42 protein-coding genes are annotated in these 45,339 nt (G+C 71.9%); 8 read left to right on the forward strand and 34 right to left on the reverse strand.

Annotated features, from left to right (window positions below; genetic code table 11):
* Both VFJ94_RS04280 and bioD read left to right on the forward strand, forming a co-directional pair.
* Positions 1-543 (forward strand): aminotransferase class I/II-fold pyridoxal phosphate-dependent enzyme (locus VFJ94_RS04280; protein ID WP_325002954.1); only part of this gene is annotated, 543 nt, incomplete at its 5' end.
* Positions 543-1,292, forward strand: coding sequence for a dethiobiotin synthase (gene bioD, locus VFJ94_RS04285; protein WP_325002955.1), 750 nt, complete (start codon positions 543-545; stop codon positions 1,290-1,292). The genes VFJ94_RS04280 and bioD, both read left to right, overlap by 1 nt.
* Here bioD and cimA read toward each other — a convergent pair.
* The 13 genes from cimA to serA all read right to left on the reverse strand — a co-directional run bounded on the left by cimA (position 1,256) and on the right by serA (position 15,424).
* Entirely contained in the window at positions 1,256-2,833 is a 1,578-nt protein-coding gene (gene cimA, locus VFJ94_RS04290) for a citramalate synthase (protein WP_325002956.1), read from the reverse strand. The two genes, bioD and cimA, sit on opposite strands and share 37 nt — an antisense overlap.
* A gap of 302 nt (positions 2,834-3,135) precedes the next feature.
* Complete coding sequence (locus VFJ94_RS04295; RefSeq protein WP_325002957.1) at positions 3,136-3,861, reverse strand: gamma-glutamyl-gamma-aminobutyrate hydrolase family protein; 726 nt, start codon at positions 3,859-3,861, stop codon at positions 3,136-3,138.
* Positions 3,858-4,625: a 3-oxoacyl-ACP reductase gene (locus VFJ94_RS04300; protein WP_325002958.1), complete on the reverse strand. Its 768-nt coding sequence runs from the start codon at positions 4,623-4,625 to the stop codon at positions 3,858-3,860. The genes VFJ94_RS04295 and VFJ94_RS04300 overlap by 4 nt, the downstream gene beginning before the upstream one ends.
* Before the next feature lie 10 nt (positions 4,626-4,635).
* The gene (locus tag VFJ94_RS04305; protein WP_325002959.1) at positions 4,636-6,009 is read right to left on the reverse strand and encodes an aldehyde dehydrogenase family protein; all 1,374 of its coding nucleotides are present in this window, start codon (positions 6,007-6,009) and stop codon (positions 4,636-4,638) included.
* Between the two features lie 31 nt (positions 6,010-6,040).
* A complete protein-coding gene (locus VFJ94_RS04310; RefSeq protein ID WP_325002960.1) occupies positions 6,041-7,408 on the reverse strand; it encodes a glutamine synthetase family protein in 1,368 nt (455 codons plus the stop codon).
* A gap of 12 nt (positions 7,409-7,420) precedes the next feature.
* Positions 7,421-8,161 carry a FadR/GntR family transcriptional regulator gene (locus tag VFJ94_RS04315; RefSeq protein ID WP_325002961.1) on the reverse strand — a complete coding sequence of 247 codons (741 nt, stop codon included), beginning with the start codon at positions 8,159-8,161 and terminating at the stop codon, positions 7,421-7,423.
* A 1-nt stretch (position 8,162) separates the two neighbouring features.
* On the reverse strand, positions 8,163-9,683 hold the full coding sequence (locus tag VFJ94_RS04320; protein WP_325002962.1) for an amino acid permease: 1,521 nt from the start codon (positions 9,681-9,683) through the stop codon (positions 8,163-8,165).
* A gap of 100 nt (positions 9,684-9,783) precedes the next feature.
* Positions 9,784-10,593 (reverse strand): HAD-IIB family hydrolase, encoded by an 810-nt coding sequence (locus tag VFJ94_RS04325; RefSeq protein ID WP_325002963.1) that lies wholly within the window; start codon positions 10,591-10,593, stop codon positions 9,784-9,786.
* Complete coding sequence (locus VFJ94_RS04330) at positions 10,590-11,705, reverse strand: branched-chain amino acid aminotransferase (protein WP_325002964.1); 1,116 nt, start codon at positions 11,703-11,705, stop codon at positions 10,590-10,592. Before VFJ94_RS04330 ends, VFJ94_RS04325 begins: the two co-directional genes overlap by 4 nt.
* 61 nt (positions 11,706-11,766) lie before the next feature.
* Entirely contained in the window at positions 11,767-12,831 is a 1,065-nt protein-coding gene (locus tag VFJ94_RS04335) for a 3-isopropylmalate dehydrogenase (RefSeq protein ID WP_325002965.1), read from the reverse strand.
* Positions 12,832-13,039: 208 nt separating this feature from the next.
* Positions 13,040-13,120, reverse strand: coding sequence for a 3-isopropylmalate dehydrogenase (locus tag VFJ94_RS04340; RefSeq protein WP_325002994.1), 81 nt, complete (start codon positions 13,118-13,120; stop codon positions 13,040-13,042).
* A gap of 271 nt (positions 13,121-13,391) precedes the next feature.
* A complete protein-coding gene (locus tag VFJ94_RS04345) occupies positions 13,392-13,817 on the reverse strand; it encodes a hypothetical protein (protein WP_325002966.1) in 426 nt (141 codons plus the stop codon).
* A 23-nt stretch (positions 13,818-13,840) separates the two neighbouring features.
* Positions 13,841-15,424, reverse strand: coding sequence for a phosphoglycerate dehydrogenase (gene serA, locus VFJ94_RS04350; protein ID WP_325002967.1), 1,584 nt, complete (start codon positions 15,422-15,424; stop codon positions 13,841-13,843).
* Positions 15,425-15,612: 188 nt separating this feature from the next.
* Between serA and VFJ94_RS04355 the strand changes: the two genes are divergently transcribed.
* Positions 15,613-16,368: a hypothetical protein gene (locus tag VFJ94_RS04355; RefSeq protein WP_325002968.1), complete on the forward strand. Its 756-nt coding sequence runs from the start codon at positions 15,613-15,615 to the stop codon at positions 16,366-16,368.
* Positions 16,369-16,443: 75 nt separating this feature from the next.
* On the opposite strand, the gene ilvC is transcribed toward VFJ94_RS04355, so the two are convergent.
* From ilvC to VFJ94_RS04390, 7 genes are all read right to left on the reverse strand, one after another.
* Positions 16,444-17,472, reverse strand: coding sequence for a ketol-acid reductoisomerase (gene ilvC / locus VFJ94_RS04360; protein ID WP_325002969.1), 1,029 nt, complete (start codon positions 17,470-17,472; stop codon positions 16,444-16,446).
* Positions 17,473-17,538: 66 nt separating this feature from the next.
* Positions 17,539-18,051: an acetolactate synthase small subunit gene (gene ilvN / locus VFJ94_RS04365; protein ID WP_325002970.1), complete on the reverse strand. Its 513-nt coding sequence runs from the start codon at positions 18,049-18,051 to the stop codon at positions 17,539-17,541.
* Between the two features lie 28 nt (positions 18,052-18,079).
* Positions 18,080-19,939 (reverse strand): acetolactate synthase large subunit, encoded by a 1,860-nt coding sequence (locus VFJ94_RS04370; protein WP_325002971.1) that lies wholly within the window; start codon positions 19,937-19,939, stop codon positions 18,080-18,082.
* 226 nt (positions 19,940-20,165) lie between these two features.
* Complete coding sequence (locus tag VFJ94_RS04375) at positions 20,166-20,312, reverse strand: hypothetical protein (protein ID WP_325002972.1); 147 nt, start codon at positions 20,310-20,312, stop codon at positions 20,166-20,168.
* 234 nt (positions 20,313-20,546) lie between these two features.
* Complete coding sequence (gene ilvD, locus VFJ94_RS04380) at positions 20,547-22,247, reverse strand: dihydroxy-acid dehydratase (RefSeq protein WP_325002973.1); 1,701 nt, start codon at positions 22,245-22,247, stop codon at positions 20,547-20,549.
* A 55-nt stretch (positions 22,248-22,302) separates the two neighbouring features.
* On the reverse strand, positions 22,303-22,827 hold the full coding sequence (locus VFJ94_RS04385) for a histidine phosphatase family protein (protein WP_325002974.1): 525 nt from the start codon (positions 22,825-22,827) through the stop codon (positions 22,303-22,305).
* A 94-nt stretch (positions 22,828-22,921) separates the two neighbouring features.
* Positions 22,922-23,824 carry an AfsR/SARP family transcriptional regulator gene (locus VFJ94_RS04390; RefSeq protein WP_325002975.1) on the reverse strand — a complete coding sequence of 301 codons (903 nt, stop codon included), beginning with the start codon at positions 23,822-23,824 and terminating at the stop codon, positions 22,922-22,924.
* A 307-nt stretch (positions 23,825-24,131) separates the two neighbouring features.
* Here VFJ94_RS04390 and VFJ94_RS04395 point away from each other — a divergent pair, with 307 nt between their 5' ends.
* Positions 24,132-24,752, forward strand: a complete 621-nt coding sequence (locus tag VFJ94_RS04395; protein ID WP_325002976.1) for a response regulator transcription factor — start codon at positions 24,132-24,134, stop codon at positions 24,750-24,752.
* Positions 24,753-24,909: 157 nt separating this feature from the next.
* Here VFJ94_RS04395 and VFJ94_RS04400 read toward each other — a convergent pair whose 3' ends face one another.
* From VFJ94_RS04400 to VFJ94_RS04410, 3 genes are read right to left on the reverse strand one after another with little or no spacing between them, the layout of a single operon-like run.
* Positions 24,910-25,239, reverse strand: coding sequence for a MoaD/ThiS family protein (locus tag VFJ94_RS04400; protein WP_325002977.1), 330 nt, complete (start codon positions 25,237-25,239; stop codon positions 24,910-24,912).
* Between the two features lie 17 nt (positions 25,240-25,256).
* The gene (locus VFJ94_RS04405) at positions 25,257-26,339 is read right to left on the reverse strand and encodes an exo-alpha-sialidase (protein WP_325002978.1); all 1,083 of its coding nucleotides are present in this window, start codon (positions 26,337-26,339) and stop codon (positions 25,257-25,259) included.
* A gap of 17 nt (positions 26,340-26,356) precedes the next feature.
* Complete coding sequence (locus VFJ94_RS04410) at positions 26,357-27,316, reverse strand: 2-hydroxyacid dehydrogenase (protein ID WP_325002979.1); 960 nt, start codon at positions 27,314-27,316, stop codon at positions 26,357-26,359.
* A 31-nt stretch (positions 27,317-27,347) separates the two neighbouring features.
* On the opposite strand from VFJ94_RS04410, the gene VFJ94_RS04415 reads away from it, so the two are divergent.
* Together VFJ94_RS04415 and VFJ94_RS04420 are read left to right on the forward strand one after the other, a co-directional pair.
* Positions 27,348-28,016 (forward strand): MOSC domain-containing protein, encoded by a 669-nt coding sequence (locus VFJ94_RS04415; RefSeq protein ID WP_325002980.1) that lies wholly within the window; start codon positions 27,348-27,350, stop codon positions 28,014-28,016.
* 377 nt (positions 28,017-28,393) lie between these two features.
* Positions 28,394-29,347, forward strand: coding sequence for a PQQ-dependent sugar dehydrogenase (locus VFJ94_RS04420; RefSeq protein ID WP_325002981.1), 954 nt, complete (start codon positions 28,394-28,396; stop codon positions 29,345-29,347).
* A gap of 513 nt (positions 29,348-29,860) precedes the next feature.
* Here VFJ94_RS04420 and gatB read toward each other — a convergent pair.
* The 9 genes from gatB to ligA all read right to left on the reverse strand — a co-directional run bounded on the left by gatB (position 29,861) and on the right by ligA (position 40,314).
* The gene (gene gatB / locus VFJ94_RS04425; protein ID WP_325002982.1) at positions 29,861-31,432 is read right to left on the reverse strand and encodes an Asp-tRNA(Asn)/Glu-tRNA(Gln) amidotransferase subunit GatB; all 1,572 of its coding nucleotides are present in this window, start codon (positions 31,430-31,432) and stop codon (positions 29,861-29,863) included.
* Between the two features lies 1 nt (position 31,433).
* Entirely contained in the window at positions 31,434-32,975 is a 1,542-nt protein-coding gene (gatA, locus tag VFJ94_RS04430; RefSeq protein ID WP_325002983.1) for an Asp-tRNA(Asn)/Glu-tRNA(Gln) amidotransferase subunit GatA, read from the reverse strand.
* 77 nt (positions 32,976-33,052) lie between these two features.
* On the reverse strand, positions 33,053-33,349 hold the full coding sequence (gatC, locus tag VFJ94_RS04435; protein WP_325002984.1) for an Asp-tRNA(Asn)/Glu-tRNA(Gln) amidotransferase subunit GatC: 297 nt from the start codon (positions 33,347-33,349) through the stop codon (positions 33,053-33,055).
* 47 nt (positions 33,350-33,396) lie between these two features.
* Positions 33,397-34,410, reverse strand: a complete 1,014-nt coding sequence (locus tag VFJ94_RS04440) for a branched-chain amino acid ABC transporter permease (RefSeq protein WP_325002985.1) — start codon at positions 34,408-34,410, stop codon at positions 33,397-33,399.
* A complete protein-coding gene (locus tag VFJ94_RS04445) occupies positions 34,407-35,276 on the reverse strand; it encodes a branched-chain amino acid ABC transporter permease (RefSeq protein ID WP_325002986.1) in 870 nt (289 codons plus the stop codon). Before VFJ94_RS04445 ends, VFJ94_RS04440 begins: the two co-directional genes overlap by 4 nt.
* Before the next feature lie 12 nt (positions 35,277-35,288).
* The gene (locus tag VFJ94_RS04450) at positions 35,289-36,536 is read right to left on the reverse strand and encodes an ABC transporter substrate-binding protein (RefSeq protein ID WP_325002987.1); all 1,248 of its coding nucleotides are present in this window, start codon (positions 36,534-36,536) and stop codon (positions 35,289-35,291) included.
* A gap of 73 nt (positions 36,537-36,609) precedes the next feature.
* Positions 36,610-37,311 (reverse strand): ABC transporter ATP-binding protein, encoded by a 702-nt coding sequence (locus VFJ94_RS04455; RefSeq protein ID WP_349256083.1) that lies wholly within the window; start codon positions 37,309-37,311, stop codon positions 36,610-36,612.
* Positions 37,308-38,063, reverse strand: coding sequence for an ABC transporter ATP-binding protein (locus VFJ94_RS04460; RefSeq protein WP_325002988.1), 756 nt, complete (start codon positions 38,061-38,063; stop codon positions 37,308-37,310). Before VFJ94_RS04460 ends, VFJ94_RS04455 begins: the two co-directional genes overlap by 4 nt.
* A gap of 139 nt (positions 38,064-38,202) precedes the next feature.
* Positions 38,203-40,314 carry an NAD-dependent DNA ligase LigA gene (ligA, locus tag VFJ94_RS04465; RefSeq protein WP_325002989.1) on the reverse strand — a complete coding sequence of 704 codons (2,112 nt, stop codon included), beginning with the start codon at positions 40,312-40,314 and terminating at the stop codon, positions 38,203-38,205.
* A 99-nt stretch (positions 40,315-40,413) separates the two neighbouring features.
* Between ligA and VFJ94_RS04470 the strand changes: the two genes are divergently transcribed.
* Both VFJ94_RS04470 and VFJ94_RS04475 read left to right on the forward strand, forming a co-directional pair.
* The gene (locus VFJ94_RS04470; protein WP_325002990.1) at positions 40,414-41,907 is read left to right on the forward strand and encodes a long-chain fatty acid--CoA ligase; all 1,494 of its coding nucleotides are present in this window, start codon (positions 40,414-40,416) and stop codon (positions 41,905-41,907) included.
* Between the two features lie 139 nt (positions 41,908-42,046).
* Complete coding sequence (locus VFJ94_RS04475) at positions 42,047-43,270, forward strand: L,D-transpeptidase (protein ID WP_325002991.1); 1,224 nt, start codon at positions 42,047-42,049, stop codon at positions 43,268-43,270.
* Here VFJ94_RS04475 and VFJ94_RS04480 read toward each other — a convergent pair.
* Both VFJ94_RS04480 and VFJ94_RS04485 read right to left on the reverse strand, forming a co-directional pair.
* The gene (locus VFJ94_RS04480) at positions 43,233-44,198 is read right to left on the reverse strand and encodes a DMT family transporter (RefSeq protein ID WP_325002992.1); all 966 of its coding nucleotides are present in this window, start codon (positions 44,196-44,198) and stop codon (positions 43,233-43,235) included. The genes VFJ94_RS04475 and VFJ94_RS04480 overlap by 38 nt on opposite strands.
* Positions 44,195-45,178 carry a methionine synthase gene (locus VFJ94_RS04485; protein WP_325002993.1) on the reverse strand — a complete coding sequence of 328 codons (984 nt, stop codon included), beginning with the start codon at positions 45,176-45,178 and terminating at the stop codon, positions 44,195-44,197. The genes VFJ94_RS04480 and VFJ94_RS04485 overlap by 4 nt, the downstream gene beginning before the upstream one ends.
* Positions 45,179-45,339: the final 161 nt, after the last annotated feature.

Here is a 45,339-nt window from a genome sequence, read left to right on the forward strand (position 1 = left end):
GGCCAGGGGCACGGCCTGGTCCACGAGCTCGGGCTGGCGGCCAGCCCCGACGTCCTGGTCACGGCGACGCTCTCGAAGTCGCTCGGTGCCCAGGGCGGGGCGGTGCTCGGCCCGCCCGTCGTCCGGTCACACCTGGTCAACACCGCGCGGACGTTCATCTTCGACACCGGCCTCGCGCCGGCCGCCGCCGGCGCGGCCGCGGCCGCGGCGCGTCTCGTCATCGAGGAGCCCGGCCTCGCCGAAGCGGTGCGCCGCAACGCACGCCTGATCGCCGATCGGTGCGGCATCCTCCAGGCGGCCGGGGCGGTCCAGTCGATCCCCATGGCCGGCCCCGCGGAGGCCGTCGAGGCCGCGCTCGAGCTGCGCCGCCGCGGCATCCTCGTCGGCTGCTTCCGGCCGCCGAGCGTGCCCGACGGGATCTCGCGGCTCCGCCTCACCGCCCGCGCCGACCTGACCCGCGACGCCCTGCTCGAGGCGATCGACACGGTGGCGGCGGTCGCGGGCCACCACGGGGCGGCCGCGGTCGCCGGAGCCCGCGCCTGATGACGGCGCGGGTCGACCCGCCGGTCGACGCTCTTCCCGGGGTCATCGTCGTGACCGGGACCGACACCGACGTCGGCAAGACCGTCGCCACCGCAGCCATCGCGGCGGCCCTCGCCGGCCGCGGGCGGTCGGTGGCGGCATACAAGCCGACCCAGACCGGCGTGCCGACGGACGCTCCGGCGGACGTCACGGCCGACATGGCCGAGGTTGCCCGGCTGGCCGGCGTGCCGACGCGGGAGGGCTGCCGGCTCGCCGCGCCGATGGCGCCGCGCGCCGCCGCAGCGCTCGAGCGCGCCGCCCTCCCCCGGCTGGCCGACCACGTCACCGCGGTGACCGACCTCGCCGCCGGGTGTCACCACGTCCTCGTCGAGGGCGCGGGGGGCCTGCTCGTCGAGCTCACCGAGGCGGGTGAGACCCTCGCCGACCTGGCCCTGGCCCTGCCCGGCTGCGGTGTCGTCGTCGTGGCCCGCGCCACGCTCGGCACCCTCAACCACACGATGCTGACCCGAGAGGCCCTGTGCGCCAGAGGACTTCGGCAGCTCGGGGTGGTCGTGGGGTCCCTCGGGCCGACGCCGAGCGTGATCGAGCAGTCCAACGTGGAGCACCTGCGCCGGCTGCCGGAGGGGGTGCTGGGCGTGCTGCCCGAGCGGGCCTCCCGGCTCGACCCGGCCCGGTTCCGGCAGGGCAGCACCCACTGGCTGCCCGGCCTCGCTCAGCGGATGGGCACGTCCTGGCGCAGCAACCCGTAGACGACCCCGTCGACGAGCGCCCGCCACGAGGCGGCGAGGATGCTGCCCGCCACCCCGATCGTCGTCCACGAGCTCTCGCCGTCGGAGGTCTCGATGAGCACGCGCGTCACCGCGTCCGTGCCGTGCGAGGCCTCGAGGATGCGCACTTTGTAGTCGATGAGCTCGAGCTTGTCGATCTCCGGGTAGGCGGTGCAGAGCGCCTGGCGCAGCGCATGGTCGACGGCGTTGACGGGGCCGTTGCCCTCGCCGATGGCGACGTGCCGCGCCCCGTCGGCGACGAGCTTGACCGTCGCCTCGGACACCGCCCCGTCGTCGGACGAGTCGGTGATGACCCGCCACGACTCGACCTGGAAGAAGTCCACGCATCCCGGGGAGAGGACGCGGCGAATCATCAGCTCGATCGACGCGTCGGCGGCATCGAACGTCCAGCCGCGCAGCTCCAGCTCCTTGACCTGTGCGAGCACGTCCGCGACGACGTCGGGCCGGGCGGACAGGTCGAGGCCGGCCTCCCTCGCCTTGAGCTCGATGCTCGCCCGACCGGCCATGTCGGAGACGAGGGTGCGCATGCCGTTGCCCACGAGAGACGGGTCCATGTGCTGGTAGAGGTGGGGGTCCACCTTGAGGGCGCTGGCGTGCAGGCCCGCCTTGTGCGCGAACGCGCTCGCCCCGACGTAGGGCTGTCGGCTGTGGGCGGGCACGTTCGTCACCTCGCTGATGGCATGGGCGAGGTGCGTGGCTTGGCGGAAGCACTCCTCCGGCAGCACCTCCAGCCCCAGCTTGAACTGCAGGTTGGCCGCGACGGTGAGCAGGTCGGCGTTGCCCGTGCGCTCGCCGTAGCCGTTCACGGTCCCCTGCACGTGGCTCGCCCCGGCCCGCACTGCCGCCACCGAGTTGGCCGCTGCGCAGCCGGTGTCGTTGTGGCAGTGCACCCCGACGCGGGCACCGGTCTGGGCGATCACGTCGGAGACGACCTGCTCGACCTGGTGGGGCAGCATGCCGCCGTTCGTGTCGCACAGCACGACGACCTCCGCCCCGGCCTCGTGCGCCACCCGCACGACCTCGAGCGCGTAGTCGCGGTCGAGGTGCCAGCCGTCGAAGAAGTGCTCGGCGTCGAGGAAGACCCGGCGACCCTTCGCCACCAGATAGCTCACGGTGTCACGCACCATCTCGAGGTTCTCCTCAAGCGTGGTCCTCAGGGCCTCCTCGACATGCCGCACGTGAGACTTCGCGACGAGGCAGACGACCGACGCCCCCGAGTCGACGAGCGCACGCACGAGCACGTCGTCTCGGGCCGAGCCGCCCGCGCGGCGCGTGGCGCCGAAGGCCGTCAGCGTCGCGTGGCGCAGCCGCAGCTCGCTCCGGGCGCGGTCGAAGAACTCGGTGTCCTTGGGGTTGGCACCCGGCCAACCGCCCTCGATGAAGTCGACACCGAGCTCGTCGACCAGCGCCGCGATCGCCAGCTTGTCCGCCACCGAGAGGTTGAGGCCCTCCTGCTGGGCGCCGTCTCGCAGCGTCGTGTCATAGACGTGCACGGAGTCCATGTCGGATCTTCCCCTCGGTGTGGTGGTGCGGTGCGTGCTCGTTGCCCACTGTCGTATGCCGTCCGCCGGGGTGTGGCCTCGGGCCGTCTTCGCGGGCGGTGGCCCGGGAAACAAAAAGACCTCCCGGGGTGGGGAGGTCTGCGCGACGAGGGTGGCTCGTCGCGCTAGCTGATAATGAGCGTGGCGGTGGCCACGGGCTGCTGTGTCACGCGGTCAGGCTACGGCCGGCGGCCGCCCGGCGGGAAGGGTCGTCCGCCATCCGGACCGCCGTCTCAGCAACTGGCGAGACCGTGGTCCACCCGTCAGCCGGCCGCGGCCGCGACGAGCGCCTCGAACAGGCGCGGGTCGGAGCCGTGCTCGGGATGCCATTGGACGCCGAGCCGGAAACGAGCCTGACGGTCCTCCATCGCCTCGAGCGTGCCGTCCGGCGCCCACGCGGAGGCGACGTAGCCCGGGTGCGACTGCACGGACTGGTGGTGGTATGTCGCCACGTCGACGCGCGGCCCGAGGATCCGGGCGACGAGGCTGTCCGCGGCCGTCTCCACCGGGTGCCGGCCGTAGGTGGCCGGGGCCGGGGCATGCTCCGTGTGGCCGACCTGCTCCGGCAGGTGCTGCACCAGCGTGCCGCCCGCCGCGACGGCCATGACCTGCATCCCGCGGCAGATGCCGAGCACGGGCAGGTCGACCTCCCGGGTGACCCGGGCGATGGAGATCTCGGTCGTGTCGCGGTCGGGCCGCGACACCTGCACGCTCGGGTGGCGCTGTGCGGCATACAGCTCCGGCGCGACGTCGACGCCGCCCGCGAGGATGACCGCGTCGAGCCGCTGGAGCAGGTCGCGCACGAGCGACTCGTCCCCGTCGTGGCGTGGCGGGATGAGCACGGCGATCCCGCCCGCCTCCTCGACCTTGCGGACGTAGGCGTGCGGCAGCAGCGCCGACGGCACGTCCACCCAGTCACCTCGGGTGGCGTGCTCGACGTAGGACGTGATCCCGATGACCGGCCGGGACGCCCCCCGTGCCGGCGTCACAGGGGGGTGACGTAGGCACCCGAGATGCCGCCGTCGACGAGGAAGGTGGACGCGGTGATGAAGCTCGACTCGTCGGAGGCGAGGAAGAGCACGGCGTTGGCCATCTCCTCCGGCTCGCCGAACCGGCCCATCGGCACGTGCACGAGGCGGCGCGCCGCGCGCTCCTCGTCGGTGGCGAAGAGCTCCTGCAGCAGCGGCGTGTTGACCGGCCCGGGGCAGAGGGCGTTGACCCGCACCCCCTCCCGGGCGAACTGCACCCCGAGCTCACGCGACATCGACAGCACGCCGCCCTTGCTCGCGCTGTAGGAGATCTGCGACGTCGCGGCGCCCATGACGGCGACGAAGGACGCCGTGTTGATGATCGACCCGCGCTTCTGCTCCAGCATGTAGGGCAGGGCCGCCTTGCAGCACAGGTAGACCGACGTGAGGTTGACGTCCTGCACCCGGCGCCACGCCTCGAGGTCGGTGTCGAGGATGGAGGCGTCCTCGGGCGGGCTGATCCCGGCGTTGTTGAAGGCGACGTCGACGGAGCCGTGGGTGTCGTTGGCCACCCGGAAGAGCGCGTCGACCTCGTCCTTCACCGTCACGTCGACCCGGACGAACGTGCCGCCGACCTCGTCGGCGATCCGCGGTCCGTTGCTCTCGTCGAGGTCGCCGATGACGACCTTCGCGCCCTCCTGCGCGAAGCGCCTGACGGTCGCGAGCCCGATGCCGGAGCACCCTCCGGTGATGACGGCAACCTTGCCGTCGAGCCTGCCTGTCATGCTTGCCCTTTCACTCGGTGCTGATGAAGACATTCTTGACGTCGGTGAAGGCGTCGAGCGCGTCCGGCCCGAGCTCACGCCCGAGCCCGCTCTGCTTGAACCCTCCGAACGGCGTGGAGTAGCGCACGCTGCTGTGCGAGTTCACCGACAGGTTGCCGGCCTCGACGCCGCGCGCCACCCGCAGCGCGCGACCGACGTCCCGCGTGAAGATCGAACCGGAGAGCCCGTATGCCGTGTCGTTGGCCTTGGCGATCGCGTCCGCCTCGTCGTCGAAGGGCAGCACGGCGACGACCGGCCCGAAGACCTCCTCCTGCCAGACCCGGTCGCGCGTCGAGCGGGGCATCACCACGGTCGGGGGATACCAGTAGCCGGGCCCCTGGGGCGCCTCGCCCCGGAAGGCGACCTCGACGGGCTCGACGGACTCCTCGACGTAGGAGCGCACACGCTCGTGCTGCCCGGCGCTGATGAGCGGGCCCATCTCCGTCGCGTCGTCGCCGGGGTCCGCGACGACGACACCCCTCACGGCCGTCTCGAAGCGCTCCAGGAAGTCGTCGAAGACGCTGCGCTGCACGAGGATCCGGCTGCGGGCGCAGCAGTCCTGCCCGGCGTTGTCGAAGACACCGTAGGGCGCGGAGGCGGCCGCCGCCGGGATGTCGGCGTCCGCGAAGACGATGTTCGCGCTCTTGCCGCCGAGCTCGAGCGTGACCCGCTTGACCTGGTCTGCGGCGCCGCGCATGATCCGCTGGCCGACCGCGGTGGAGCCGGTGAAGCACACCTTGCGCACGTCCGGGTGGGTGACGAAGCGCTCGCCCACCACCGTGCCCTTGCCCGGCAGGACGGTGAGGACGCCCTCGGGCAGCCCGGCCTCCAGCGCGAGCTCCCCCAGCCGCATCGCGCTGAGCGGCGTCAGCTCCGCCGGCTTGAGCACGACGGTGTTGCCGGCGGCCAGCGCGGGGGCGAACCCCCAGCCCGCGATGGGCATCGGGAAGTTCCACGGCACGATGACGCCGACGACGCCGAGCGGCTCCTTGAACGTGACGTCGATGCCTCCCGCCACCGGGATCTGACGGCCGAAGTTGCGCTCCGGGGCGGCTGAGTAGTAGGCGAGGACGTCGCGGACGTTGCCGGCCTCCCAGCGCGCGTTGCCGATCGTGTGCCCGGAGTTGGCGACTTCGAGGCGCGCCAGCTCCTCGACGTGCTGCCCCACGGCGTCGGAGAACCGCCGCAGCAGCCGGCCGCGGTCCGCCGGCGCCACCGCCCGCCAGGCGGGTGCTGCGGCGCTCGCCCGGGCGATGGCCTCGTCGGTCTCCTCGACGCTCGCCAGCGCGACGGCGCGGACGACCTGCTCGGTGGCCGGGTTGATCACGTCGTGGGTGAAGCTCATGTGCTGGTGCTCTCCTGCCTCAGTCGTGCTCTCACAGTCGCTCGAAGCCTCGGCGCCGCTCCCAGTCGGTGACCGCCGCGTTGTAGGCGCGGATCTCCACGTCGGCGGCGTTGACGTAGTGGTCGACGACCTCCGAGCCCAGCGCCCGCCTCGCCAGTTCGGAGCCGTGGAGCAGGTCGCGCGCCTCTGCGAGGGTGGCGGGCATCCGCGGCTTGTCGGACGTGTACGCGTTGCCCTCGAAGGCCGGCTCGAGCTCGAGCCCGCTCTCGATCCCGTGCAGGCCCCCGGCCATCATGGCCGCCACGGCGAGGTAGGGGTTGACGTCACCCCCCGGGACCCGGTTCTCGACCCGCAGCCCCGGCCCGTGGCCGACGACGCGCAGGGCGCACGTCCGGTTGTCGTGCCCCCACGCCACCGCCGTCGGCGCGAAGCTGCCGGGCTGGAACCGCTTGTAGGAGTTGATGTTCGGGGCGTAGAAGTACGAGAACTCACGCATCGTCGCGAGGATCCCGGCGAGGAAGGAGTCGAAGAGCGCGCTGTGCCCGTGGTCGCGGGTGTCGTCGGAGAAGACGACGGATCCGTCCGTGCCGCGCAAGGACAGGTGGATGTGGCACGAGTTCCCTTCCCGCTCGTCGTATTTCGCCATGAACGTCAGCGACTGGCCCCGGCGGGCGGCGATCTCCTTGGCGGCGTTCCGGTAGACCGCGTGGTTGTCACACGTGCGGACCACCTCGTCGTAGAGGAAGCCGATCTCGTGCTGCCCGAGGTTGCACTCACCCTTCGCGCTCTCGACGACGACGCCGGCGGCATACATCTCGTTGCGGATCTCCCGCAGGAGAGGCTCGACGCGCGCGCCCCCGAGGATGGAGTAGTCGACGTTGTAGCGGTTCGCGGGCGTCAGCCCGACGTAGCCGCGGTCCCAGGCGCTGTCGAAGGAGTCCTCGAACACGAGGAACTCGAGCTCCGTGCCGCAGTATGCCGTGAGGTCCGCCTCGGCGGCGCGGGCCACCTGGGACTTGAGCACCGAGCGGGGCGACTGCGCCACGGGCCCCGACCCGTCGAGCCAGGTGAGGTCGCACTGGATCGTGACCGAGTGCGGGGCGCCGGGTGTGCGCCGCAGGGTCGCAACGTCGGGCTGGAAGAACATGTCGCCGTAGCCGCGCTCCCACGAGGAGATCGCATAGCCCTCGACGGTGTTCATGTCGACGTCCACGGCGAGCAGGTAGTTGCAGCCCTCGGTGCCGGCGCCCAGGACGTGGTCGAGGAAGTAGTGGCCGTGCAGCCGTTTGCCCTGCAGCCGCCCCTGCATGTCGGTGAAGGCGACGACGACCGTGTCGACGGCTCCAGACTCGACGTCGGTCCGCAACTGCTGGATCGTGTAGGCGGGTGTGGGCGACATGGCGTGCCTTCCTTATCCGATGAGCCCGCGCAGCAGTGCGGAGGTGGCGTCGCAGTGCTCCTCCATGACGGCGCGGGCCCGGTCGGCGTCGCCGCTCAGGATCGCCGTCACGACCTGGTGGTGCTGGACGGTCGAGTGCTCGATGTTGGGGCGCAGGACGGGGATCGCCATGAGCATCTCGTGCAGGGCCGCCTGGGCTCGGGTGACCGCGTCCACGAGCATGGGTGAGCCGGCGAGGGCCGCGATGGCCAGGTGCAGGCGCGAGTCCGCCACCCGGTGCACGGCGGGGTCGGCGGCCGCGTCGACCTCCGCAGCGCTCTCGGTGAGCCAGGCCCGCTGGTCGGCCGAGAGGGGCCGTGTCGCCGCAAGCCACGCGGCCCCCGGCTCCACGACGCGACGGAAGGCGAGCGCGTCGTCCATCGCGGCCCCGGAGCGCGCCCGAGGCGGACCCACCGCCGCCGGCGTCTCACCGGCATACGTCACGCGCGTGCCCCCTCCCCGACCGCGTTTCGTCGTGACGAGGCTGGCGTCGCGCAGCGCCGCGATCGCGTCGCGAAGCGTGTTGCGGCTCACCCCGAGGCGCTCCGCGAGCTCGCGCTCGGGGGGCAGCTGCTCACCGTCGGCCAGCACCCCCAGCCGGATGGCGCGGGCGAGCTGCTCCACGGTGTTCTCGAAGGCGTTGCCGGGCGCCGGGCGCAGGATCGCGTCGGGAAGCGCCCTCAGGGCGAGCTGGGCGGCTCCGTTGCCCGGCATGTCAGCGGAAGATCTCGGCGGCGGGCTTGGTGTCGTGGCCTGCTGGCACGTCGCGCATGAAGTGCTTGCGGCCGCCCACGACCCACGTCGCAGTGGCGAAGAGCACCACGAAGCCCACAGCCACCGGTGCGTAGTTGAACGTCTTGTCGCCCCAGCTCCCCGGCGAGTATGCCGGGAGCATGAAGAGCACGACGATGAAGGCCACCCAGGCGACCGCCACCCAGCCGATGATGGGGCTCCACCGTCCGAGGTTCCACCGGCCCGGGCGGAAGTCCGGGTTGGTCCGGCGCAGGAACACCGGCACGACGTAGGCGATGTAGAGGCCGATGACGGCGATGGAGGTGACAGCGGCATACGCGACGAGGCTCTGCAGCGCCGGCAGCGTCAGGATGACCGACAGCACCACGCAGAGCCAGATCGAGTTCGTCGGCGTGCCCGTCCGAGGGTTGACCTTGGACCAGAGGCGCGACCCGGGCAGCGCGTTGTCGCGCGAGAAGGCGAACGACATGCGGGAGTTGGCCGTGACCGAGGCCATGCCGCAGAAGAACTGGGCCACCGCCGCGACGAAGAGCAGGAAGATGCCGAGCTGGCGGCCGGCGGCGTCGATGAAGATCTGCGCGGGGGGCAGGCCGGTGGGCGTGTTGCGCTGGGCGGCGTAGTCCTGGATGGCCGCCGTCACCGAGACGAGCAGGATCCAGCCGGCGAGCAGCGACACCCAGACGCTGCGCACCAGGCCCTTCGGCGCCTCGGTCGACGCGTTGATGGTCTCCTCCGCGACGTGCGCCGAGGCGTCGTAGCCGGTGAACGTGTACTGGGCCATGAGCAGGCCGACGAGGAAGACGTAGACCGGGCTCGTCCAGCCCGTCTCGTTGCGGAACTCGGTGAAGGTCCAGCCGAGCGACTGATGCTGGTCCGGCACCAGCCAGAGGACCGCCACGATGACCGCCACCCCGGCGAGGTGCCACCAGGCGCTCACGTTGGACAGCAGCTTGACGAGGCTGACCCCGAAGGTGTTGAGCAGCCCGTGCATCAAGATGATGATCAGGAAGGCCACGAAGGTGGACGCGAGGGACACCTCCATCCCGAAGACGAGATTGAGCAGGGCCATCCAGGTCACGGCGGCGCCGTAGTCGATGGCTGCCGTCACGGCCACCTCGCCGAGGAAGTTGAACCAGCCGACGTACCAGGCCCAGAGCCGCTTGTTCCGGCGCGCCAGACGTCCGGCCCAGAAGTAGAGGCCTCCCGCGGTCGGGAAGACCGAGCACACCTCCGCCATGGCGAGCGCGACCACGAGGACGAACAGACCCACGAGCGGCCAGCCGAGCGAGATGGCGACGGGGCCGCCGGCGTCCATGGCGAGGTAGTACGTCGTGATGCAGCCGGCAAGGACGGAGATGATCGAGAAGGAGACCGCGAAGTTGGAGAAGCCGCTCATCCCTCGGTGCAGCTCCTGCTTGTAGCCGAGCTCGGCCAGCATCGCCTGGTCGTCGTCGTGGAGCTGGCTGGACGGAGGAACGCTCATGCCCTACCTCGCATACGTCTGGAGGCGGACCTTTGTCCGCCGCGCCCGGTGGTGGGTCGAATCCAATACCCACGGGCCGTCGCCCGTCAATGGTTCTCCATCAAACCTTTGCCAGCAGCTCCTCCAGCACCCGGGCCACCCCGTCGTCGTCGTTGGAGGCACACCTGCGGTCCGCCGCGGCGCGCACGTCGGGATGGGCGTTGGCGACGGCGTGGGCCACCCCTGCCCACCTCAGCATCGGCAGGTCGTTCGGCATGTCCCCGAAGGCCCAGACGTCCGCAGGACCGATGCCGAGGCGAGCGGCCCACCGCTCGAGGGCCGCTGCCTTGGTCACCCCGCGCGCGTTGATCTCGGCCAGCCCACCGGCGCCGGAGTACGCCACCTGGGCTCGCGCACCGACCGACCGCGCGACGCGGTCGAGGAACTCCGCGGCCGGGAGGGAGGCCGACCGAGCGAGCAGCTTGCCGACCACGGCCTGGTCGAGCTGCTCGATGGGTCCGACCACCGACTCCTGCCCCACCGGGTGGTCCGGGTCGTGCGTGAAGCCGGGCTCCCACCACAGTCCCGTTGTGCGCTCCGCGGCGAAGGCCGCGTCCGGGACCGCCTGCCGTATGCCGCGGACGACCTCGCGCAGCAGCTCGGGCGAGAAGCCCCTGACGTCGCGGACGAGGCGGGTGCCGACCTCGTAGACGAAGGCGCCGTTGCCGCAGATGACGGTGCCGTGGCCCGCGACCGCCCCCGCCAGGGCGTCGAGCCAGCGAGGTGGGCGCGCCGTGACGAAGACGACCTCGATCCCTGCGTCGGCCGCCGCGCGCAACGCGCGAGCGGTCCGCTCCGAGAGGGTCCCGTCCGAGCGCAGCAGCGTGCCGTCGAGGTCCGTCGCAACGAGACGCGGGGGCCGGGTCGTCACACGAGGCGGGTCAGCCAGCCGAAGGTGTCCTCGACCCGTCCGTACTGGATGTCGAGCAGGCGGCGGCGGATCGTCGCGGCATACCGGTCCTCGTGACCCTGCCGGCGGTGGTCCACCGACCCGCCGTCCCAGCGCAGCTCGCCGACCGGGGTGACGACGGCCGCGGTGCCGCACGCGAAGATCTCGACGATCTCCCCGCTCGCCGCGCCGTCCTTCCACTCCTGGATGGGGATGCGGCGCTCCTCGGGCTCGAGGTCGAGCTCCTTCGCGAGCGCGAGGATCGAGGAGCGCGTCACGCCCTCGAGGATGGTGCCCGTGAGCTCCGGTGTGACGATGCGCCCGTCCCTCATGACGAAGAAGAGGTTCATGCCGCCCAGCTCCTCGATGTACGTCTGCGTCGAGGAGTCGAGGAAGACGGCCTGGTCGCAGCCGTGCTGGATGCCCTCGAGCTGTCCGGCGAGGGACGAGGCGTAGTTGCCGCCGCACTTCGCGGCCCCAGTGCCGCCCTCGCCCGCCCGGGCGTAGTGCGTCGAGATCCACAGGCTGACCGGCTCGAGTCCCCGCGGGAAGTACGGGCCGGCGGGTGACGCGATGACCGCGTAGGTCACCTCGAGCGCGGGACGCACCCCGAGGAACGCCTCGGAGGCGAACATGAACGGCCGCAGGTAGAGGCTCTTCTCCCCCGCGTCACCGGCCGGCACCCACTCCTGGTCGACCGCCACCAGCTGCCGGAGCGACTCGATGAAGTAGGCCTCGGGCAGCTCGGGCAGGGCCAGCCGCCGGGCGCTGCGGGCGAAGCGGGCGGCATTGGCCTCCGGCCGGAAGGTCCAGATGGAGCCGTCGGCGTGCCGGTAGGCCTTCATGCCCTCGAAGATCTCCTGGGCGTAGTGCAGGACCGCCGCGGCCGGGTCGAGGGAGAAGGGCCCGTAGGGCTGCACCCTGGCGCCGTGCCATCCCGCGTCGGCCCTCCACGTGGCGACGACCATGTGGTCGGTGAAGGTCTTGCCGAAGCCGGGATTCGCCAGCACCTGCGCGATGCGCTCGGACGGGGTCGGGTCCTCGCGCGTGTCGACCTCGAAGGTGAGGCCGGTCGAGGTCGGGGCGTGGGTCATGACGTTCCTCCAGCGGTGTGCAGTGGTCCGTCTAGAGGCTATCCCCCGGCGAGGCCTGTGGTCAGAGTCGCCCTGCCACTGCGTCGCCGACCTCGCTCGTGGAGCGCGGCGCGGCGCCTCGCTCCGCGAGGTCGGCCGCCACCGCCTGCTCCACCCGCGCGGCATCGTCGGCGCGCCCGAGATGCTCGAGGAGCATGGCCACGGAGAGGATCGCCGCGGTGGGGTCCGCCGTGCCCTGACCGGCGATGTCCGGGGCCGAGCCGTGGACCGGCTCGAACATGCTCGGGGTCGTACGGGCCGGGTTGATGTTGCCGGAGGCGGCGAGGCCGATGCCGCCAGTGACCGCAGCTGCGATGTCGGTGAGGATGTCACCGAAGAGGTTGTCGGTGACGATGACGTCGAAGCGCCCGGGGTCGGTCGCGAGGAAGATCGTCGCGGCGTCGACGTGCTGGTATGCCGTCTCGACCTCGGGAAACTCCGCCCCCACCTCCTCGACGGTGCGGCGCCACAGGTGGCCGGCGTGGGTGAGCACGTTGTGCTTGTGCACGAGGGTGAGGTGCCTGCGGGGGCGGGCCTGAGCGCGGGCGAAGGCGTCGCGGACGACGCGCTCGACCCCGAAGCGGGTGTTGACGCTCACCTCCGTCGCGATCTCGTTCGGCGTGCCCACGCGCAGCACGCCGCCGTTTCCGGTGTAGGGACCTTCGGTGCCCTCACGGACGACCACGAAATCGATGCCGTCGGGGGCGACCCTGGCGACGTCGAGGGGGCTCGCCACCCCGGGGAACAGCTTGGCCGGGCGCAGGTTGACGTAGTGGTCAAGGGCGAACCGCAGCGGCAGGAGGACGCCGCGCTCGAGCACGCCGCTGGGCACGCTGGGGTGCCCGATGGCTCCGAGGAGGATGGCGTCGTGGCCACGCAGCTCCTCCAGGACGGCGTCGGGCAGAGTCTCCCCCGTGGCGTGGTAGCGCCGCGCGCCGAGGTCGTACTCGGTCGTCGAGATCTTGGTGCCCTGCGCGGCGGTCACCGCATCGAGCACCTTCAGGCCCTCGGCGACCACCTCCGGGCCGATGCCGTCACCGCCGATGACCGCGATCGAGTAGGCGTCCTTGCCTTGCGCGTCTCCCATGGCCTCAGCCTAGGTCGCGTCTTGTGATGTGGGACCGGTGTCTCAGGAGTTGGCCAACGCAGGAAGCCCCCGCCGTGGCGGGGGCTTCCTGCGTTGCGCTCGGTCGATCCTCACGCCTTGGCTCAGTCCTCGGAACTCATGGAGGACCGAGCCGAACCGGCGCTCCGGTCCTCCCTCGCTGACGCTCGGTCGATCCTCACGCCTTGGCTCAGTCCTCGGTGTGGCCCTGGTCGCGCAGGTCCATCGACTCCTGCAACGCCTGACGGGCGGCTTTGGCGTCGTCGCTCATGCTGCTCACATCCTTGTGTGCGTGCTCATGGTTGGGGTGGTCTCAGGTGGCTCGAGCCCGTTCAAGGGCGAACCGTCAGCGAGAGAAGCGCGGGATCACCGCGGCGAGGTCGCTGACTCCGAAGACTCGCCGCGGCTGGCAAGGCGTACGTGCTGCCGCGTCATGCTCACGACGGTACGCCGGGGTGTCTCGGCGTAAAGGGGGTTTTCACAAACTGAGACGTGGCGTCCGGCTCTCGGCCCGGCAGCCGAAGCGGCCGCCGACGGGACTTCTACGTCCCCAGCGGCGGCAGCGGCACCTCGGCGACCGCCACGTAGTAGCGCATCTCAAGCATCCGGCGCTCGACGTCGACGGTCCCCTCCCCGACGGCGATGACGTCGTTGAGCCATGAGTGCGGCTCAACCTCCGTCTGGAACGTCATGACGTGGATGCCGTGCCCCTCGGTGAGGGACGACATCCCGGTCAGCGAGAAGAGCACGACTCCTCCCTCGTCGGGGTGGATGACCCCGTGCGCGTGCGGGAGGGCGAACCCAGCCCGCACCCTCGGAAAGTTCGACCACTGCGCGTGGCCGCTCACCCGGCCCCTGAAGGTCGCCCTTCCCTGACCGTAGAACCGGCCGTCGCCGGCGGGAGAAGGCTCGACCTCGTGGAGGAGGTCGTAGCTCCAGTCGACGTCGAAGAGGTGATCGAGCCGCATCGTGCCTCCTCCGGGTGCTCGGCTCAGTCCTCGAGGTTGATGATGGAGAAGGTCCGCGCCTCGACGGCCTGGCTGATCTCCGCGCCGAGCTGCGGCGAGACGGGGGCATCGATGTTGAGCACGCCGATGGCGCGGTCGCCCTGCCGGGACACCTGCATGCCGCCGATGTTGACGTCGGCGTCCCCGAGGATCCGGCCGACGGAGCCGATGACCCCCGGCCGGTCCCGGTACTCGAAGACGAGCATGTGGTCCGTCAGCGGCACCTCGAGGTCATAGCCGTTCACGCCCACGAGCTTCTCGACCATCTTCGGCCCGGTCAACGTGCCGGCGACGCTCACGACGGAGCCGTCCTGCAGGGTGCCACGCAGCGTCGTGATGTTGCGGAAGTCCCCCGCCGCGGCGTCGGTGACGAGGCGCACGGCACAGCCGCGCTGCTCGGCGAGCACCGGGGCGTTGACGTAGGTCACCGGGTCCTCGACGACGTCCGTGAAGATGCCCTTGAGCGCCACGAGCTTCCAGACGCTGACGTCGTGCTCCGTGATCTCCCCGCGGACGTCGACGTCGAGCTGCGCCGGTACGGAGCCGGCGATCGCAGTGAACACGCGACCGAGCTTCTCCACCAAGGGGATGCCGGGGCGGACCTCCTCGGCGATGAACCCGCTCGAGACGTTGACGGCGTCCGGGACGAGCTCTCCGCCGAGCGCGAGCCGGACCGACTTGGCCACGGAGACACCGGCCTTCTCCTGGGCCTCCTCGGTCGAGGCGCCGAGGTGCGGCGTGACGACGACCGACTCGTGCGCGAAGAGCGGGGAGTCCGTGCACGGCTCGGTCGCGAAGACGTCGATGCCTGCGCCGGCGACTCGGCCCTCCTCGATGGCTCGGGCCAGGGCCGCCTCGTCGACGATGCCGCCGCGTGCGGCGTTGATGATGCGCACCGACGGCTTCACCTTGCTCAGCGCCTCCTCCCCGATGAGCCCCAGGGTCTCCGGGGTCTTGGGCAGGTGGACGGTGATGAAGTCCGACTGGGCCAGCAGCTCGTCGAGACCGACGAGGCGGGCGCCGAGCTGGCCGGCGCGCACAGCCGAGGCGTAGGGGTCGTAGGCGATGACGTTCATGCCGAAGCCCTTGAGGCGCTCCGCGACGAGTGCGCCGATCCGGCCGAGGCCCACGACGCCGACCGTCTTGTCCAGCAGCTCGACGCCGGAGTACTTGCTGCGCTTCCATGCGCCGCCCTTGAGCGCCTGGTTGGCCGGGGCGATGTTGCGCGCGGTGGCGAGCAGCAGCCCGACGGCGAGCTCCGCGGCGGACGTGATGTTGGACGTGGGCGCGTTGACCACCATGACCCCGGCCCGGGTCGCGGCCGCCACGTCGACGTTGTCGAGGCCCACACCGGCGCGGGCGATCACCTTGAGCCGCTTGCCAGCGGCGATCGCCTCGGCGTCCATCTTCGTGGCGGAGCGGATGAGGACCGCGTCGACGTCGGCCAGTGCCGGCAGCAGCTCGTCTCGGTTGGCGCCGTCACAGGAACGCACCTCGAAGTCCGGCCCGAGCGCCTCGATGGTGGCAGGCGAGAGCTCTTCGGCAATGAGGACAACGGGCTTGGTCACAGGGTGATCCTCTCGGACTGGGGGCGCGGTCCCGGGCACGGGCCAGCGATCGGGCACCGCGGCGTGCCTGCGACAGTCTAGGCAGAGGCCCTCGCGGGACGGCAGGGACGCCAGCATGTGAGCGGGCGGGCGGCCCTGCGCAGCACGTCGCCGGTGCACCAGCGCCGCCGGCACGGCATGGTGGAGCCATGCGCATCGTCGTCACGGGAGGAGCGGGCGACCTTGGCTCGCGGGTTCTTGCGGAGCTGGTCCACCGAGGGCATGACGCCGTCTCCGCGAGCCGGCGGTCCGGCGTCGACCTGGCCACCGGGCACGGACTAGCGGAGGCGCTCGACGGGGCGGCAGCCGTGGTCAACTGCGCAGACGACCCCCGGAGGGGCGACGCAGTCACCGTCGGCGGCGCCAGGCGCCTGGCCGAGGCGGTCGCCGCGTCGGCGCCTCCCCTGCACCTCGTGCACATCTCCATCGTCGGCTGCGACGCCAACCCGCTGCGGTACTACCAGCGCAAGGCCGCGGCGGAGTCGGCCATCGCCCAGTCCGGCGCTCGATCCACAGTGTTGCGCGCGACCCAGTTCCACTCTCTGGCAGCCCGCTTCGCCCGGATGCTGACTGTGGGTCCGATCACCGTGTCGACCGGGAGCCTCGCCTTCCAGCCGGCCGACGTCGACTGGGTCGCAGCCCGCCTGGCCGACCTCGCGTCGGGACCGCCGCCGGAGCGCGCCGTCCGGGCCACCGACGTCGCCGGCCCGGGCGTGCTCACGGTCGGCGAGATCGCGGCCCTCGTGCGCCAGCGCGCTGGGCGTGGGGCGCCCCGGGTGCTCACCGTGCCCCCCATCGGCCGGACGATGCGGGCGTTCGCCGAGCGCTCCAACGTGCCGGACCCGTCGGCCGTCGAGACCGGCGGCCGGACGTTTGCCGAGTGGCTGGCCGCGACGCCGGCCTAGGACCGCGACGCCCCAGTCCCATGACGGAGGGGTATGCCGCGCGCCGAGGACGCGGCATACCCCTCCCTCCAACCGTCAGCGGGCGGCTGAGCCCTCGATGTAGTCGGCGTCGGTGTCCTTGACCCACGCCATGAGCTTGCGCAGCTCGCGGCCCGTCGCCTCGATGGGGTGCTGGGCGCCCTTCTCACGCAGCGCCTTGAACTCGGGCGCGCCGGCGTCCTGGTCCTCGATGAAGCGGCGGGCGAAGGCGCCCGACTGGATGTCCCCGAGCACCGCCTTCATGTTGTCCTTGACGTGCGGGTCGATGACCCGGGGACCGGACACGTAGTCGCCGTACTCAGCCGTGTCGGACACGGACCAGCGCTGCTTGGCGATGCCGCCCTCGATCATGAGGTCGACGATGAGCTTGAGCTCGTGGAGGCACTCGAAGTAGGCGACCTCGGGCTGGTAGCCCGCCTCGACGAGCGTCTCGAAGCCGTACATGACCAGCTGCGACGCGCCACCGCAGAGCACGGCCTGCTCGCCGAAGAGGTCGGTCTCGGTCTCCTCCGTGAAGGTGGTCCGGATGCCGCCCGCGCGCAGGCCGCCGATGGCCTTGGCGTAGGACTTCGCGAGGTCCCAGGCGGCGCCTGACGCGTCCTGCTCCACGGCGACGAGCACCGGCACCCCGCGCCCGTCGACGAACTCGCGGCGCACGATGTGTCCGGGCCCCTTGGGCGCGACCATCACGACGTCGGCGCCCGCCTCAGGCTTGATGTAGCCGAATCGGATGTTGAAGCCGTGGCCGAAGAGGAGCGCCGCGCCCTCCTTGAGGTTGGGCCGGATCTGCTCGGCGTAGACGGTGCGCTGCACCTGGTCCGGCGTGAGGATGACGACGAGGTCGGCCTCCTTGACGGCGTCGGGGACGGACACCACGGTCAGGCCCTCGGCCTCGGCCTTGGCCCGGCTGCGGCTGCCCTCCTGGAGGCCGACCCGGACGTCGACGCCCGAGTCGCGCAGGTTGAGGGCGTGGGCATGGCCCTGGCTGCCGTATCCGATGACGGCCACCTTGCGCCCCTGGATGATCGACAGGTCGGCATCGTCGTCGTAGAACATCTCGGCCATCGTGGCCACTCCTTCTTTGGGTGTGTGGTGCGGTGAGTAGGAAAGTGACGGCTCGCCCTCAGCCGGTCAGGCGCTGCGCAGGCTCCGGTCGCTGATCGAGCGTGACCCGCGGCCGACGGCGACCATGCCGGACTGGACGAGCTCCTTGATGCCGAAGACCTCGAGCACGTCGAGCAGCGCGCGCAGCTTGTCGGAGTTGCCGGTCGCCTCGATGGTCACGGCATCGGGAGCCACGTCGACGACCTTGGCCTTGAAGAGGCTGATCGTGTCGACGACCTGGCTGCGCGTGACCGCGTCGGCCCGCACCTTGACGAGGAGGATCTCGCGTTGCACGGATGCCGACGGCTCGAGCTCGACGACCTTGAGCACCTCGATGAGCTTGTTGAGCTGCTTGGTGACCTGCTCCAGGGCGGAGCCCTCGACCTCGACGACGACCGTCATCCGCGAGACCTCGGGGATCTCGGTCGGTCCCACCGCCAGGGAGTCGATGTTGAAGCCGCGCCGGGAGAACAGCGCCGCCACGCGCGCCAGCACGCCCGGCTTGTTCTCGACGAGCACCGACAACGTGTGCTTGCTCATGCCTGCTCCTCGTCCCTCGCTCGGGTCCTCACGGCGCCTCCTCCTCGCGATCCCAGACGGGCGCCTCGTGCCGCGCCACCTGGATCATGTCGTTGCTCACGCCGGCGGGGACCATGGGCCACACCATGGCGTCGCGGTGGACGATGAAGTCGATCACGACCGGCCGGTCGTTGGTCTCGAGGGCCTGCTTGATGACCGCGTCGACGTCCTCTCGGGTCTCCGCGCGCAGCCCGAGGCACCCGTAGGCCTCGGCGAGCTTGACGAAGTCCGGCACCCGGTCGCTGGTCGTCTGGAGGTCCGTGTTGGAGTAGCGCTGGTTGTAGAACAGCGTCTGCCACTGGCGCACCATGCCCAGCGAGCTGTTGTTGATGACAGCGACCTTGATCGGGATGTTGTTGACCACGCAGGTGGCCAGCTCCTGGTTGGTCATCTGGAAGCAGCCGTCGCCGTCGATGGCCCACACCGTGCGCTCCGGCTCGGCGACCTTGGCGCCCATGGCGGCCGGGACGGAGAAGCCCATGGTGCCGAGGCCCCCGGAGTTGATCCACGAGTTGGGCCGCTCGTACTGGACGAACTGTGCCGCCCACATCTGGTGCTGGCCGACGCCGGCCACGTAGGTCGCCTCCGGGCCCGACAGGGCACCGATGCGCTCGATGACGTACTGCGGCGACAGCGTGCCGTCCTCGCTGTCGGTGTAGCCCAGCGGGAAGGTCTCCTTCCAGCCGGCCACCCGCTCGCGCCACGCAGCGAAGTCCCAGGCGCCCGGCTCGAGGGAGGCGTCGCGTCGCTCGGAGGCGATGTGGTCGGTGAGCGCGACGATGACCTCACGCACGTCGCCGACGATGGGCACGTCAGCGGTCCGGTTCTTCGAGATCTCGGCCGGGTCGATGTCGGCGTGGATGACCTTGGCTGCGGGCGCGAAGGAGGACAGCAGGCCGGTGACGCGGTCGTCGAACCGGGCCCCGAGCGCGATGATCAGGTCCGACTTCTGCAGAGCCGTCACCGCCGCCACCGTGCCGTGCATCCCCGGCATACCGAGGTTGAGCGGGTTGCTGTCGGGCACGGTGCCACGGGCCATGAGCGTCGTCACGACGGGGATCTGCGTCAGCTCCACGAGGCGCCGCAGCTCCTCGCTCGCGTGGCCGCGCACGACTCCGCCGCCGACGTAGAAGACGGGACGCGCGGCGGCCGCCATGAGCCGGGCGGCCTCGCGGATCTGCTTACCGTGCGGGTGGGTCACCGGCCGGTAACCGGGCAGGTCGATCTTGGGCGGCCACGAGAACGTCGTGCGCGCCTGCAGCGCGTCCTTGCTGATGTCGACGAGGACCGGCCCGGGGCGGCCGGTGCTCGCGATGTGGAACGCCTCCGCGATGGCCTGCGGGATCTTGGCGGCGTCGGTGACGAGGTAGTTGTGCTTGGTGATCGGCATCGTGATGCCGCGGATGTCGGCCTCCTGGAAGGCGTCCGTGCCGATGGCGCTGCTCGGCACCTGACCCGTGATGGCGACGATCGGCACCGAGTCCATGTGCGCGTTCGCGATCGGTGTGACGAGGTTGGTGGCGCCCGGGCCGGACGTCGCCATGCACACCCCGACCCGCCCCGTGGCGGAGGCGTAGCCCTCCGCGGCGTGACCCGCCCCCTGCTCGTGGCGCACGAGGATGTGCCGCACCTTGGCCGAGTCGAGCATCGGGTCGTATGCGGGCAGGATCGCCCCACCTGGTATGCCGAACACCGTGTCGGCGCCCACCGCCTCCAGCGAGAGCACGAGAGCCTGGGCTCCGGTGACCTCGACGACAGGCCGCTCCCCGGCGGTCTCCACGGGGTGTCGCGGGCGGGCCAGCGAGGCCACGTCCGCGGGCGACGGCGCCTGCCTGGTGGTGTCACTCACGGTGTTCTGCTTTCTCGTCGGAGGCGGACCGCCTCGGCAGCGGCCCCGGTCGTGGTCACAAAAAAACCCTCCGGTCCGCACTGGGACAGAAGGGAAGCGCGCTGACCAGTTCGGCGGTCGGCGCGCTAGCGGAGTACGAGGAGTCGGGCCACACGCCAACCGTGCTCCTCAGCCTCCCGGCTGTCAATCGGCGCGGTATGCCGTCTCAACATCCGACCGGCTTGTCTCATGTGGCGTTGCCCACGCCGGCGGCGACAAAGGCCGGTTGCCCGAGGCGGCGCCGGGCCGTGACACTGGCGCCCATGAGCACCGTCGCGGACCTCTGACCCGCCCTCGGCAGGTCGTCGTCGGTGATCCCGCGCAACTCCCTCATGGCCTGACGGCGTGCTCGTCGGCACGCAGCGGTTGTCGACGTCGCACCACGTCGGCGGCATGCCTCGGCACCCGGCCTCGCTGGCAGGAAGCCGGAGGGTCGTGCCCGGCCGGGCGGCATACGGCGGCTGAACTCAAGCGACGCAGTCGCGCTCGAGCCACCCTGAGGGTCCGTAGCCACCCGCCTATCGGTGTCGCGATACCTTCAGGGTGGCTCGGGACCAAGGCGGTGGCGTCAGTCGCAGACCGCGCCGCCGCTCGCGCTGCCGACGAGCTTGCGGTACTTCGCGAGCACCCCCCTGGTGTACTTCGGCTCGGGGTGGGTGACGCCCTCGGCGCGGCGCCGCTCGAGCTCGGCGTCGTCGACGAGCAGGTCGAGCGTCCCACCCGCCACGTCGAGCCGGATGCCGTCACCGTCGCGCACGAACGCGATCGGGCCCTCGTCGACCGCCTCCGGCGCGACGTGGCCGACGCACAGACCCGTCGTGCCACCCGAGAAGCGGCCGTCGGTGAGCAGCAGCACGTCCTTGCCGAGACCTGCCCCCTTGATGGCGCCGGTCACCGCGAGCATCTCGCGCATGCCGGGGCCGCCCTTGGGCCCCTCGTAGCGGATGACGACGACGTCGCCCGGGCGCAGCGCGCCTCCCTCGACCGCGTCCATCGCCGCCCGCTCGCCGTCGAAGACCCGGGCCGTGCCCTCGAAGACCGACTCGTCGAAGCCGGCCGACTTGACGACGGCCCCCTCGGGCGCGAGCGAACCCTTGAGGATGGTCAGGCCACCGGTCTTGTGGATCGGCTCGGAGAGGGCGCGCAGGACCTTGCCGTCCACGTCCGGCGGGCTGAGGTGGGCGAGGTTCTCGGCGACCGTCCTGCCCGTCACGGTGAGGCAGTCGCCGTGCAGGAGACCCGCATCGAGCAGCGCCCGCATGACGACCGGGACTCCTCCGACGCGGTCGATGTCGGTCATGACGTACTGGCCGAACGGCTTGACGTCGGCCAGGTGCGGGACGGTGGCGCCGATCCGTGCGAAGTCGTCCATGGTCAGCTCGACGTCCGCCTCGTGGGCGATGGCGAGCAGGTGCAAGACCGCGTTGGTCGAGCCACCGAAGGCCATGACGACGGCGATGGCGTTCTCGAAGGCCTCCTTCGTCATGATGTCGCGGGCCCGGATCCCCTTGCGCAGCAGCTCGACGACCGCCTCACCGGACTTGCGGGCGAAGCCGTCACGGCGGCGGTCCGTCGCCGGCGGCGCAGCGGATCCGGGCAGCGACATCCCCATCGCCTCGGCCACGGAGGCCATGGTGTTGGCGGTGTACATCCCTCCGCAGGCGCCCTCGCCCGGGCAGATGGCGCGCTCGATGGCATCGACGTCCGCGCGCGACATCCGGCCCGCGGCGCACGCACCGACCGCCTCGAAGGCGTCGATGATGGTCACGGTCTTCTCGGTGCCGTCCGAGAGCTTGGCGATGCCCGGCAGGATGGAGCCGGCATACAGAAAGACCGACGAGAGGTTGAGCCGCGCCGCGGCCATGAGCATGCCCGGGAGCGACTTGTCGCAGCCCGCGAGCAGGACCGAGCCGTCGAGGCGCTCGGCGTTCATGACCGTCTCGACGGAGTCGGCGATGATCTCCCGGCTGACGAGCGAGAAGTGCATGCCCTCGTGCCCCATCGAGATCCCGTCGGAGACCGAGATGGTCCCGAACTCGAGCGGGTATCCCCCGCCGGCGTGCACGCCGTCCTTGACAGCCTTGGCGAGCCGGTCGAGCGACAGGTTGCACGGCGTGATCTCGTTCCAGGAGCTCGCCACCCCGATCTGCGGCTTGGCGAAGTCGTCGTCGCCGAGCCCGACGGCACGCAGCATCCCGCGCGCAGCGGCCTTCTCGAGACCGTCGGTGACGTCGCGGCTGCGGGGCTTGATGTCCGGCGTCTCAGTCATGCGACGAGCATAGGGCGACCTGTCCGCGGAGTGGACCCGACGTCTCAGGCACCGATCAGCCGCGGCAGACGTGGAACCGCAGCAGCTCGCAGCCGCCCGGCTCCAGGTCGGCCCACTCCCCGGACCACCGCAGGACCGCCAGCCCCGTCGTGGAGAAACCCTCCGACAGCGCCTCGTGGGCGGCCGAGGAGCCCTCGCCGTCCGCGAGCAGGCTGGTCAGCTCGGCCATGGCCGGGTTGTGGCCCACGACGAGGACCGTCGTCATGTCTCCGCCGTCCTCGCGGATCGTCTCCAGGACTGCTGCCGCTCCGCCGTGGTAGGCGTTCTTGCGGTATTCCACGAACTCGGCTTGGGCCCCGCCGTGACAGGCCGCTTCCCAGGTCTGTCGGGTGCGCACGGCGGTGGAGCAGATGACGAGGTCCGGCACCAGGCCCTGCTCGCGCAGCCATGCCCCGGCGGCCTCGGCGTCACGCCTGCCGCGGTCGGTCAGCTGCCGGTCGTGGTCAGGACCGGCGAGGCCCTGCACCGACTTGGAGTGGCGCATGAGGACGAGGGTCTTCTCCCGGGCTGCGGTACTCATGCGTCGAGCATGCCCCCGTGCGGGGGCCTTGTCAGCCCGGGCGCGGCGCGCGACGTGTCCCCCTCGCGCGCCCGCCCGGCCTGGGCGGCCCCCCTCAGGACGGCGCGACGGCCTCGCGCAGCACGCGGGACGACACCGCCGCCAGGAGGCGCCCCAGCAGCGTGCAGTCGTCGGCGAGCCCCATCGACGCCCGGTCCAGGCGTGTCCCGATCCTGGGCACGCCGCTCTCGTCGGTCAGGCTCGCGTGCATGCGCACGACGGCGTGCACGAGCTCGCCGAGGTCGTCACCCCGCGTCTCCCCCGTGCCTCGCAGCAGGCGGTTGAAGGCGTCCCGAAGCACCGGACCCGGCGCGCAGCCGAGCTCGGCGGCGAAGAGCTGACGGCACGTCTCGTAGGCTCGCAGACCCTGGACGTGCTGACCGCGCAGCTCGAGCGAGCGCAGGCGCACCAGCCAGGCCGGCTCGAGAAGCGGGTCCTCGTCGAGCGCCTGAGCCGCCCAGGACTCGGCGCGGACGTAGTCACCGGCCTCCAGGGCGACCTCAGCCGCCTCGACGAGCACCCGCAGGACCCGGGTCTCGTGCCCCTGGCGCCACTCTCGCATCCAGGGCAGGTCCTCCTCGTCGTGCGGCACAGGCCGGGACACCAAGGCCAGCGCGGACGCGTACCTCGCGAGGCTCTCGCGCGTCCGGGACCGTGTGGCGCGGGCGGCCACCACGAGTCGCTCGAACCGCACCACGTCGACGTCGGCCCGCTCGACATTCCAGATGTAGCCGCCCGGCACGGTGCGGATGGGTTGCGCAGCGCCGGGGTCGAGCGCCTCGACGCGCTTGCGCAGCACGCTGACATAGGCCTCCAGCGTCGCGGTGGCCCCCGCCGGCGGCGCAGCGCCCCAGATGAGCTCGATCAGCCGGCTCTTCGACACGGGAGAGCCGGCATGGAGCAGCAGCGCGGTGAGCAGCTGCCGTGGCTTGGCCCCGCCGAACTGCCGCGGACCCAAGGACCCTGCCTGCGAGCTGACGAGCAGCCCGCCACACAATGTGACCGACAAAGACGACCCAGACGACGTCCCAGTGCGCATCCTGATCCCCCCTCAAGGAACTCCTCCATCGTCGCCATTGAGGGGGTCCATGGGATCCTCCACAAGCGGGGTTGCGCGCCCCGAGAATTGGGGGTCTTTTCCGCCTGCGAAACCCCGAATGCCGTGATACTTGGCCCGGGGCACGGCTCTCCCGGGGGGGAAGCGTATGAGTTCGACCATCAATGGTCTGCGTGGTGACACGTCTGCACTGCTGCGTACGCTGGTCGTGGACGACCATCGGACCGTGGCGGATGCGATCTCCCTCGCGCTGGCGTCCGAGCCGGGGATGGCGTGCGTCGGCACGGCTCACGGCGCCCGGCAGGCTCTCGCCCTCGCCGCGGACGTGCTGCCCGACGCGGTCGTCATGGACGTCCGGCTCCAGGACGGGGACGGCATCGAGATCACCGCGCAGCTGGTCCGGCAGTACCCCGAGATCCGGGTCGTGGTGCTCACCGCCTTCGTCGACCAGGAGCTGCTGCGCCGAGCGGCCGATGCGGGCGCCTGTGCGCTCCTGCCCAAGGACGGTGGGCTCGAGGACCTCATCGACGCGCTGCGCTCAGCGCCGCGCGACGGTTTCGCCGTCCATCCCACCCTGCTGCGCGGCCTCGTGGGGTCGAGGCAGCCCACCGCCCGCCCAACTGACCTCACGGCCCGCGAGCACGAGGTGCTCCAGCTGCTCGCACAGGGCATCGACGTGGCTGCGATCGCGCGGTCTCTCGGCATCTCGTTGCTCACCACCCGTGGTTACGTCAAGAGCCTGCTGGCCAAGCTCGACGCGCACACTCAGCTGGAGGCGGTGGTGACGGCGATGCGCAGCGGGCTCATCCGGTTCGACGACCGACGGTGAACCGCCTGCGGCAGGCAGGCGATGCAGCGTCGGTGGCCTGGTGAGACGCCGGCGCTGTGGGGGGTTAGGCGCCGGCGTCCCAGAGTGAGCAGCGTGCCTGACCGACCTTGGGGCGACCTAGGGTGAGGCGGAGCCTCGTCTCGGACGCGACGGTCGCTCAGCCGCCGGAGACCGCGTTGATGATGTGGACGCGGGCCCCAGGGGGCACGGCGGTGGACGTGCCGTCCCCCCGGGTGGCGTCCTCGCCGTCGACGAAGACCTTGACGTGCCGCCGGATCCGGCCGCGCTCGTCGCGCACCTTCGCGTCGAGGATGCGGTGCTCCGCGAAGGCGCGGTCGAGCACGTCGGCCACCGTGAGGCAGGCGCCCTGGCCGGCGTCGGTCCTCCCGGGGTCGGCGGCGTCCCCGGACACCTCGATCTCGGCCACGCCGCCGGCGAGCTCACGCAGCAACCCCGGCAGGATGACGCGGATCGGGCTGGGCGGCATACGAGGTCCTCGTGCGCTCAGGAGATCTGCGCCGCGCGGACGACGAGGACGTCGGGCAGCTGGGTGACGATCCTCGTGAAGGTCTCGCCCTCGTCGGTGGAGGCGAAGACGTCACCGTTGCGGGTGCCGAGGTAGACGCCGACGGGGTCCGCCGTGTCGAGCCCGGCAGCGTCGCGCAGCACGCACGTGTAGCTGTTTCCCGGCAGCCCGTCGGCCTGCATCCGCCAGGTCCGACCGGCGTCCTCGGAGCGCTGCACCTGCAGCTGTGCCCCCGGGGGGATGCGCTCCCCGTCGTCGGTGACGGGGACCACCCAGACCACGCCCTCGCGGCGGGGGTGGGCCAGGATGGCGAAGCCGAAGTCGGTCGGCAGCCCGTCGGCGATCGACTGCCAGGTCGCGCCGTTGTCCCCGGAACGGTAGACGCCCTTGTGGTTCTGGGCGAACAGCTCTCCCTCGCCTTGGCCGCGAGCCACCTTGTGGACGCACTGGCCGAACTCCGGATACTCGTTGTCGGGCAGGAAGTAGGCCCGGATCCCGGGGTTGCTCGGCGCCCACGAGGCGCCGCCGTCCTGTGACCGGTAGACGCCGCCGGCGCTCATGGCCACGAGCAGGTGCTCCGCGTGACCGGCCTCCGGGATCACGGTGTGCACGGCGCCCCCGCCGAAGCCGGGCTCCCAGCGAGGCCGGTGCGGGTGGTCCCACAGTCCGCGGACGAGCTCGTAGCTCACGCCCCGGTCCGCGCTGCGGAACAGCGCGTGCGGCTCCACCCCCGCCCAGACGACGTCCGCGTCGTTGGGATCCGGCGTCAGCTGCCACACGCGTTCGAGCGCCGTGTCGGTGTCCGGCGGGAAGGCCACGGCCCGCTCGGCGCTCTCGGTCCAGGTGCGACCCCCGTCCTCGCTGGCCTGCACCGTGGGCCCCCAGTGCCACGACTTCACGCCGGCCAGCACGGTGGCGCGGCCATCCCGCGTGTCGATCGCGACCGCGGCGACCTCGCTCATGAGGAAGTGCGGCCCCTCCACCGCCCAGCTCCTCCGGTCGGGGCTGCGGGCGATCCACAGACCCTTGCGGGTGCCGATCGCGACGATCGTCTCGCTCATGTTGACAGTGTCCACTGTCACCTCGCGGGCGACAACCCCTCTGCCTGGACCACGACGTTGCGAAGCGGTCGCCCGTCGCGCAGGGCCTCGACCTGCCGCCGAAGCAGCGCCCCGGCCCGCGGCGCCATCGCCCGCGTCGCCCCACCGACGTGCGGGCTGAGCAGCACGCCCGGGGTGCGCCACAACGGGTGGTCGGGCGGCAGCGGCTCGGGGTCGGTGACGTCGACGGCGGCCCGGATCCGGCCACCCGCGCACGCGGCGACGAGCGCGTCCGTGTCCACCACCGGACCGCGCGCGACGTTGACGACCACGGCACCGTCGGGCAGCAGTGCGAGCAGGTCCGCGTCGACGAGCCCCCGGGTGTCGTCGGACAGGGGCACGACGAGGATCAGGACGTCCGCCTCGGGGACGAGCGTCGGCAGCTCGTCGATGCCGTGCACCACGTCGACCAGGTCGTCGCCCTCCCGGCGGCGGCTCGCGACCGCGGTCACGGTGACCTCGAAGGGCGCGAGGCGCCTGGCGACGGCCTGGCCGATCTGGCCGTAGCCCACGACGAGGACGCGGCTGTCCGCCAGAGCGGGCCCGACGGGGGGCCGCAACCACAGGCCCTCGTCCTGGGCCTGCACGAACTCGGGCAGCCGCCGGATCGAGGCCAGTGCCAGCGCGACGGCCAGCTCCGCCGTGCTCGCGTCGTGCACCCCGGCCGCGTTGCAGAGCGCCACCCCGTCCGGCACGTCCCCGAGCACGTCGTCGTAGCCGGCGGTCAGCAGCTGCACGACCTGGAGCCGGTCGAGGCGCCCGAGCCGCTTCGCGAGCTCGACGCGGGACTGGTAGGGCGGCACCACGAGGCGCAGCTCCTCGCCCCGCGGATGGTCGTCGGCGAGGTCCCAGACGACGGCGTCCACGCCCGGGAGCTCGCGCAGCACGGCGGCATACTGCTCCTCCGGCACGGACACGACGAGTCGGTGGGGAGCCATGCCGCCGAGAGTATCCGTCTACCCTCGACCCGTGGCCACCTCGTCCCCCTCGGTCCTGGCACTGAACGTCGGTGCGCCACGGCGCCGGCCCTGGGCCAGCGGTGACGTCACCGGCATCGACAAGCGCCCCGTGCCGGAGATCGAGGTGCGCGACCCCGGCCCCAAGGAGGGTGGTCTCGGCAGCGGGGTGGTCGGGGACGCCATCGGCGACCGGCGCCACCACGGCGGGGTGACGCAGGCGGTCTACGCCTACGCCCGCGAGGACCACGACTGGTGGCAGGAGCGGCTCGGCCGCCCCCTCCGCAACGGCATGTTCGGGGAGAACGTCACGACCGTCGGCGTGGACTGCACGACGGCGCGGGTCGGCGAGCTGTGGCGGATCGGCGCGGTCGTGCTGCGCGTCGAGGTCCCGCGCATCCCGTGCGCGACCTTCGCCGGCCACCTCGGCGAGCGCGGCTGGGTGCGGCGGTTCACCGACGCGGGGCGGACGGGCGCCTACCTGTCCGTCGTGGTGGGCGGGACGCTCCACACGGGCGACGCCATCGACGTCGAGCGCCCGGGCCACGACGTCGACCTCCTCACGACCTTCCGCGCGTTCACCGGGGACCTCGAGGCGGCCGCCCGGGTCCTCGACGCCGGGGTGTTGCACGAGACGGAGCATGCCGCCCTGGCCCGGACCGTGGGCCGTCGCGTCCGGTGAACCCCCGCGCCTTGGACCGACATGGGTGACAATCGGGTATGCCGTCTCGCCCGGTCCGGTCCCGTGCCCTCGCCGGTGCTGCCCTGACCGTGCTCGCCGGCGTGCTCGCCGGCGTCCTCGCCGCGTGTTCGTCCTCCTCCCCCTCCAGCTCCCCTTCCAGCCCTGTCGCCTCCGACGTCGCGGGGTCGAGCTCGGCCCCGTCGTCGTCGTCGCCGACGGTCCCCCCCACGGCGCCCCCGACGGGCGTGCCGCCCGGGTCCGCGACCGAGGCACCCCCGGCACCGTCGGCGAGCCGGCCCCCCACCTCGACGCGCTCGCCTGCGGCGCGTCCGAGCGTCACCCCAAGACCACCGTCTCCTCGGGCCAACGCGGGGCCGGTGACCCTGCTCGGCGGCGTTGCGGTCCCGTGGTCGACCGTCGTGCTTCCTGATGGCTCGGCGCTCGTCAGCGAGCGCAACACCGGCGCGATCCACCGGGTCCCCCAGCCGGGCTCGGGCGGCCGCCCCGCCGTCGTCGGTCACGTCCCGGGCGTGGTCGCCGAGGGGGAGGGAGGGCTGCTCGGCCTGGCCGTGGCGCCGGACTTCCAGGCCAACCCGGTGCTCTACGCCTACTTCACGTCCGAGAACGACAACCGAGTCGCCGCGATCCCGTGGCGCGGAAACGCCATCGGCGAGCCCGTCGTGATCCTCGACGGCATACCCCGCGGCCGCTTCCACAACGGTGGCCGTATCGCCTTCGGGCCCGACGGCTACCTCTACGTCACCACGGGCGAGAGCGGCGACCGCCAGCTCGCCCAGAGCATGGAGTCCCTCGGTGGCAAGATCCTGCGGATCACCCGGGACGGCAAGCCTGCGCCCGGCAACCCGTTCGGCGGCTCCCCCGTCTGGTCCTTCGGTCACCGCAACGTCGAGGGGCTCGCGTGGGACAGCTCGGGACGCATGTACGCCAGCGAGTTCGGCAGCGACGCGTGGGACGAGCTCAACGTCATCGAGCCGGGACGCAACTACGGGTGGCCGGACGTGGAGGGCGTCAGCGGCGACCAGGACTTCGTCGACCCCATCGCACAGTGGCGGCCCTCGCAGATGTCGCCCAGCGGCATCGCCATGGGCCCCGACGGCGCCGTCTACCTGGCGGCGCTGCGGGGTCAGTCGGTGTGGCGCGTCCCGGTGCGGGCGGGCCGCCTGTCCGGCGCGCCGACGCGGCACCTGCAGGGCACCTATGGCCGCATCCGGGACATCCGCTTCGTCGGCGGCCGGGCGTGGATCCTGACGAGCAACGCGAGCGGCGACAGGCTGGTGTCGCTTCCGCTGTCGGCCGTGGGGGCCCGCTGACCCGCCCACGTCGAGTGGCCACTTCGGTACCAGCCGCCCACGTCGAGTGGCCAGTCCCGTACCAGTGATCAATCGCCCCCGGGCGTCCGGCGTGTGCCGACGAACGACCATTGGTCCGGTGTTCCCGCCCCGTTGAGCACGGGCCGCGCGCGGCAGCGGCACCAATGGTCGTCCGGGTGCACGCCGGTCGAGCTGCATCGACCCTTGCCTCGAGGACCGGCCGACGGTAGACCGGCCAGATGACTTCTGTTCCCGAGGAAGATCCCCAGACGGATCAACAGCCTGCCACGCGGGAGCCCCCGCAGGACCGTGTCATCCACGACCTGTTCCCATTGCTCAGCCGACCGGACCTCTATGCCAAAGCACTGAAACCGCTCGCTGACATCCTGCGCCACCACCCGTCGGCGGCCGGACGCCCCGGGCCGAAGGAAAGGTCCTCCGCCTCCGAACAGTCGCCCGCCCCTTCGAGGGTCGAGCCCGCGCAGCCTGGGCCAGGCACGCCGCCGGAGCGGTCTACTGCAGCCGATCCAGGATGAGCGCGCGGGCCTTGCCGGCGTCGGCCTGGCCCTTGAGCTCCTTCATGACCTGACCGATCAAGGCGCCGACCGCCTGCACCTTGCCGGCGCGGATCTTGGCCGCCACGTCGGGGTTGGCGGCGATGACACGGTCGACGGCGCCCTCGAGCGCACCGTCGTCCTCGACGAGCTGCAGGCCGCGGGCGTCCGCCACCGCGGTCGGTGTGCCCTCCCCCGCCAGCACCCCGTCGAGCACCTGGCGCGCGAGCGAGTCGTTGAGCCGGCCCCCGGTGACGAGGCCGTCGAGCTCGGCCACGTGCGCGGGGGTCAGGCCGATGCGGGCGGCATACGACACGAGGTCCATCGCCTCCGCGTTGGCCCGTCGCGACGGCTCCCCCAGCCACCACTTGCGCGCCGCCGCGGGGCTCGCGCCGGCGGCCACCGTGGCCTCGATGAGCTCCACCGCGCCCGCGTTGACGACGTCGCGCATCTCCAGATCGCTGTAGCCCCAGTCCGACTGGAGGCGTCGGCGTCGCTCGGCTGGAGGCTCCGGCAGCGTCTTCCGTAGGGCGTCCACCGTCTCCCGCGGTGGCGCCACCGGGACGAGGTCGGGCTCGGGGAAGTAGCGGTAGTCGTCCGCATCGGACTTCACGCGCCCCGACGTCGTGACACCGGTGTCCTCGTGCCAGTGCCGCGTCTCCTGCAGGACGGGGTGCCCCGCGTCGAGGACCGCGGCATGGCGCGCGATCTCGTAGCGCACCGCCCGCTCGACCGACCGGAGGGAGTTGACGTTCTTGGTCTCGGTGCGCGTGCCGAGGGGCACCGCCAGCTGGTCTGCGCCGCGGGGGTCCTCACCCACCTTGGGACGCAGCGACACGTTGGCGTCGCAGCGCATCGAGCCCTGCTCCATCTTGACGTCGCTCACATCGAGGGCACGCAGCAGCTCACGCAGCGCGGCGACGTAGGCCTTGGCGACCTCGGGGGCCCGGCGACCGGCGCCGACGATGGGCTTGGTGACGATCTCGATGAGCGGGATGCCGGCGCGGTTGTAGTCGACGAGCGAGTGGTCCGCGCCGTGGATGCGGCCGGTCGACCCGCCGACGTGCAGCGACTTGCCGGTGTCCTCCTCCATGTGCGCCCGTTCGATCTCCACGCGGAAGATCTCCGTGCCGCCGGACCCGTCGTCGACCTCGACATCGAGATGGCCGCCGAACGCGATGGGCTCGTCGTACTGCGAGGTCTGGAAGTTCTTCGGCATGTCCGGGTAGAAGTAGTTCTTGCGCGCGAAGCGGCACCACGGCGCAATCTCGCAGGCGAGGGCCAGGCCGATGCGCACCGCCGACTCGACGGCCTTCTCGTTGACGACCGGCAGGGCCCCCGGCAGCCCGAGGCACACCGGACAGACCTGCGAGTTCGGCTCTGCGCCAAAGGTGGTGGGGCAGCCGCAGAACATCTTGGTCTGCGTGTGCAGCTCGACGTGCACCTCGAGGCCCATGACGGGGTCGTACCTCTCGAGTGCCTCGTCGAAGTCGAGCACGGGCTCCGACAGGTGGGTCGTGGTGGCAGCCATGTCAGGCGTCCTTCCGCTCGAGTGAGGCGTCCAGCTCGGGTGCCCGGTCGAGCAGCGGGCCACCCCACCGGTCGGTCAGTGCTCGCTCGAGGGCCGCGCCCACGGCATACAGCCGCTCGTCCCTCATCGCGGGCGCGAGGATCTGGAAGCCCACGGGCAACCCGTCCTCGTCGGCGAGCCCTGCCGGCAGCGACATGCCCGGCACGCCCGCGAGGTTGGCCGGGATCGTCGCGATGTCGTTGAGATACATCGCCATCGGGTCATCGAGCTTGTCACCGAGCTTGAACGCGGTCGTCGGCGCGGTCGGGCTCACGAGCACGTCGACCTGCTCGAAGGCCGCCGCGAAGTCCTGGGCGATGAGCGTGCGGACCTTCTGCGCGGAGCCGTAGTAGGCGTCGTAGTAGCCCGAGCTCAGGGCGTAGGTGCCGAGGATGATGCGCCGCTTGACCTCGTCGCCGAAGCCGGCGTCGCGGGAGGCGGCCATCACCTGCTCCGCGCTCGGTGTCTCCACGCCGTCCGGGTAGACCCGCAGGCCGTAGCGCATGGCGTCGAACTTCGCGAGGTTGCTCGACGCCTCGCTCGGGAGGATGAGGTAGTAGGTCGCCAGGGCGTAGACGAAGCTCGGGCACGACACCTCGACGACCTCGGCGCCGGCGTCGACGAGGAGCCGCACCGACTCCTCGAACCTCGTCCGCACCCCGGCCTGGTAGCCCTCCCCGCCGAGCTCCCGGACGACGCCGATGCGCAGCCCGGTGACATCGCCGGCCCGGGCGGCCTCGACGACGGGCGGGACCGGCGCGTCGATGCTCGTCGAGTCCCGCGGGTCGTGCCCGCCCATGACGGCGTGGAGCAGGGCCGTGTCGAGGACGCTGCGGGCGCAGGGCCCCGCCTGGTCGAGCGACGACGCGAGCGCGACGAGCCCGTAACGTGACACGCCGCCGTAGGTCGGCTTGGTGCCGACCGTGCCGGTCACCGCGGCCGGCTGGCGGATCGAGCCGCCCGTGTCGGTGCCGGTCGCGAGCGGCGCCTGGAAGGACGCGAGGACCGAGCTCGAGCCCCCGCCCGAGCCCCCGGGGATGCGCTCGAGGTCCCAGGGGTTGCGCGACGGGCCGTATGCCGAGTGCTCGGTCGAGCTGCCCATGGCGAACTCGTCCATGTTGGTCTTGCCGAGGATCGGCAGGCCAGCGGCCCGCAGCTTGGTCACGACGGTCGCGTCGTAGGGCGGGATCCAGCCCTCGAGGATGCGGCTGCCGCACGTCGTCGGCATCCCCTTGGTCGTCATGACGTCCTTGACCGCGATGGGGACGCCGGCCAGCGGCCCGAGCGACTCTCCCCCGGCGCGCCGCTCGTCCACCCGGCGCGCGGCCGCGAGGGCGCCCTCGGCGTCGACGTGGAGGTAGGCGTGGACCGCGGCGTCGACCGCGGCGATCCGGTCGAGGTGGGCCTGCGTCACCTCCACGGAGCTGACCTGGCCGCTCGCCAGCGCGTGCGCCAGGTCGGCGGCGCTCGCCCTCGTCAGGTCGGGGTTGAGGTCGGTCGTCACGTCGGTTGCCTTCGTTCGTCGGTGGGCGCTGCGGGGACGGGTATGCCGCCGGCCCGGGTGGGCGGCATACGGCCGGGTCAGTCCTCGGTGAGGATGCGCGGCACGGAGAAGCGCTGCTGCTCCGCCTCGGGCGCACCCGAGAGCGCCTCCTCGGCGCTCAGGCCGGGGACCACGACGTCCGGGCGGGTGACGTTGGTGAGCGGCATCGGGTGGGACATCGGCGACACGCCCTCGATGGGCGCCTGCTGCACCGTCGCGACCGACTCGAGGATGACCCCGAGCTCGCCCACCATGCGGTCGAGCTCGGTCTCGCTGAGGTCGATGCGGGCGAGGTCGGCCAGGTGCGCGACGTCGCCACGGGAGAGAGGGGACATGCCGGCCAGTCTATGGGCGCCCAACGCGCCCCACGATGACGGGCGGGTCAGCGCCGTCGACGGCGCTCGAGGACGATCCTGCGCAGCAGGTTGCGGGCCGTGCCCCAGACGCCGTGCCGGAAGAGCAGCACGATGAGCACGAAGATGGCGCCCGTGATCATCCCGATCCCCTCGAAGCCCGACGACGCGAGGTAGTCCTCGAGGCTGACGACGACGCCCGCGCCGACGAGCCCGCCCCACAGCGTGCCGATGCCTCCGAGGACCGTGACGAGCACGACCTTGCCCGACGTCGTCCAGATGAGCTCCTGGAGCGAGGCGAAGCCGTGACTGATCGAGAAGACGCCGCCGGCGAGCCCGGCGAGCCCGGCGGAGATGACGAAGGCCGTGATCTTGTAGCGCTCGACGTCGTAGCCCAGTGACCGGGCCCGGGCGGGGTTGTCCCGCACGGCGGTCAGGACGCGGCCGAAGGGGGAGTTGACGACCCGCCAGGCGATGGCGATGCCGACGAGGACGAGCGCCACGCCCGCGTAGTAGAAGTAGAAGGAGTCGGTCTCGACGAGCTCGATCCCGAAGAAGTTCTTGGGGATGCCCTGCAGCCCGTTCTCTCCGCCGGTGACGTCCCGCCACTGGTTGGCGATGAAGTAGAGCATCTGGGCGAACGCGAGCGTGACCATGGCGAAGTAGATTCCGGTCCGGCGCACCGAGAGGTAGCCGATGGGGACGGCGATGGCCATGGCGAAGAGAGCACCCCCGAGCACGGCGACCGGGAAGGGCAGCCCGGACCTGATGGCGATGAGCCCTGTGACGTATGCCGAGCCGCCCCAGAAGGCCGCGTGGCCGAAGCTGAGCAGGCCCGCGTAGCCGAGGAGCAGGTCGACGCTGATGGCGAACAGGCCCCACGTCATGATGTCCATCGCCACAGGCGGGTAGACGACGTAGGGCAGCGCGCCCACGACGACCAGCCCCGCGAGGAGCAGGAGCGCGCGAAGGGGCCCTCGCGTCGGCAGGACGGACTTCTCGGCGAGGTCGAGCGGGGCCTTGCCCGTCAGCTGTTCGCTCACGCCACCTCCTCCCTTCCGAACAGCCCGGACGGGCGCACGAGGACGACGAGCGCCATCAGGACGAAGATGACGATCTGTGCATAGGACGGGGCGTACGCGACCCCGTAGGCCTCGGCCAGCCCCACGAGGAACCCGGCGACGACGGCCCCGAGGATGGAGCCGAGGCCGCCGATGACGACGACGGCGAACAGGACGATGATGAAGTTGCTGCCCATCTCCGCCGTGATGGCGCGGAAGGGGGCGGCGAGGACGCCGGCGAGGCCGGCCAGCGCGACGCCGAACCCGAAGACGGGGGTGACCCAGCGTCCGACGTTGATGCCCAGGGCGCGGGTGCGCTCGGGCGCCTCGGTGGCCGCACGCACGATCATGCCGACCCGCGTCCTCGTCAGCAGCAGGCCGACCCCCAGGCACACGACGACGGAGAAGAGGCACGCGAAGAGCTGGTACGCCGACAGCCCCACACCCGCGACGCTGAGCTGGCCGCCGAGCCCCGCCGGCACCTCGTAGGGCAGACCAGAGACGCCGTAGCGCCGCTTGACCGCCTCGACGAGGATGAGGGTGAGGCCGAAGGTGAGCAGGAAGTTGTAGAGCGGGTCGAGCTGGAGCAGCCAGCGCACGAGCAGGCGCTCGACGAGGACGCCGAAGCCGAAGAGGAGCAGCGGCACGACGAGCAGCGCGGCCCAGAAGTGCAGGTTCAGCTCGGCGAGCAGCACTGCGGACAGGACGGCCCCGAGCATGTACGTCGCACCGTGGGAGAAGTTGACGACGCCGAGGACGCCGAAGATGACGGCGAGACCGAGGGCGGACAGGGCGTAGAAGCCCCCGGCCGCCAGGCCCTGCAGGGTGTACTGGAGGAAGGCGCTCATGGTGCGGCTCGATCAGCCCATGGTGCAGGCGGGGTTGGCCGGGCCGTAGGCCTCGGCGGCCGGGATCGTCTTGACGATCTCCTCGTAGTCCCACTCCTCCGCGGCCTTGTCCTTGACCTTGGCCAGGTAGACGTCGTGGACGACGGCGTGGTCCGCCTTGCGGACCTCGCCGTTGCGGAGGAAGACGTCGTTGATCTTCTTGCCCTCCAGCTTGGCCACGACGTCGTCGGCCTTGTCGGTGCCCGCCTCCTGGACCGCCTCGAGGTAGTTGCTGGCGGCCGAGTAGTTCGCGGCGTGCGCGAAGGAGGGCCGGGTGCCCGTCTTCGCCTGGAACTTGTCGGCCCAGGCCCGGTTCTGCTCGTCGAACTTCCAGTACCACGCGTCGGTGAACTGTGTGCCGGCGAACTGCTCCACTCCGAGCGAGTGGATGTCGGTGATGAACATCAGGCCGACGGCCAGCGTGGCCTTGCCCTTGAGCGAGCTCTGGTTGAACTGCTTGACGAAGTTGATGAGGTCCCCGCCGGCGTGCATCGAGCCGACCACCTTGGGGCTGCCCTCGCCCGCCTTGGTGATGAAGGTGGCGAAGTTGTCGCTCGGGAACGGCGAGGCGATGGACTGGCCGACCGTGCCGCCGGCGGCCTGCACCTCCTTGGTGAAGGACTTGTTCATGTCCTGGCCGAAGGCGTAGTCCGGGTAGACGATGTTCCAGCTCGTGCCGCCGGCCTTGGTGATGGTGCCCGCGGTGCCCTTGGCGAGCACCGCGGTGTTGTAGGCCCAGTGGAACGTGTACTTGTTGCAGCTCGCGCCGGTGAGCGCGGTCGTGCCCGCGCCGACGTTGATGTAGAGCCGCTTCTTGTTCTTCGCCTGGGTCGCCACCGCCAGGGCGGCCGCGGAGTTGGGCACGTCGAGGATGATGTCGGCCTTCTGCCGGTCGTACATCTCCTGGGCCTTGGAGTTGGCGACGTCCGCCTTGTTCTGGTGGTCGGCCTGGACCACCTCGATCGCCTTCGCCACGGCCTTGTCGCCGTACTTGGCCTTGTAGTCGTCGATGGCCATCTGGATCGCCGCGGCCGAGTTGGGACCGGACAGGTCCTTGTAGACGCCCGACTGGTCGTTGAGGAGCCCGAGGACGACCTTGCCGTCGCTGAGCCCGCCGGAGCCGCCCGACTGCGGCCCGCCCGCCCCTCCCCCGCACGCGGCGAGCGCGAGCGATGCCGAGGCCGCGATGGCCAGGGAGCCGTGGATCCTGCTGCGACGCATGTCCCCTCCTGGGGTGTTCGAGTGTGGAGCGTGGTGCGGTGGTGTGGGCCGGTCGGTGGTGCGGGGGCCTGGGTCACATCCCGAGGTAGCTGAGCAGCTCGCTCTCCCGGGCCGCGAAGTCGGCGTTGTCGAGCCGCTCGACGACCTTGCCCTGGGCGAGCAGGTAGTGGCGGTCGGCCACCGTCGCCGCGAACTTGACGTTCTGCTCCACGAGGAGGACGGCGACGCCCTGGGCCTTGATCTCACGGATGACGTCGCCAATCCGCTGGACGATGACAGGGGCGAGGCCCTCACTGGGCTCGTCGAGCAGGAGCAGGCGCGAGCCCATGCGCAGCACGCGCGCCATGGCGAGCATCTGCTGCTCGCCGCCGGAGAGCCGGGTGCCCGGGAAGTCGCGGCGCTCGTGCAGCACCGGGAAGAGCTCGAAGATCCGCTCGAGGCTCCACCCGCCGTCGTGGACGACGGGCGGCAGCAGGAGGTTCTCGGCGACGGTGAGGCTCGCGTAGATGCCGCGGTCGTCGGGGACCCAGCCGATCCCCAGCCGCGCCCGGGCGTCGGCGGACCGTCTCGCCAGCTCCACGCCCCCGAACGTGATCGACCCCTCGACCTGCCGGTGCAGCCCCATGACGGCACGCAGCAAGGTCGTCTTGCCGGCGCCGTTGCGTCCGACGAGGGTGACCACCTCGCCGGCCGCGACGTCGACCGACACGTCCTCGAGCACGCGCGCCTCGCCGTACCAGGCGGAGAGGCCCGTGACGGTGAGCACGGCGCTCACGGCGCGGCCCCGAGGTATGCCGTGATGACCCGTTCGTCGGCCCGGACCTCGTCGTAGGGCCCCTCGGCGAGGACCTGCCCGGACTGGAGGACGGTCACGGTGTCCGCGAGCGAGCCCACCACGTGCATGTTGTGGTCGACGAAGACGACGGTCCGGCCGGTGGCGAGCTGCCGCACGAGGGCGATGGTGCGGTCGACGTCCTCGAGGCCCATGCCGGCCGTCGGCTCGTCGAGGAGCAGCAGCTTGGGGTCCAGGGCCATCGCGATGGCGAGCTCGAGGGCCCGCTTCTGCCCGTAGGCCAGCGACCCGGCGGGGGCTCCCGACCGGTCGGCGAGCCCCACCTGGTCGAGCAGCTCCATCGCACGGTCGCCGAAGACGGACAGGCGTCGCACGCTGCGCCAGAACTGCATCCCCAGGCCCGTCGGGCTCGCCAGGGCCAGCTCGAGATGCTCGCGCAGCGTCAGCTGCTCGAAGAGGCTCGTGATCTGGAACGAGCGGGCGATGCCGAGCGGGGCGATCTGCTCCGGAGCCTTTCCGGTGATGTCGGCACCCTCGAAGAGGATCGACCCGGACGACGGCGCGAGGAAGCCGGTCAGCAGGTTGAACAGCGTCGTCTTGCCGGCGCCGTTGGGCCCCACGAGGGCGTGGACCGTGCCCGCCGCGACGCGCAGGTCGACGCCCGAGACGGCAGCGAAGCCGCGGAACTCCTTGGTCAGGGCGCGGGTCTCGAGGAGCAGGGAACCGGTGGACACCTGCACCTCCTCGTGCCGGGACGTCTGGTCAGGACGGCCGTCCTGCCTCCCGAAAGCCTAGGAGCGCCACCCGGGGAGGATACGGTGACCGCACACACACCTGGCTCGCACTCATGGGCCGGCGCCACACCCCGCGCGCTCAGTCGACGGCGCCGGACTCGAGCAGCCGCGTGAACTGCGCCTCGTCGAGCATCGTCAGCCCCAGCTCCTCCGCCTTGGCCGCCTTGGTGCCGGCGTTCGCGCCGACGACGACGAAGTCGGTCTTGCGCGACACCGACCCGGCGGCCTTGCCGCCGCGGCTGACGATCGCCTCCCTGGCCTCGTCGCGGGAGTAGCCCTCGAGGGAGCCGGTCACGACCACGGTCCGGCCCTCGAGGGTGCGCGGCACGGACGCGTCGACCTCGTCGGCCATGCGCACGCCGGCCGCGGCCCAGCGCTCGACGATCTGCCGGTGCCAGTCCACCGTGAACCACTCGGTGACCGCCTCCGCGATGACGCCGCCGACCCCGGCGACCTGGGCCAGCTCCTCGGTGGTCGCCGCGCGGATGGCGTCCATCGAGCCGAAGTGCGTGGCGAGCGCCCGCGCGGCCGTCGGGCCGACGTGCCGGATGGACAGCGCCACGAGGACCCGCCACAGGGGCTGGCGCCTCGCGCTCTCGAGGTTGGCGACCAGCCGGGCGCCGTTGGCCGACAGGACGCGACCGTCGACGACGTCCTCCGGCGGGTCGGTGCGCCGGGCGGCACGGGTGTAGAGCGGCACCCGGGCGATGTCGTGCGCGGTGAGCTCGAACAGCGCCCCCTCGTCCTCGAGGACGCCCGACTCGAGCAGCGCGGTCGCACCCTCCCAGCCGAGGGCCTCGATGTCGAGCGCGCCCCGGGAGGCGAGGGCGAAGAGGCGCTCCCGCAGCTGGCTCGGACAGGAGCGGGCGTTGGGGCACCGGATGTCCTTGTCGCCCTCCTTCTGCGGGGCGAGCGGCGTGCCGCACGACGGGCAGGTCGTCGGCATGACGAACTCGCGCTCGGAGCCGTCGCGAAGCGGCACCACGGGCCCCACGATCTCGGGGATGACGTCACCCGCCTTGCGCAGCACGACGGTGTCACCGATGAGGACGCCCTTGCGCCGCACCTCCGACGCGTTGTGCAACGTGGCCATCTCCACCGTCGAGCCGGCGACGACGACGGGCTCCATGACGCCGTAGGGCGTGACCCGACCCGTGCGCCCGACGTTGACCCGGATGTCGAGGAGCCTGGTGTTGACCTCCTCGGGGGGGTACTTGAAGGCGATCGCCCACCGCGGCGCCCGCGACGTCGCGCCGAGCCGGCGCTGGAGCGAGACCTCGTCGACCTTGACGACGATGCCGTCGATGTCGTGCGGCCCGTCGTGGCGGTGCTCACCGTGGTAGGCGATGTACTCCTCGACCTCGGCCACGGTGCCGACCACCCGCGCCTCGTCCGAGGTCGGCAGCCCCCACCCCCGAAGCACGGCATACGCCTCGCTCTGCCGGGTCACCTCGAAGCCCTCGCGTGCCCCGAGACCGTGGACGAGCATCCGCAACGGCCTCGTCGCGGTGACCCGGGGATCCTTCTGGCGCAGTGAGCCGGCCGCCGCGTTGCGCGGGTTGGCGAAGGGCGGGCGGCCGGCCTCGACGAGCGAGGCGTTGAGGTCGGCGAAGGCGGTGGTGGGGAAGAAGACCTCGCCTCGGACCTCGACCAGGGTGGGCACACCCGCGCCCTCGAGCACGTGCGGCACGCCCGTGATGGTGCGGACGTTGTGGGTGACGTCCTCCCCGGTGCGGCCGTCGCCCCGGGTCAGGGCCCGCACGAGGCGGCCGTCCTGGTACAGCAGGTTGATGGCCAGGCCGTCGATCTTCGGCTCGACGAGGTAGTGCACGCCGGTGCCGACCTCGCGCTCGGCCCGTTCGGCCCACGCCTCCAGCTCGGCCACCGTGAAGGCGTTGTCGAGGCTGAGCATCCGTTCGAGGTGGTCGACCGCCGCGAACTGGGTGGCGAACGCCGCGGCGCCGACCTGCTGGGTCGGGCTGTCGGGGACCCGGAGCGAGGGCCACTCCTCCTCCAGGGCGACGAGGCGCCGCATCAGCTGGTCGTACTCCGCGTCGCTGATCGTCGGAGCGTCCTTGACGTGGTAGGCGAACTGGGCCGCCCGCGCCTGCTCGGCGAGGCCGTCCCACTCGTGCCGCACCGCCTCCGGGGTGACGTCGTCGGTCGGGTCCGGCAGGCTGCTCGTGGTCACGGGGCCATCGTGCCAGCCGCCGCCGACGCCTCGGGGCTCTGGCCACCGGGGCGGCTGGCCGGTGACAATGGCGGCACGTCAGATCGACAAGGAGCCTTGATGACCAACCTCGCCACCAACCTCGTCGCCACGGCCGAGCGGCTGCCCGACAAGGTCGGCATCCGCCTCGACTCCGTGGCGCTCACCTGGGCGCAGCTGCACGACGCCGCCGCGGGGGTGGCCGGGCGGCTGCGGGAAGCCGGGCTCGAGCCGGGGGACCGGGTGGCGCTCATCCTGCCCAACGTGCCGGCATACCCGGTGGTCTTCTACGGGTCGCTCCTCGCGGGCGCCGTCGTGGTCCCGATGAACCCCCTCCTCAAGGCAGGCGAGGTGGCCTACTACTTCGCCGACTCCGGCGCCCGGATGGCGTTCGTGTGGCCCGACTTCGCCGCGGAGGCCGAGAAGGCGGCCGCGGAGACGGGCACCCAGGTCCTGCTCTGCGGGCCGCTCGGGCCCGTCGACGAGGCCCTCCCGGAGGCCGACCCCGCACCCCTGGCCGCCGACAAGGCCGACGACGACACCGCGGTGATCCTCTACACCTCCGGCACCACGGGCAAGCCCAAGGGCGCCGAGCTGACCCACCGCAACCTGCACCTCAACGCGACGCGCTCCGCCGACGACGTCATGCAGCTGACGGAGGACGACGTCATCATGGGCTGCCTGCCGCTCTTCCACGTCTTCGGCCTGACGTGCGGGCTGGGCACCGCAGTGCTGCGCGGTTGCGAGCTCACCCTCATCCCGCGCTTCGAGCCCGGCAAGGCCCTCGAGGTCATCGCGCGCGACCACGTCACGGTCTTCGAGGGCGTGCCCACGATGTATGCCGCCATGCTCAACCACCCGGCCGCGCCGACGGCCGACACGAGCAGCCTGCGCACCTGCGTGTCCGGCGGCTCGGCCATGCCCGCGGAGGTGATGCGGGCCTTCGAGGCGGCATTCCACTGCCAGATCCTCGAGGGCTACGGCCTGTCCGAGACCTCGCCCGTCGCGTCCTTCAACCTCCCGGACGCCCCGACGAAGCCCGGCACCATCGGGCGGGCCATCCCGGGTTGCGAGATGAAGCTCGTCGACCTCGACGGCAACGACACCGCGCCGGGCGAGATCGGCGAGATCGCCATCCGGGGCGACAACGTCATGAAGGGCTACTGGAACCGCCCGCAGGCCACGGCCGAGGCGATCCCCGACGGATGGTTCCGCACCGGTGACCTCGCGACGGTGGACGCGGACGGCTACTTCACGATCGTCGACCGCAAGAAGGACCTGATCATCCGGGGCGGCCTCAACGTGTATCCCCGCGAGGTCGAGGAGGTGCTCTACGCCCATCCCGACGTCGTCGAGGCGGCCGTGGTCGCCGTGCCCGACGACGTCCTCGGGGAGGAGGTCGCCGCCGCCGTCGCGCTGCGCCCGGGCGCCGAGACCCCGCTCGAGGAGATCCAGGACTTCGTGCGCGAACGGGTGGCCGCCTACAAGTACCCCCGCCACCTGTGGCGTCTCAGCGAGCTGCCCAAGGGCCCGACCGGCAAGATCCTGCGGCGCGAGGTGCGGCCCCCGGCGTGACGGCGCGCCGCCATTTTGGCGATCCGATGTCCGATCGGTGACACTTGAGGTCATCTCCGCCGACCTGACAAGGCGCGCCACCCGGGACGGCCCGCGCCAGGTCACCGAAGGGAACACCCACGTGAGTACGAGCAGCCGCATGACATCGCTCGTGCCGGGCCTGGCCGTCGTGGCCGTGCTCGGCCTGGCCGCCTGCAACGGCCCGGTCACCGCCCCGGGCGGTCAGTCGCCGACGCGCGCAGCCGGCGCCGACGCCTCCAGGGCCGCGCAGACACCGGCCGCGTCGACCACGACCACGCCCGCCATGGACTGGGTGACGACACCTGCGGCGGACGCCTCCGACGTGCCGGTCGACACGCGGGTCGTGGCGCGGGCCGAGGAGGGCACGCTGACCGCGGCCAGCCTGCGCTACACCAACAAGAAGGGCCAGCGCGTCGACGTCAAGGGGTGGCTCGAGTCGGGCACGTGGACGGCGAGCGACCTGCTCGAGCCCGGCGCCACGTACACCCTCGCCATGGAGGGCACCGACGCCTCCGGCGCGCCGACCCGGACCGAGCGCACGTTCACGACGGCGCCGCTCACCCTCGACGACCAGATCTACGTCAAGGTGGTGCCCGACGGCCAGACCGTGGGGATCGGTATGCCGGTCATCGTCACCTTCGACCTGCCGGTCGTCGACAAGGCCACCTTCGAGAAGCACATGGTGGTCACGAGCACCCCGGCGCAGGAGGGGTCGTGGTACTGGCTCTCCAGCCGGGAGGCCCACTGGCGGCCCAAGGCCTACTGGAAGCCGGGCACTAAGGTGCACGTCGAGGCCAACCTCAACGGGGTGCCCGCGGGCGGAAACCGCTTCGGCGAGCAGTCCCGTGTGGCCGACTTCACCGTCGGCCGGTCCGTCGTCGCCAAGGTCGACCTCAAGAGCCACCTCATGGACGTCTACGTCAGCGGCGCGAAGGCCCGCACCATCCCGATCTCCGGCGGCCGCCCGGGGTGGGAGACCCGCTCCGGCGTCAAGGTCATCATGGAGAAGTACACCAACTTCGAGATGAAGGCCGAGTCCATCGGGCTCAAGCCCGGCGACAAGGACTACTACCACGACGTCACCGTCAAGCACGCGCTGCGGATCACCCACTCCGGCGAGTTCCTCCACACCGCGACGTGGTCGGTGTCCCAGCAGGGTCGCGCCAACGTCAGCCATGGGTGCACGGGCATGAGCGAGGCGAGCTCCGACTGGGTGTTCGCGAACATGCGGATAGGCGACGTCGTCGAGACGACCGGCTCCCGCAAGCCGATGACGATGGGCAACGGCTACGCCGACTGGAACCTCAGCTGGGCGGCATACCAGAAGGGGTCCGCGCTCTGACCCGCCCGGGGCGGCTCACCGCGACCGCCGCTGCCAGGACGACGGCGGCGCCCACGAGCTGCCACGGGCCGAGGCGCTCACCGAGCACCACGTAGCCGAGCGCCACCGACACGACCGGGATCAGGTAGGTGACGAGCGAGCCGACCTGCTGGCCCACGGCGCGAAACACGTCGTACTGGAACAGGTAGGCGACCCCCGTCCCCAGCACGCCGAGGGCGAGGACCGCCAGCAGCGGCGCCTCGGCGCCACCGCTGGCACCCGGGGCCGCCGACCACGGGGCCGGACGCTCACCGCCCCGACCGAGCAGCCACCAGCCGACGAGGAGCAGCGCCATCTGACCCGCCGCCACGGTCAGCAGCGCCGCCGGGAACTGCAGGCCCGCGAGGTCGGCCGCGGCGAGGTGGCGACGGACCCAGGTCCACCCGATCCCGTACGACGCGCCCGCGAGCAGCGTCACGCCGAAGCCGACGGCGTCGGGCTGACCGGCCGACGCCCACGGCTGGGCGATCACGACCACGCCGAGAAAGCCCGCGGCGACGGCGGCGAGCCGGGCCGCTGGCAGCCGCTCCGCAGGCAGCACCGCCATCGTGGCGAGCACGGTGGCGATCGGGGTCACGGCGTTGCCGATGCCCGCAAGGGCAGAGCTGACCCGCTCCTCCCCCAGCGGGAACAGCGTGAACGGCAGGGAGCACAGGAAGACCGCGACGACGAGCAGGTGCGCCCACACCGTGCGCGAGCGAGGGAGCCGGCCGCCGGTGAGGCGGAGCAGCGCGAGGACCGTGAGGGCGCCGAGAACGATCCGGAAGGTGGCGATCTGCAGCGGCGCGAACCACCGGAGGCCGAGTTTCATGAGCAGGAAGCTCGCACCCCAGATGAGCGCCAGGCTGGCGAACTTCACCTGCCACGGCACCCGAGGCGGGTCCGTCACGAGGCGCCTCGCTCGGTGAGCTCGGCCGCGGCGTCGACCGCGAGCCGCTGCAGCCTGCGGGCCTCGTCGGGGCTGCACCCGGCGAGCCCGCACGCGGGCGTCACGACGAGGTCCGCGAGGGTGGCGCGCGGCATACCGACGCGGTGCCAGGCGTCGGCGACCTGGTCGGCCACGTCCTGGGCGCGGCCCACGGAGCCGTCGGTGGGCACCGCCCCGGCCAGGAGCCGTATGCCGTCCTCGACGGCCACGGCCACGCCCTCCCAGCCGCGGGGGCCGAGCAGGGTCGTGTCGAGCGAGAGGGCGCCGGGGCCCGCGTCGCGCAGGAGGGCGATGGGCGGGTCTGCGGCACAGCAGTGCAGCACCGTGTCAGCCGGGCCCGCCGCGCCCAGCACCGCCGCGAGCGCCGACAGGGCGTCCTGCGGGTCCGGGGCCGGCAGCCGGCCGTAGCCCGACGCGGTCGGCAGGCGTCCGTCGAGCACGGCGGGCAGCGACGGCTCGTCGACCTGCAGCACCACCTCGGCGTCCGGCACGAGCCGACGAACCGCCGCCACGTGGGCGCGCACGCCCTCCGCGAGGGACGCCGCGAGGTCGCGGCATGCGCCGGGGTCGGCGACGACGCGCTCGCCGCGGGGCAGCCACACGCCGGCGGCCAGCGTCCACGGTCCCGCGACCTGCACCTTGAGCGGCCCCCGGTGGCCGTCGAAGGCCTCGGCGAGCTCGTCGAGGTCCTCCCGGAGCAGGGCCGCCGTGCGCCGGGCGTCACGGCCGGGCCGGTCGACGAGGCGCCAGCCCGTCGGCTGGAGGTCGACGTGGAGCTCGACGAGCAGGGCCGCCGTGCGTCCGACCAGGTCGGCGCCGGGGCCCCGCGCCGGGAGCTCGGGCAGGTAGGGCAGGTGCCCGTCGAGCAGCTCGCGCACCTGACCCAGCGCATCCCGGATGGAGGTGCCGGGCCAGGATCCGATGCCGGTCGCGTGCGTCACCGGTCCACTCTATTGACCCGCGACCGGACGCCGTCGACGCCCGACCCACGAGCGCCCGAGGGACTAACCACACGTGCCAGGTGGGCTTCCAGCTCAAGTAGCCCGCCGGGCGGGCACCCGGGGCACGCCCGCGGCATACGGCTAGCGTGGCGGGGTGCGAC

This window comes from Intrasporangium sp. (genome assembly GCF_035688975.1).
Lineage (GTDB): Bacteria > Actinomycetota > Actinomycetes > Actinomycetales > Dermatophilaceae > CALMNV01.

What these genes read in the sequence shown, in the direction of transcription:
- VFJ94_RS04300 (WP_325002958.1), bottom strand. Translation starts at nt 4,625, where the DNA reads ATGACAGGCAGGCTCGACGGCAAGGTTGCCGTCATCACCGGAGGGTGC.
- VFJ94_RS04475 (WP_325002991.1), top strand. Translation starts at nt 42,047, where the DNA reads ATGACATCGCTCGTGCCGGGCCTGGCCGTCGTGGCCGTGCTCGGCCTG.
- VFJ94_RS04410 (WP_325002979.1), bottom strand. Translation starts at nt 27,316, where the DNA reads ATGGCTCCCCACCGACTCGTCGTGTCCGTGCCGGAGGAGCAGTATGCC.
- VFJ94_RS04385 (WP_325002974.1), bottom strand. Translation starts at nt 22,827, where the DNA reads ATGAGTACCGCAGCCCGGGAGAAGACCCTCGTCCTCATGCGCCACTCC.
- ilvN (WP_325002970.1), bottom strand. Translation starts at nt 18,051, where the DNA reads ATGAGCAAGCACACGTTGTCGGTGCTCGTCGAGAACAAGCCGGGCGTG.
- cimA (WP_325002956.1), bottom strand. Translation starts at nt 2,833, where the DNA reads ATGGACTCCGTGCACGTCTATGACACGACGCTGCGAGACGGCGCCCAG.
- VFJ94_RS04445 (WP_325002986.1), bottom strand. Translation starts at nt 35,276, where the DNA reads ATGAGCGCCTTCCTCCAGTACACCCTGCAGGGCCTGGCGGCCGGGGGC.
- VFJ94_RS04375 (WP_325002972.1), bottom strand. Translation starts at nt 20,312, where the DNA reads ATGAGGGAGTTGCGCGGGATCACCGACGACGACCTGCCGAGGGCGGGT.
- VFJ94_RS04355 (WP_325002968.1), top strand. Translation starts at nt 15,613, where the DNA reads ATGCGCATCGTCGTCACGGGAGGAGCGGGCGACCTTGGCTCGCGGGTT.
- VFJ94_RS04320 (WP_325002962.1), bottom strand. Translation starts at nt 9,683, where the DNA reads ATGAGCGTTCCTCCGTCCAGCCAGCTCCACGACGACGACCAGGCGATG.
- VFJ94_RS04340 (WP_325002994.1), bottom strand. Translation starts at nt 13,120, where the DNA reads ATGAGCGACGACGCCAAAGCCGCCCGTCAGGCGTTGCAGGAGTCGATG.
- VFJ94_RS04330 (WP_325002964.1), bottom strand. Translation starts at nt 11,705, where the DNA reads ATGACCCACGCCCCGACCTCGACCGGCCTCACCTTCGAGGTCGACACG.
- VFJ94_RS04450 (WP_325002987.1), bottom strand. Translation starts at nt 36,536, where the DNA reads ATGCGTCGCAGCAGGATCCACGGCTCCCTGGCCATCGCGGCCTCGGCA.
- VFJ94_RS04315 (WP_325002961.1), bottom strand. Translation starts at nt 8,161, where the DNA reads ATGCCGGGCAACGGAGCCGCCCAGCTCGCCCTGAGGGCGCTTCCCGAC.
- gatB (WP_325002982.1), bottom strand. Translation starts at nt 31,432, where the DNA reads ATGGCTGCCACCACGACCCACCTGTCGGAGCCCGTGCTCGACTTCGAC.
- bioD (WP_325002955.1), top strand. Translation starts at nt 543, where the DNA reads ATGACGGCGCGGGTCGACCCGCCGGTCGACGCTCTTCCCGGGGTCATC.
- VFJ94_RS04310 (WP_325002960.1), bottom strand. Translation starts at nt 7,408, where the DNA reads ATGTCGCCCACACCCGCCTACACGATCCAGCAGTTGCGGACCGACGTC.
- ilvC (WP_325002969.1), bottom strand. Translation starts at nt 17,472, where the DNA reads ATGGCCGAGATGTTCTACGACGACGATGCCGACCTGTCGATCATCCAG.
- VFJ94_RS04470 (WP_325002990.1), top strand. Translation starts at nt 40,414, where the DNA reads ATGACCAACCTCGCCACCAACCTCGTCGCCACGGCCGAGCGGCTGCCC.
- VFJ94_RS04335 (WP_325002965.1), bottom strand. Translation starts at nt 12,831, where the DNA reads ATGGGAGACGCGCAAGGCAAGGACGCCTACTCGATCGCGGTCATCGGC.
- VFJ94_RS04305 (WP_325002959.1), bottom strand. Translation starts at nt 6,009, where the DNA reads ATGAGCTTCACCCACGACGTGATCAACCCGGCCACCGAGCAGGTCGTC.
- ilvD (WP_325002973.1), bottom strand. Translation starts at nt 22,247, where the DNA reads ATGACTGAGACGCCGGACATCAAGCCCCGCAGCCGCGACGTCACCGAC.
- VFJ94_RS04345 (WP_325002966.1), bottom strand. Translation starts at nt 13,817, where the DNA reads ATGCGGCTCGATCACCTCTTCGACGTCGACTGGAGCTACGACCTCCTC.
- VFJ94_RS04400 (WP_325002977.1), bottom strand. Translation starts at nt 25,239, where the DNA reads ATGCCGCCCAGCCCGATCCGCGTCATCCTGCCGGGGTTGCTGCGTGAG.
- VFJ94_RS04405 (WP_325002978.1), bottom strand. Translation starts at nt 26,339, where the DNA reads ATGAGCGAGACGATCGTCGCGATCGGCACCCGCAAGGGTCTGTGGATC.
- gatC (WP_325002984.1), bottom strand. Translation starts at nt 33,349, where the DNA reads ATGTCCCCTCTCTCCCGTGGCGACGTCGCGCACCTGGCCGACCTCGCC.